Source organism: Aerococcus sp. HMSC10H05, assembly GCF_001806975.1.
Classification (GTDB): domain Bacteria; phylum Bacillota; class Bacilli; order Lactobacillales; family Aerococcaceae; genus Aerococcus; species Aerococcus viridans_B.
The window spans coordinates 1-46672 of the sequence record NZ_KV786966.1 but is presented as its reverse complement, the minus strand read 5'-3'; the positions used below and the strand labels follow the sequence as shown (position 1 = coordinate 46672).

Here is a 46672-nt window from a genome sequence, read left to right as displayed (position 1 = left end):
ATCTACCACATCAACTTAATGAGTATGTTTCTATTGAAGATTATTTAAGTAAAATCGATATATTCAAAGAAGCGATTAAAGAATACTTAAAATAGGCTAAATTAAAAGCTAGAGCATCTCTTGTTCTAGCTTTTATTTTCATATAACCTTGTTTCAGTGCCCAAATCCATTTTATCTTAACATAAGGTATTTGAACAAATAATAATCCTTCACTAAGCATTTTAAAAAGCTTTATCATACAGTATCTTTCTTTTTAAAGAATAAACGGTATAATAAGATAAAATAGTGAACAAAGGGTGAGTGTATGATTTTATCAGGCAAAAAAATTGCTGAAGAGCAGGGGAATGGTATTAAGATCAGCCCATTTAATGAAAGTCAGGTTAATCCAAATTCCTATAATTTGAGACTATCTAACGAACTGGCTTATTATGAAGAGGGTGTATTGGATATGAAAAAAAAGCCAACCCTTAAGTCTATTCAAATTCCTGAAGAAGGCTACCTATTGGAGCCAGGGAAGCTATATTTAGGACGTACGGTCGAATATACGGAAACAGACAAATATGTACCGATGCTTGAAGGTCGATCATCTATTGGACGTTTAGGTTTATATATCCATGTAACTGCGGGATTCGGTGATATTGGCTTTTCAGGTTATTGGACTTTAGAAATGCATTGTTTACAACCAATTCGCATCTATCCGAATGTTGAAATCTGCCAGATTTACTACCATACAATTAACGGTGAATACGATCTATATTCATCTGGGAAGTATGCCAATAACCAAGGAATTCAAGGGTCACGTTTGTATCAAGATTTCATTTACTAGAATCTGTTTTAAAATATGAATATTTTGTGAAGAAAAGCCAGTAATATGGCTTTTTTTGTGAAAGTGAGTTCACTTTGACCAAATTTGACTTTGAATAAGTTATAATATATTTGTAGTTAAAAAGTTTAGTTAGTGATGAATGTAATCTAGCTAATAATTAATATATTTAGAACAATAATAAGTAGGAGTGCATATATGAGCAGAAACAAAAAACAGAAAAAGAATCGGAAGAAAGGATTGAATTTTGGAAATTCACCTAGTGGTAGCAATTTCAATTTCATGAATGGCTTTTGGTGGATTGTTTTAATCATCCTTGGTTTAAATCTTCTTTTCCCGGCTATTACCGCTATGCGGGTAGAAGAGGTGCCATACTCTTCATTTGTTAGCCAAGTAGATGCGGGTCAAGTTCAAAGTGTAGAAATCAATCAATACGATTTAACCTGGACAGCTGAAACTGATGGTGGCAGTCAAGTATACACGACTGGTAAAGTAGACGATCCAGAATTAGTCAGCCGATTAGAAGCTAATAATGTTACATACCAAACGGAAATTTACCAACCAACTTCTCCTATTTTCTCTTTCTTACTTACATTTATTTTACCTTTTGCAATTATCTACTGGTTAATGCGTAAAGTAATACAGAAAATGACTGGAGCTAGTGATTCCAAGATTGACCTTTCAGGTGGAGGCGGTTTTGGAGGTATGAATTTTGGTAAATCGAATGCAAAGATTTATGTTAAATCTGATAACTCACGAAATTTTAAAGATGTAGCTGGCCAAGATGAGGCTAAAGAATCCTTAGTTGAGGTTGTTGACTATCTAAAAGAACCAAAAAAATACCAAGCAATTGGTGCCCAAGCGCCACGTGGAGTTCTATTAGTAGGTCCTCCCGGTACAGGTAAAACTTTGATGGCTCAGGCTGTAGCAGGTGAGGCTGGTGTGCCATTCTTCTCTATCGCAGGATCTGAATTCGTTGAAATGTTTGTAGGTCGAGGGGCCGCAAAAGTGCGTGATCTCTTTAAACAAGCTAATGAGAAAGCGCCATGTATCGTCTTTATTGATGAAATTGATACGATTGGTAAATCTCGTGATAATTCATATTCAACTAACGACGAACGTGAACAAACTTTAAACCAATTACTAACTGAAATGGATGGGTTTGAAGGTGATCAGGGTGTGATCATCCTGGCAGCCACCAACCGTCCTGAGTCGCTGGATAAAGCGCTCTTAAGACCTGGCCGTTTTGACCGTCAAGTTTCTATGGAATTGCCTGATTTAAAAGGACGAGAAGAAATTCTTCGTGTTCATGCTAAAGAATATAAGATGGGTTCAAATATCGATTATCGTTACATTGCCCGCGCAACTGCTGGCGCATCCGGTGCAGACTTGGCCAATATTATCAATGAAGCTGGTTTACGTGCTGTTAGAAATAATCATAATGAAATTAGTCAAATCGACTTAGACGAATCTGTTGATGTTGTATTAGCAGGGCAAATTAAGAAGAATGATATCCTTTCTCCAGAAGAACGTCGTGTAGTATCTTATCACGAAATTGGGCATGCGCTTGTTGCAGCTCAACAATCAGGTTCAGCACCAGTAGAGAAGATTACGATTATTCCTCGTACATCTGGGGCTCTTGGATATACAATGCAAGTAGAACAAGGCGAGAAATCACTTTATACTAAGCAAGAACTATATAATCAATTAATGACTCTTGCTGGTGGACGTGCAGCCGAAGAAGTGGTCTTTGGAGAAGTGACTACTGGGGCCTCTAATGATATTGAAAAAATGACTAATATTGCACGATCTATGGTAACGCAATATGGTATGTCCGATACTTTTGGTATGATGCAATTAGAAAGTCGTACAAATCGATACTTATCTGATAATACACAGAGTCAAGTATCAGGAGGTACTGCTGAAAAAGCGGACCAAGAGGTGATTGAACTCATTAAACGTGCTCATCAAGAAGCTGGCGAAATCTTGATGAATAACCGAGAAAAATTAGATGAATTAGCTGAATACCTTATTCAGGAAGAAACAATTACCGGGCAACAATTTATGCAAATTTTAAATAAATAGAATCAAAAACGTTCGTGAATTTTCACGAACGTTTTTGATTGCAATTTTTTATAAATACTGCATTAGTAATAGGGCTAGAATGATACCAATAATTGAGGTAAAAATCCTTTGTTTATGATAGTCCCTTGTTTGATTATTTGGTGCTTCAATGGGTTCAATAACACCGTCAATCTCGATAAATCCGCCAGCTTGAGCATGCTTATCCTTTTCTCTCCATTGCCATAAGTGATAGGTACTGCGTATGAGCAGTAGGATTGAGAAAATGAGTAATAGGGTAGGGAATATTTGAATAAATAATTGCGTAAAGAATATGAAAAGCATGATTAATAACATTATAACTGCGAATAAAGCAAAACAGCCTAGGCCTGAAGAACCATTATATACATAGACCCGTCGTTTATTATTCATGAATGGTCACCTCCAATGGACACTTTTTATTTTATTATAGCGAATGATCACATTTATTGAAAATGATTCTATTGATTGTTTAGTCATTTAGATAAGAATCGTTAAAGCATACTGATTACACCTGGTATATGGTAGAATAGTACAGAATGAACGGAGAGGACAGGGTTATAAATGAAAGATTACAAAGCATTAAATTGGTCGAAAACATATGGTATGAAACAATTATTAAATGATGTTTCTTTCTTAATTCGAGAGGGGCAACACGTTGGTTTAGTAGGTGCCAATGGATCGGGCAAGACAACTTTATTAAATATCATTGCAGGAAAATCTAGTTTAGATAAAGGTGAGATTGAGCATCCAAAAGATTTTACTGTAGGGATTGTGACCCAAGATCCAGAGCTAGACGAAAACCAGACAATTTTTGAGGCGGTATACCATTCAGAAAGCCCAATTGTCCAATTAGTAGGTCAATACGAAGAGATTACCTTAGATTTACAATTGAACCCAGAGAATAGCCAGCTTCAAAAGAAATTTCAAGCAATTGAACAAGAAATGAACGCACAAAACGCTTGGACTTTAGATACAACTATCCAAACGATTCTATCTAAGTTGGGGATTCATGATTTAACACAAAAAGTGAAAGTATTATCTGGGGGACAACGTAAACGTGTTGGATTGGCAAAAGTTTTAATTGAAGAACCAGATTTACTACTAATGGATGAACCTACTAACCATTTAGATTTCGAAATGGTTGAATGGCTAGAAAACTATATTGCTAATTATAAGAAATCTGTTTTGGTTGTAACACACGATAGATATTTCCTAGATCAAATTACCACTCATATTTTTGCTTTAGACCGCGGAGACTTGAAGCAATATGAAGGGAATTATCAGACTTACTTGGAAAAATTACAGTCTGAACATGAAATTGAAGTGGCTACTATGGCCAAACAAAAGAAATTATATAAGAGTGAATTAGCATGGATGCGTAAAGGGGCCAAAGCAAGAACGACTAAACAACAAGCACGTATTCATCGTTTTGAGAACTTAAAAGAAAAAGTCAGTCAAAGAACAGATGATAGTGAATTAACAGTAGATTTAGATACACAGCGCTTGGGGAATAAAGTATTGGAATTTGATCATTTGACGGTGGGATATCCAAATAAGCCATTAATTGAGAACATCAATTTATTATTACAGAATAAAGAACGAATTGGTATTATTGGGGATAATGGTGCAGGAAAAACAACTTTCTTGAATACGATTGCCGGTATTCAACCACCATTATCAGGTGAAGTAAAAACTGGCGAAACAGTTCGTATTGCCTATTTCCAACAAATACCTACGGATTTACCTGAAGATAAAAGAGTGATCAATTATGTACAAGAAATCGCTTCTGAATACGTATATGATGATGGAACACAAGCCTCTGCTGCTCAAATGTTAGAACAATTTTTATTCCCACGCGAATCGCATGGTATGTTAATTGGGACTTTATCAGGTGGTGAAAGGAAACGACTTTATCTGTTAAGAATTTTAATGACGAGACCGAACGTATTACTACTAGATGAGCCAACCAACGACCTAGACATTGATACTTTATCTGTATTAGAAAACTATCTAGAAACTTTCCAAGGAACAGTTATTACAGTTTCCCATGACCGCTATTTCTTAGATAAGGTGGTTGAAAAGCTAATTATTGTCGATAGTGTAGACAATACAGTACAATTATTCTATGGTAACTACCATGATTATAAAGATGCAATGAAGGCAGCACAAGCTAACCAAGTAATAAACAGTAGTTCATCTATTCAATCAAATAGTCAATCAGCTGAATCGAAATCAGAAGCTACAGCTAAGCCTAAGCGAATGTCTTATCAAGAAAAGAAAGATTGGGCAGTAATAGAAAGTGAAATAGAGCAATTAGAAGATGAAATTGAAGCAATAGACATAGCTATGAATGAAAACGGTAATGACTACAGCAAATTGAGCGAATTGCAATTAGATAAAGAGAGCAAAGAGAATGATTTGCTTGAAAAAATGACTTACTGGGAGTATCTATCAGGTTTAGAAAGTTAATTAAATGAAAATCGACAAATAGGAGGAAGAAATTTTGGCAAAGCAATACTTAGATTTTCTACAACATATTTTAGATAACGGTCAAGATAAAAGTGACCGTACTGGCGTGGGTACTAGATCAGTATTTGGTTATCAAATGCGATTTGATTTAAGTGAAGGTTTTCCTCTATTAACGACCAAAAAAGTACCTTTTGGCTTAATTAAGAGCGAGTTGCTGTGGTTTTTAAAAGGAGATACGAATATCCGTTATTTATTGGAAAATAACAACCACATTTGGGATGAATGGGCTTTTAAACGTTGGGTTGAATCAGATGCTTATCAAGGTCCAGATATGACAGATTTTGGTTTACGAGCAGAATCAGATCCTGAATTTCGACAAGTTTATCAAGCAGTAAAAAACGAATTTTGTGATCGTATTTTATCAGATGATGATTTTGCTAAAGCGTTCGGTGAATTAGGAAATGTATACGGTAAACAATGGCGCAACTGGGAGACACGTGAAGGCGGCTCAATTGATCAAATTGCGAATATTATTGATCAATTGAAAAATAACCCCAATTCTCGACGGATTATGTTATCTGCTTGGAATCCTGAAGACGTGCCTAATATGGCATTGCCACCTTGCCATACAATGAGTCAGTTTTATGTTCAAGATGGGAAATTGTCTTGTCAACTTTACCAGCGATCTGGGGATGCATTCCTGGGCGTACCATTTAATATCGCTTCGTATGCTTTATTAACGCATTTACTAGCTCGAGAAACTGGCTTAGAGGTTGGTGACTATGTACATACATTTGGTGATGCGCATATTTACAATAATCATTTTGATCAAGTGCATGAACAATTAAGTCGAGAACCACGCATGCTGCCAACATTAGAAATTAACGGGGAAGGGAAATCAATTTTCGAATTAGAAAAAGATGATATTGAGGTAAAAGGCTATAATCCTCATAATGCAATTAAAGCGCCAGTAGCGGTATAATAATAGATAACAACTAAAAGTTATTTCTGGTACGAATAGATAAGGAGGAATGACGATGTTAATTGCCATCTGGGCACAAGATATCAATCATGTAATTGGAAAAAATGGTAAGTTACCTTGGCACCTACCAAATGATTTGAAATTTTTTAAAGAGCAAACAGTTGGGAAAACTGTTGTAATGGGCCGTAAAACATACGCAGGAATGGATTATAAGCCATTACCAAATCGTCATAACATGATAATTACCCGTCAAAAGACACCATTCGATTCTAATTATAATCAGTCAGATGTTGAGTTAACAGATTCCATTGAAAAAATTTTGTTGTTAGCTGAAAAAGAAGATGTGATTATTATGGGTGGCCAATCAATTTACAAATTATTCTGGCCATATATCTCTGAATTGCGTGTTACAACGATCAACCATGAATTTGAGGGCGATGTACATTTTAATCCAAATCTAGATGACTTTGAAGCTTATGAAGTGATTGAAGGTGTGGTAAATGAAAAAAATGCGTACCCTCACAAATTTGTTTTTTATCGTAAACGAATAGGAGAGTAGGTTATTTGGTGAATCAATCCAAAACGTCAAACAATAAACGATTAAATCCTTGGAAATGGGCCTTTTGGCTTTTACTTTTAGCAATTACTAGTGTAATCATAGGCTTTTTTTTGTTTATTCAAACGAGTACTCGAGAAGAAACAGCTACACCATCTTCAAATACAACGACTAATGTAGCTGATGATGTAATCACGGCTGAAGCGGATCTTTCAACCATGTCATTTAATCAACTAGTAACCGCTGTAATTGGTGGGGATAATGTACCTTACCAACTCACTGTAGGCGATCAGGTTTCTTTTTCTGGGACGTTAGATGCATTAGGCACTGAAGTTGTCTATACTATGGAAGGGCAACCATCAGTGATGGAAGACGGTAATATCGCAATCGATGTAACAAATATTGTTTTAGCTGGTTTACAGTTGCCGACTTCAACGGCATTAGCTCTTTTTCAATTAACGTTACCGACTGACTTACCATTACAAGTTTTAGCCAGAGAATCACAGATCATTATACGCTTAGATCAAGTATCTAATGAGATGGATTTTACTATTCGTGCCAGTGATATTGACTTGGCAAACGGTCGAATCAATATCTTCTTAGATGTACCTTTATCATATATAACGTCTCAAATCGAGGCAGAAGCAAATAGCGATCAATAGTTTTCAACAACCATTTAGAAAGAGTGATGATTACGCAGTCCTTTTATCATTATGTTCAAATATTTAGAAATGCCGATTTATTAGATAGAGACCAGCAGGCACAGTTTGCTGAGCTGGTCTTTTTAGATGGCGACTTCCCAAAATCAGCTAGTGATTTTGAAACGATTAGCAATTATATTGAATTAAATCAACGCTATTCTGATTACGTATCGACATTTGATGAAGTTTGGCAGTCCTATGCAGACAAGTATTTTATGTAGGATGAAATATTGGATAAATATTTAAAACCAACATGTTTATCAGAAAGTAGTGAACTATATGTCAGAAAATGAAGATTTAACTGAAAAAGAAAGCAATAAAAATGAAATGAATGAAACAGAATCAGATCAACAAATGACAGATCAGAACAAAGATACTCACTCTCAACAACAATTAAAAAAGGATAAGTCTATAAAACGACGTGGTGTGTCCTGGTTTGTTTATATGCTTAGTATTTTTCTTGTGGGCGTCGGTACTTATTTAACAACTTCGTATGTATTGACTGGTTATATACCTGGTCAAAGCTATATTACGGGGTCTACTGCTGCAAATTTAACTACTAGTGAGATTCAGAAGATTCAATCTGCATTTTCAACTATCGTAGGTGATTATGTAGAAGATGTTGACCGTGATGCTGTAGTTGATGGCGCCATATCAGGGATGACTGATGTTTTACAAGACCCTTACTCACAATATTTAACCGATCAATCAGCCCAACAATTAGATGAAACGATTGAAGGGGCCTTTGAAGGTATCGGGGCTGAAATTATGGAAAAAGATGGCTATATTCAAATCGTTAGCCCTATTAAAGGATCACCTGCGGAAGAAGCTGGTTTGATGGCTAATGACATCATTACTGCTGTAGACGGGGAATCTATTCAAGGTTATACAGCAACTGAAGCTGTTGCCTTAATCCGTGGTGAGTCAGGCTCTGACGTAGTCTTGACTATCCAACGCGGGGAAGATACTTTTGACGTCACAGTAACTAGAGATACTGTCCCAATTCAAACGGTTTATTATGAAATGGTAGAAGGACACGAACATACTGGATATATTCAAATTACTAGCTTTTCAACACCAACTTATGATGAATTGGTAGCGGCAATTGAGGACTTACGTGATCAGGGTGCAGAGCAATTTGTTTTAGATGTGCGCGGTAATCCGGGCGGGTTATTGACTTCAGCTTTACAGATTGCGAATATGTTCCTAGATGACGGGGATATCATCATGCAAGTGCAAGAAAAAGATGCTGATCCTTATGTATACAAGGCCTCGGATGCTGATTATGGTGATTTTCAAGTGGATGAAGATGTTGTTGTATTAGCGAACGAAGGTTCAGCTTCTGCTTCAGAAATACTGGCTGCAGCTTTACAAGAATCAGCAGGGATACCTGTTATTGGTAGCCAAACTTTCGGAAAAGGAACTGTGCAAAATGTCTTTTCTCTGGAGTCAGATTCAGAATTAAAAATCACAATTGCTAAATGGCTAACGCCTAAGGGGAATTGGATCAATGAAACAGGTATTACACCCGATATCGAAGCTAGCTTACCTGACTATGCGTCATTAACACTAATTGATACCAGTCAAACCTATCAAGAAGGCGATTCATCGGAAGCTATCAAAAATATTGAAGCTATTTTAGTTGCCTTGGGCTATCAAGAGCATGAAGCAGATGGTGTTTTTTCTGAAGATACAAGCAATGCTGTTGTTGCCTTCCAAGCTGATCAAGGCTTATCAGAAACTGGTGTGATTGATAAAGAAACCGCAAGCGCAATGATTTCAGCAATCCAAGCATTAATTCAAAGTAATGATACCCAATTAGGCAAAGCAGTAGAAGTTCTGGAAAAATAGGTCTAGAAGCGCTAAAATAATAAGGTACTACAAAATGGTAGTATATGTGGTAAAAGAACAGGCAAATAGGCCTAGAGTAAAGGATTGACCTTATGAAAAAGTTTTTTGATGAAGTATTTTCGATTGTAATTTCTGTCGTTATTGCACTGGTTATTTTCTGGGTAGTCAGAACATATTTATTTTATCCATTTAGAGTTGATGGTGATTCTATGGCAAATACAATGATCGATGGGGACCGGTTTGTTCTTAGTTTAACCGATGAGATTGACCAATCTGATATCGTTGTCTTTCCGGCACCAGATGGCTCTGGAGATGAATATGTTAAACGGATTATTGGGGTTCCTGGTGACACAGTAACCTATAAAGATGATGTGTTATACATTAATGATGAAGCAATTGATGAACCTTATTTAGACGCTATTAAAGAAGATTATTTTGAACGATACCCTGAAGATACAACTTTCACTAATGACTTCACCCTTGAAGAAATAACTGGCGAAACAACTGTTCCAGAGGGTAAATACTTCGTTTTAGGTGACAACCGAGAAGTATCTCATGACTCACGTTACTTTGGTTTCATTGATGCTGATAGCGTAGAGGGAACCACGCATTTTAGATATTGGCCATTAGCTGACTTTGGTAGTGTTCAATAAGAGATAAAATAATAAAAAGTTGGCGTTATTTGCCAACTTTTTTACATGAAAGGAGCTTAACTATGGCACATATTCAATGGTATCCTGGCCATATGGCTAAGGCAAAAAAAGAGGTTCAGAGTCAACTAAGTGCAGTTGATATTGTATTGGAAATTAGGGATGCACGTATACCGACTGCTAGTATGAACCCAATGCTAGACGAAATTATTAAAAGTAAACGGCATATGATTGTTTTAAACAAAAAAGATTTGGCAGACCCATTGCAAACGAAAGATTGGGTTAAAGCTTTAAGTGGCGAAAATAAAATGGCTATTGCGATTGATGCAAAAAAAATGAGTGATATGAAATTATTCCGTCAATCTTTAAAAGAGTTCACCCAAGATATTCAACAAAAATGGCGTAATAAAGGTATTTTACATAAGTCTATCCGCGTAATGGTGGTTGGGATTCCAAATGTTGGTAAATCAACCTTTATCAACCAGTTTACGAAGCAAAAAAAGGCTCAAGTAGGGAATAAACCTGGAGTAACCAAGGGACAACAATGGATAAAAATAGATAAAGATTTTGAGCTATTAGATACACCTGGTATTCTATGGCCAAAATTTGAGGATCAAGAAGTCGCAAACAAACTAGCACTCACTGGTGGGATCAAGGATACCCACTTTTACAAAGATGATGTGGCACTATTTGCCTTAGAATTCTTCTTACACTATTATCCGGATGCCATCAGTAGCCATTATCCAATTAAATATGAAGATGTGCACCCACCGTATCCTGAACTTTTGATGGATCTAACTAAAAGTATGGGCATGTTAGAAGATTATGATAGAGCAGCTGACAAAATTATTCGCGACTTTAGAGAAGGTAAATTAGGGCGCATGACTTTAGATCGAATTGAAGAAGGCAACATCCTAAAAAACGAAGAGGTTAGGGATTAAATGAAGAATGATGAAAAGATGCTATTTGAACTAGCTGATTTAGCCAATTTAAAAATTAGTGAAATTCAAGCTTATTTAACCTCTAGTGATGTTGACCCTAACTATGTTAAAGCACTAAGAAATGATAGTCGTAAAGGCGTGCAAAATGCCTTATTAAGGTATGATAAAGCCCTTCAAAAACAGGAAGCAATTCTCGATCAAATTGAAAAACTTAAAGTTAGAGAAAATGAACTCCGTCAACAAGGCTACCAATTCATCGCTGGGGTGGATGAAGTAGGAAGGGGACCTTTAGCTGGTCCTGTTGTCGCAAGTGCTGTTATTTTGCCTGCTGACATGCCGGCAGTTTATTTCAATGACTCTAAACAATTGTCGCACGCAAAACGTCAATCCTTAGTAGCGGATATTGAAAAATATGCTATAGCAAAAACAATTGGCATTCAATCAGCTGAGGAAATTGATCAAACTAATATTTTAATGGCAACAAAGCAAGCGATGTTATCTGCACTAGATCAGTTATCACCATCTCCAGACTATGTTTTAATTGATGCGGTATACTTAAATGATTACCATCAGGCGCCACAAGAAGCGATTGTAAAAGGCGATGCAACAGTATACACTATTGCTGCCGCATCCATTTATGCTAAAGAATACCGTGATAAGCTGATGGCAAAATATGCAGATCTCTATCCGGGTTATGGGTTTGAAGCCAATGCTGGATACGGCACAAAACAACATCTTGAGGGTTTAGAGAAATATGGACCAAGCCCCATTCACCGAAAAACATTTGCCCCTGTTAAAAATTACCTATAATTTACTTGGATTAATTTCACCACCTCTACGTATATACATATAAAGGGGTGGTTTTTTGTTATTTGAAATTGAAAATCCTTATATTGATCTGATGCTTAAGAATGAAGAAGATACTTTAGCAATGATTGAATCAATGTTAGTCTATGCCTTTGAATCTGGTATATTTTCTTATAAAGAATTGGCTACTATTATCCATGCACAAGTAACAACAATTGAGCAGTTAGAAAGACATATTTATGAGTATGTAGATCAAAAAAAGATACAAGCTTGGCAACGGTTTAAGCAAAAGTATTCACTTGCTTTTTTTAGGGACTTATATCGTCGCTATAATATTCATCCGGTCACCATACTTAACCCACACTCATATCCAAAACCATTACTTCAAACTTATCAACCGAATTTGGTTTTATTTTGTCAAGGAAACTTGCCCATTTTTCAAAAATCTAGCATTTCAGTTGTTGGATCAAGAAATATGTCTACTTATGGAAAAATAGCAATTGAACAACTAATACCAGAATTAAGCGAAACAAGAGTAATTGTATCTGGGCTAGCTAAAGGTGTAGATGTCTATAGCCACCAAGTCGCTATGAAAAATGGAGAAACAATCGCAGTAATCGGTACTGGATTACTAACCGTTTATCCTAGTGAACACCATAACATCCAACAGTACATAGGACGGCATCATTTATTAGTTTCTCCTTTACCCAATCATGCTAAAATTCAACGTTGGCATTTTCCTTATCGTAATTTAGTGATTGCAGGTCTAAGTCAGGCTACTATTGTTGTTGAAGCAGCGGAAAAATCAGGCTCTCTCATCACTGCAAATTATGCTTTACAAGAAAATCGCCAAGTTTTTGCTGTTCCAGGTGCTATCAATCATTCCTTATCGTCAGGGTGTAACCAATTAATTTATGACGGTGCAACCCCAGCATTACAGGCTTCAGAAATTCTTCATGACTTATCTAATAGTATATAAAAAATAAAATTTCTGAATCAAATTCATTTTCTTCTATTATAAAACTAATATTTATCGCTTGCTTATTTTATCTTTAGGTTATATATTCATTTGTAGCAATTTATTTTCATATTTGACAAATGCTATTAGAGTAGCATAATATGTAAATCGATTTAGAAATGGATATCAGAAAGGAGCTTGTCGTTGGCATATAAATATTTAGTAATCGTAGAATCTCCGACGAAAGCCAAAACTATAGATAAGTACTTAGGCAGAAATTATAAAGTAGTAGCCAGCAAAGGGCACTTACGTGATTTACCTAAATCGCGTATGGGTATTGATGTTGAAAATAACTATGAGCCTGACTATATAAACATCCGTGGTAAAGGCGACTTAATTAAAGAATTACGTAAAGATGCAAAGAAAGCAGAAAAAGTTTTCCTTGCAAGTGACCCGGACCGCGAAGGGGAAGCAATTGCCTTCCATTTAGCCCACATCTTAGGTTTAAATGCTAAAGATCCAATTCGTGTGACCTACAATGAGGTAACCAAAGAAGCTGTTAAAGAAGCGATTGCAAATCCGCGTCCAATTAATATGGATTTAGTTGACGCACAGCAAGCGCGTAGAATCTTAGATCGATTAGTAGGGTATAATTTGTCACCTATGCTATGGAAGAAAGTGAAGAAAGGTTTATCCGCTGGTCGGGTACAATCTGTCGCTTTACATATGATTATTAACCGAGAGAATGAAATTCGTGCTTTTAAGCCTGAAGAATATTGGACAATTGAAGGTTCTTTTATTAAAAATCGGAAAACCTTTAAAGCCAATGCATCTAAATTTAAAGGTAAAAAGCTAGATTTAAAAAATGAAGATGATGTTAAAGCATTTATGGCCGAAATCAAGAGCCAAGACTTTACAGTGGAGAATGTGACGGAAAAAGAACGTAAACGTAATCCACAAAAGCCTTTTACCACATCATCCATGCAACAAGAAGCTGCAAAGAAATTGAACTTCCGTACTCGTAAAACGATGATGGTTGCTCAGCAACTGTATGAAGGGATTAAGTTGGGTAGCGGTGCCCCAGTAGGATTGATTACGTATATGCGAACAGACTCTACTCGTATCTCTGATTCTGCTAAAGCCAGTGCCAAATCTTATATTACGGATACTTTTGGAAAAGAATATTTAGGATATCAATCAACAAACAAGCAAACTCAAGGTGCTCAAGATGCCCATGAGGCCATTCGTCCGTCAGCAGCAGACCGTACACCTGATTCAATTAAAGATTACTTGTCTCGTGATCAATTCCGCTTATATTCACTCATTTGGTCACGGTTCATGGCTAGCCAAATGGCACCAGCAGTCTATGACACAGTATCTGCAGATCTAGTACAAAATCAAGCGACTTTTAGAGCGAATGGGTCAAAAATTAAGTTTGAAGGTTATCAAAAAGTCTATACAGAAGCGAACAATAAAGATAATATCTTACCTGAATTAGTAAACGGTGAGACTGTGAAATCTAAAGATTTAGAACCAAATCAACATTTCACACAACCACCTGCTCGCTATACAGAGGCTTCTTTAATTAAAAAACTTGAAGAAGACGGTGTTGGCCGTCCATCTACCTATTCACCAACAATTGAAACATTAATCAAACGCTATTATGTTAAATTAGAAGCTAAACGCTTTGAACCAACTGAGCTTGGTGAAATTGTCGATAAAATGATCGCTGAATTCTTCCCTAAAATCGTAGATACATCTTTTACCGCCGACTTAGAAAAAGAATTAGATGACATCGAAACAGATCAAAAAGAATGGGTTGAAGTGATTGACGCCTTCTTTAAACCATTTCACAAAGATCTTGAAAAAGCTGAAGCTGAGATGGAAAAAATTGAAATTAAAGATGAGCCAGCTGGTTTTAAATGCCCAGTTGATGGTGGTGAAATGGTGATTAAAATGGGGCGTTATGGGAAATTCTATGCTTGTGCAAACTTCCCAGAATGTCGTCATACAGAAGCCATCGTAAAAGAAATAGGCGTAACTTGTCCTAAATGTCATGAAGGTCAAGTTGTTGAACGTAAATCGAAGAAAAACCGTATCTTCTATGGCTGTTCTCGTTACCCAGACTGTGATTTTACAGACTGGAATAAACCTGTAGCCCGTAATTGTCCAAAATGTGATCATTACTTGGTTGAGAAGAAAATTCGTGGTGGTAAACAAATTGTTTGTCCAAACGGCGATTATGAAGAAAACGTTCAAAAAGGTGAAGCAGCAGAAGACTAATTTACCTGAATACTTGAAAAAATTAAGCAAAATTTGAAAACATCCTTTTTATTATGGTACATTAAAACCATTAATAGAGAGGGTGTTTTTTAATGCCGGCAACAAATGTTAAGGATTTATTTAGGGACTATTTGACGCATGAAAGACAATATTCCGTCGATACGATAAAAGCATATTTAGCTGATTTAGAAAACTTTGAGACTTTTATAAAAGAGGCTGGAATCCCTGAGTATGATCAAGTTACCTACCGTGATATTCGGATTTATTTAGGCAACTTACAACGTGCAAATTTATCCAGAAAATCTATTTCTCGTCATTTATCAAGTTTGCGATCAGCATATAATTTGCTACTCGATCGCGGTTACATCAGTGAAAATCCTTTTAATTACGTAAAAACTGCTAAACATGGTCTTAAATTACCTGATTTTTTCTATGAATCAGAAATTCAAACGCTGTTCAACTCTGTACAAGGTTCTGATCCCATTTCACTTAGAAATAAAGCATTACTAGAATTTCTATATGGGACTGGTGCTCGTGTGAGTGAAGTAAGAGATCTTACCATAGGACAAATAGACCTAAACGCAGATATCGTGTTGTTACACGGTAAAGGGCAGAAAGATAGATATGTCCCCATCGGTTCTTTTTGTCACGATGCCCTAGTCGAATATTTAGAAAATGGTAGAAAACAGCTGATGACTAAAGGCAATTTGAACGAAGAAGAACATGCGTTCGTATTTGTTAATTACAGAGGGGAACAATTAACCAGTCAAGGAATTGCTTATATTTTAGATCAAATTGTTAAAAAATCTGCCACTACTTTGTCTATTCATCCTCACAAACTACGCCATTCTTTTGCTACACACTTACTCAATAACGGGGCGGATATTCGAACAGTGCAAGAGCTACTAGGTCATGCAAGCCTATCAACTACACAGATTTATACGCACTTATCAAAAGAGAAACTAAGAGATAGTTACTTACAATTTCATCCGCACGCTAAGTTGACAAAAGAGCGTCTCCAGGATTAGACTGATTAATCTGGAAACGCTCTTTAGCATTAAAAAATGAAGTTAAATTAAGCAAAAGTAGTTTTAAATAACTTTAGTTATGCTTATTTTTTCTTATGTTTGTTTAAACCAAAAGGTACTTTAGATTCTGTTCCTTGACGAATACGTTTAATATTATCTTTATGACGTATAACAACAAGTGCTAGGACTAAAGCAGTCACTAAGGTTAAGACCCAATCTTGATAAAGCAAACTTAAAATGGTTGCGAATGCAATTGCAAAAATACTGGAGAAACTTACCATACTTGTGACAAATAAAGATACGAAGAATGATGCGATAGAAATCAATGCAAATAATGGATGGTATGCTAATACAACACCAAAGGAAGTTGCGACAGCTTTTCCTCCCTTAAATTTTAAGAATAGCGGAAAAGAGTGACCAATAATAGCCATGCCACCAAATAATAGCGGATGTAAACCGGGTTGTAGCCAATTAGCTAATAATACAGGGATTGCACCTTTTATCATATCGCAGATAAAGACTAATATTCCCCCAGTGGTACCAAAAGCACGGAAGGCGTTTGTTGTTCCAATATTTCCGGAGCCAAATTGGCGAATATCTTTTTTATAAAGGAGTTTGCCGACAACTAATCCAAAGGGAATTGATCCTAATAGATAAGCGACAACAAGTAATAGAATCGTTAACATATTTTAATTCCTTTCAATTTATCTGTAGGGTTCTTATATTATATCATTAATTCGAACGAATAAAGATACCATTTGGCAAATCCGCAGTTTTAATATATGATGAAAAAGATTGAAAGTGGGGTAAATAATTTGGCCAAACCAACAAAGCAAAATAATAAATCAACTTATGATGAAAGTTCGATCCAGGTATTAGAGGGCTTGGAAGCTGTTAGAAAACGTCCTGGTATGTATATCGGATCAACTGATGCACGCGGTTTACACCATTTAGTGTATGAGATTGTCGATAACTCGATTGATGAAGCCCTGAGTGGTTATGCTGACCACATCACAGTGACACTTGCCAAGGATGGATCGGCAATAATTGCCGATAATGGTCGGGGAATGCCGATTGGTAAGCATACCAGTGGTAAACCAACAGTAGAAGTTATCTTAACTGTTTTACATGCTGGTGGTAAATTTGGTGGTTCAGGTTATAAAACATCAGGGGGCCTTCATGGTGTAGGATCTTCTGTAGTAAATGCCTTATCAAGCAAATTTATTGCTACCGTCCATCGTGATGGAAAGGAATACTATCAAGAATTTACAAATGGCGGTAAACCTAGCAAACCTAAAACAAAAGCTTTTAAGACAAAAAATACGGGGACTAAAATTCAATTTTATCCGGATGCAGAAATCTTCGGTAATATTAAATTTGACCCAAATACAATTCGAGAACATTTACGTGAATCTGCTTTCTTATTGAAGAACTTACGTATCGACTTCATTGATGAAGAGAATGAAACTGAAGAAACTTTCCATTACGAGGAAGGTATAAAGGCTTTCGTAGACTACTTGAACGAAGATAAAGATGTTTTACATGATGTGGTCTTTTTCCAAGGGGTAGAGAACGGGATTGAAATAGAATTAGCCTTTCAATATAACGATGGTTACTCTGAAACTGTTCTGTCATTCGTAAATAACGTCAGAACTGCTGATGGTGGTAGTCATGAATCCGGTATGCGGACTGGTTTAACAAAGTCATTTAACGAGTATGCCCGTAAAGTAGACTTACTGAAAGCAAAAGAAAAAAATCTTGAGGGGTCTGATGTGAGAGAAGGTTATACAGCCGTCTTATCGTTACGAGTACCTGAAGAAATTTTACAATTTGAAGGACAAACGAAGTCTAAGTTAGGTACACCACAAGCTCGTTCAGCTTCTGATAAGATGATATCTGAAAATTTAGCTGTTTATTTAATCGAAAATGGAGAAACTGCTCAAATGCTTGTCCGTAAAGCTTTAAAAGCACGTGAGGCAAGAGACGCTGCGCGTAAAGCAAGAGAAGCTTCACGTGGTGCCAAAGGTAAACGTAAGGAAGTTTTACTTTCTGGTAAACTTACACCCGCTCAAGGTCGTAATGCGAAAAAGAATGAACTTTTCTTAGTTGAGGGGGATTCTGCCGGTGGTTCTGCTAAACAAGGCCGTGACCGTAAATTCCAAGCAATCTTACCCCTACGCGGTAAAGTATTAAATACGGAAAAAGCAAGTATTCAAGATATTTTAAAAAATGAAGAATTAAATACGATTATTTATACTATTGGTGCAGGCGTAGGTGCTGAGTTTGAAGTTGAAGATGCTAACTACGATAAAGTCATCATCATGACCGATGCAGATACCGATGGGGCACATATCCAGGTGCTATTGCTTACCTTCTTTTTCCGTTATATGAAACCTCTAGTTGAAGCTGGAAAAGTTTATTTGGCTATGCCACCTTTATACAAAGTCTCTAAGGGCAAAGGGAAAAATGAGGTGATTGAATATGCATGGACTGATGAAGAATTAAAAGCTGTGACAGATAAGGTTGGGAAAGGTTATATCCTACAACGGTATAAAGGTTTAGGTGAGATGAATGCCGAACAGTTGTGGGAAACGACAATGGATCCAGAAACACGTACTTTAGTGCGTGTATCGATTGATGACTTATCTTTAGCTGAAAAACGCGTATCTGTTTTAATGGGGAATAAGGTAGAACCGCGTCGTAAGTGGATTGAGGAAAATGTAGCATTTACAATGGACGAGGAAGATACTTTATTAGAGAATGCCTCAGATACAGAGCATAGCGACAAAGAGGAAGTTGTTGAAATTTTAGAAAATCAAGCGCATATACATACAAATGGGCATCCAGATAATATAGCTGGGGAACAAATTAATTTATTTGATGAAGATGGTGATTATTAATGGTTGAAATTCAAAAATTAACATTAGAAGAGGTTATGGGAGACCGATTTGGACGATATTCAAAATATATCATTCAAGACCGGGCATTACCTGACATTCGAGATGGATTAAAACCCGTACAACGTCGCATCTTATTCGCAATGTTTCAAGAAGGAAATACATCTTCTTCAAACTTCCGTAAATCCGCAAAAACGGTTGGTAACGTAATTGGTAACTATCACCCACATGGGGATTTATCTGTATATGAAGCTATGGTCCGGATGTCTCAAGACTGGAAGAACCGAGAAGTGCTAGTTGAAATGCATGGAAATAATGGATCAATGGACGGAGATTCTGCAGCTGCCATGCGTTATACGGAAGCCCGTCTATCTAAAATCGCTGATGAACTATTACGTGATTTAGATAAAGATACCATTGAAATGATCCTTAACTTTGATGATACAGCTGAGGAACCTACCGTACTGCCCGCAGGTTTCCCAAATTTACTCGTAAATGGAGCAACTGGGATCTCAGCTGGTTATGCAACTGAAATTCCACCACATAATCTTGGTGAAATTATCGATGCCACAACTTATTTAATCGATCATCCAAATGCAAGTGTCGACAAGCTTATGGACCTTGTTCCTGGGCCTGATTTTCCAACTGGTGCAATCATTCAAGGAAAAGATGAATTAAAGAAAGCTTATACTACAGGTCGAGGTAAAGTAGTTGTTCGTTCAAAACACCATATCGAAACCGAACGTAGCGGTAAAGAGAAAATTGTGATTACAGAAATTCCTTATGAGGTAAATAAAGCCAATCTAGTTCGACGAATGGATGAATTACGATTAAATCGCTCTATTGACGGTATCCAAGAAGTCCGTGATGAAACTGACCGTAACGGACTACAAATTGTTATAGAATTAAAAAAAGATGCTAGTGCAGAAGCTATTCTTAACTATTTCTATAAAAATTCAGATTTACAAATTAACTATAACTTCAATATGGTCGCAATAAACGATCAGCGTCCAGAACTAGTCGGCATTAAAGAAGCACTAACTGCATATATTGGTCATCGTTATGAAATTATTCGGCGTCGTACAACATTTGATTTGAATAAGGCACAACGACGCTTACATATTGTTGATGGCTTAATGAAAGCTATGTCGATTCTAGATCAAGTGATTAAGACAATTCGTAATTCTAAAAATAAAGCAGATTCAAAACAAAATTTAGTTGAGGCTTTTAATTTTTCAGAAACACAAGCAGAAGCAATTGTCAATTTACAATTGTATCGTTTAACCAATACAGATGTGACCGCCTTGGAAAATGAGCGTCTACAATTAAATGAAGATATCGCATCTTACCAAGCAATCCTATCTGACGATAAGGTTCTATATGGCCGAATGAAATCAGAATTAAAAACAATCAAAAAAGCTTATGCATCAAAACGTCGAACTGAAATTCAAGATGAAATTCAGGAAGTAGTCGTTAAGAAACAATTGCTAATTCCTGAAGAGGATGTGGTGGTTGTCGTTACACGTGGTGGTTATATTAAGCGGTCTAGTATACGATCATTTAAAGCTTCCGGTGTTGAAGAAGTTGGTTTAAGAGATGGAGATCATGTTCAATTCCTAGAGAAAATGACCACCTTAGACCAATTAGTCTTTATTACCAATAAAGGTAACTACATTTTCCAACCAGTATACGAATTACAAGATATTCGTTGGAAAGACTTAGGTGAGCACGTTTCGCAAAGAATTACATTTGCAAGCAATGAATCTATTATTGGTGTATTTAAATATGACGAAAATAGCAAAGATAACTTATTGCTCGCTTCATCAGCTGGTATGATTAAACAAACAGCTTTAGCTGAATTTAAAGAGTTCCGTGGCCATAAAAATAAATCTTCCTTGGCGATGAACTTGTCTGGTGATACCGACCAAGTCGTTGGGGTGTATCGAATTAGTAACGAAACTAACCAAGATCAAGCTCAAGTGATTTTAATTACCCACTTTGGTTTCACCTTGAGATATAGTATCGATGAAATTTCAATTATCGGTGCGCGAGCTAAAGGTGTTAAGTCAATCAATCTAAAACAAGATGATTATGTGGTTGGTCTATCTTATGCAGCCATTCCAGATGATAATTTACAGTTGATGATGGTGACACAAAGAGGACATATGAAACGATTGAAATGGGCAGAGATTAATCTACTTGGTCGTGCAAAACGTGGCTTAGTAGCGCTTAAAGAACTCAAATCAAACCCACATCGTTTCGTTAATGCTTTTGAAGTGAAGGATACCAAGCAATCGTTTGAAATTGTCACGAATCAGTCTTATCGAGAACTTTTTAGAACGGGCGATGTCCCAATTGCTAATCGATATTCTAATGGATCAATGCTGGTAGACGAGAAAGAAAACGGTCAGATAAATGCGGTTACACCACTTATCGACTTCACATCTTTTGATCCTGAAAAATAAATTTTTAATTAAGAAAACAACGCCTGCCAAATTTATATTGTTTTGGCGGGCGTTTTGTTATAGGCTAAATTTATAAAAAACGATAATTACTTAACTTAGTATTGATAACTAGATATTAATAGCATTCTTCGCTATAATGAAAGAGATAAACATTTGTTCAATTTTCTTATGACATAGAAAGTGGAGAAATGATAAAGGAGAGTTTTATGGAAGAAGTAGTCATTGTTGCAGCTAAACGTTCTGCAATTGGAAAATTTGGTGGCCAATTCAAGGATATTTCAGCTGTCGATTTAGGTGTAGAAGTATTAAAAGCAACATTAGCATCAATTCAATTAGATCCAACAAAAGTGGAACAAGTATTTTTAGGAAATGTTTTAAGTGCTGGTCTGGGGCAAAATGTTGCGCGTCAAGTAGCTTTAAAATCTGGTTTATCTAACGAATCAACCGCAGTTACGATTAATCAAGTCTGTGGGTCAGGATTGCGAACAGTTATGATGGGCGCACAAGCCATCATGTTAGGTGATGCTGAAATCGTAGTAGCAGGGGGTACTGAAAACATGACCCGAGCACCATACATTATTGATTCTGCACGTTGGGGTCAACGTATGGGCAATGGAGAAATCATTGATACCATGCAACGTGATGGATTAACAGATGCCTTTTCTAACGATGCTATGGGAATTACAGCTGAAAATATTGCTGAACGTTATGGCATTTCTAGAGAAGCTCAAGATGAATTTGCAGCAGCTAGTCAAATCAAAGCTATAGCAGCAAAAGAAGCTAACCGTTTTGCTGAGGAAATCGTTCCAGTAACTATCCAACAAAAAAATTGTAGTCAAGTTATAACAGAGGATGAGGGTCCGCGCACAGGTATTACACCGAAACGATTAGGCAAGTTGCAACCAGTATTTAAAGAGGATGGTACAGTTACAGCAGGAAATTCTTCTGGTATAAACGATGGTGCAGCAATGCTTGTATTAATGTCTAAAAGCAAAGCTGATGAATTAGGTTTAAAACCAATGGTATCTATTGCATCATATGCAACTGGAGGAGTGGATCCTTCAATTATGGGAACCGGTCCAATTCCAACAACTTTAAAAGCCCTGGACAAAGCAAATATTACAGTAGATGATTTAGACCTAATTGAGGCGAATGAAGCATTTGCTTCGCAAGCACTTTGCGTTACTACCAGCTTAGAATTGCCTGCAGATAAGGTTAATGTAAACGGTGGTGCGATTGCCTTAGGTCACCCAATCGGTGCATCTGGCGCTCGCATTTTAGTTTCGCTGATTCATGAAATGCAAAAACGTCAATCTGTATATGGCTTAGCTACATTATGTGTTGGCGGCGGTCAAGGTGTGTCGTTAATCGTCAAACAACCCATTTAAAAATATTCTTTAAGCACATGATTTGGACTTAAATTTATACATGTTAAACTATAAGTAACCATTATTAATTTGGAGGGAGCAATTTTATGACTATTCCAAGCTACACTGCCCACGACGGGACACAAGTACCGCAGATTGGTTTTGGTACCTATAAGCTGAAAGGTTTTAATGGTGTTGATGCTATTCAATCAGCTCTAGAAGTGGGGTATCGCTACTTAGATTCAGCTTATAATTATGAAAATGAAGCAACTGTAGGGGAAGCTATCCGTCGTTCAAGTATTGCAAGAGAAGATATTCAAGTAGCTTCAAAATTACCTGGTCGTTATCATAAATTTGATGATGCCTTAGTGACAATCCAAGAGTCATTATTACGCGCTAACTTAGACTATTATGACTTTTACTTGATTCATTGGCCTAATCCAAAAGAAGACCATTACGTGGAAGCCTGGCAAGCACTCATTGAAGCTCAAAAACGTGGATATGTAAAACATCTTGGTGTAAGTAATTTCTTACCAGACCATATCGAACGTATCGAACGTGAAACAGGTGTACTACCAGTAGTCAACCAAGTAGAAATGCATCCTTATTTCCAACAAAAAGAACAAAGAGCCTATCATGAAGAAAAGGGTATTATTACCCAATCTTGGTCACCATTTGTTCGTGCCAATGAAAAAATTGATAAGTCTATTCTTGAAAATGAAGAAATTAAAGCAGTGGGCGATAAATATGGTAAAACAGCTGGCCAAACAATCCTACGTTGGCAGACGCAAATGGGGGCCATGCCAATCCCTAAATCTAGTAAGAAAACGCGTCAAATTGAAAACTTAGACTTCTTTGACTTCAAGTTAGATGAAGAAGATTTAGCAGTATTTGATCGCTTAGACAAAGTGAATGGTCGTGCAGCGAATCAAGATCCGGCTGTATATCAAGAATTTTAATAAAGTCTATTTTAATTTGATATTTTATTTATAAGAGGAGTTTTTCGTTTTTTTCGAAAAATTCCTTTTTTCAATTTAATCTATGTTAAACTATCAGTATCATTTCATTCAAAAAGGAGCAATAAACGTGAATAAAATTTTAGTTTTCGGTCATCAAAACCCAGATACAGATGCTATTACCTCTGCTATCTCATATACATATTTATTAAACCAACAAGGAATTGAAGCAGAAGCTGTTGCCTTAGGGAAAGTTAACGAAGAAACGGCATACGCTTTAAAAGAGTTTGGTCAAGATGCACCACGAGTGATTGAATCCATTGGTTCACAAACAGACACGGTTGCTTTAGTCGACCATAATGAATCGCAACAATCTGTTAGTGATTTAGCTGAAGTTCAAGTGCACTCTGTTGTAGATCATCATAAAATTGGCGACTTCACTAGTGCCTCTCCATTAACTTTTATTGCAAAACCATATGGCTGTTCTCAAACAATTATTTTTGAATTGTTCCAAGAAGCAGGTATTGAGATTCCAAAAGAGATTGCAGGTTTAATGCTATCTGCAATTATCTCTGATACTTTATTATTCAAATCACCAACTACTACAGAAATGGATAAAAAAGTTGGTTTAGCCTTAGCCGAAATCGCTGGTGTAGATGTTGAAAAATATGGTTTAGCTTTATTAAAATCAGGTACAAACGTAGATGCCAAATCTGCTAGCGAGATTGCAGACGGTGATGCAAAATCATTTGAAATGGCAGGGAAACCTGTACGTATTGGCCAAATCAATGTTGTAGACGTTAATGATGTCTTAAAACGTAAAGAAGAAGTCATTGCAGCGATGAAAGAATTAATAACAGCAAATGAGTATGCTGCATTCTTATTAGTAGTGACGAATATTTTAACAAGTGATTCAGAAGGTTTATTAGTAGGTTCTGATGATTTTGTGCAACATGTTGAACAAGCTTACGGCGGTCAAGTCATCGACAACCAGATTAACTTACCAGGTGTTGTATCGCGTAAGAAACAAGTAGTACCACCATTACAATCAACATTTTAATGGATGCTTTACTAAAAAATATGAAGTGCCTTTTGAACAATTTGTTTAGAAGGCATTTTGTGCATTTTTATCGCTAACTTTTATCACAAGTTTAGGAGGACATATGGATATCGTCGTCGTAGGAGGAGGAAAACTCGGAGAAGACATCCTTCATGGTTTAATTAAAGAAGATCATAATTTGACTTTAATTGATAATGATCCACGCGTCATTGATGATCTAATTGATGAAATGGATATTAAAGGGGTAGTTGGAAACGGTGTTGATGTTGAAGTACAACGCGAAGCCGATGTTCAAAACGCTCAAGTCCTTATTGCGGTTTCTCCACATGATGAGGTCAATATTATTTCTGCTATGATTGCCAAAACTTTGGGCGTAGCGTTTTTAATTGTCAGAGTACGTAACCAAGCCTTTACGGCATAACAAGGTTTTATTCAGACAAATTTAGGGATTGATTATCTGATTAATCAGGATAGAGCAGCAGCTAACGATATCTTACAAGTTATAGATTACCCATCAGCAACGTTTGTGGAGCCTTTTTATCATAATCGAATGCATTTAATCAAAGTACGAATTATGGAAAAGTCACGTGTTGTTAACCAGTATATTAGGGATATCAGACAAACTATTCCAGAAGTTATCGTGGTAGCAATTGAGCGAAATGGAGAAACCATTATTCCTGATGGAAATGCTATTTTGTTGGCTGGTGATTTTATTGAAATATTCGCAAAGCGTGACGCATTACAAGACTTCTTCGTTGCTACTGGACACAAAAAAGTTAAACGTTATAAGTCAGCTTTAATTGTGGGCGGTAGTCGTATTAATAACTATTTAATCCCCATTCTACATGCAAGAGGTATTCATACCCGTTTAATTGAGAATGATAAAGAACGAGCTTCTGAACTAGCCAATCAGTTCACAGCAACTGAGGTTATTTATGATGATGGTACGGACCAATATGTCTTAAATGAGCAAAGGGTAGATAGTTTTGACCTATTACTCACTTTAACGAATAGTGATGAAGAAAATCTAATGATTTCTTTATACGGGAAAAATGCTGGTGTCCGCAAAACGATTACTAAGGTCAATAGACCAGGACTAATTCGTTTAATTGATGATAGTAAGCTAGATGTGATTCTTTCACCAAGAAAGGCAATTGTAGACGCTATAACTCGTCACGTAAGGTCTATTTCATCCAGTCAATCTGACAAGTTGGAAAACTATGCACGTTTATCTGATAACAAAACAGCAGTTTTAGAGTTTGTGTTAAGTCCAGATTGTAAAATCCTTGGTATCCCATAAAAAAACTGATATTCAGATCGGGATTAATGATAGGTTTAATCGTTAGAAATAAAGAAATGATCACTCCAAGTGGTGATGATATATTCATGCCTGGTGACCATGTATTGGTTATTGATATAGATGATAAAATTCGTAATTTTAATGAAATTGTAGTGAAAAAGAATAGGAGAGATGGCGAATGAATTGGCCTTATATCCAATATTTAATTGGCCGATTACTCATGGTCTTATCCTTACTGATGCTACCATCTTTATTCATAGCTTTTCTTTATCAAAATGAGCTTAAAGTAATCGTTGCTTTCATAATTTCCATGCTGATCACCTTCATTGTTGGTAAATTGATGTCAATTAGACTACCAGAAAAAGACGTCTTTTTTGCTCGAGAAGGCTTTGTCCTAGTATCCTTATCTTGGTTTTTAATCTCCATGTTTGGGGCTTTACCATTTTACTTGTCAGGTGCTGTAAACTCTTATATAGATGCCTTATTCGAGGCCGTTTCTGGCTTTACAACTACTGGTGCTAGTGTACTAGTAGATACTTTAAACGTGTTACCAGAATCGCTAATGTTTTGGCGGTCCTTTACCTTGCTGGTAGGGGGGATGGGGATGTTGATATTTCTTCTCTATATCGTGCCTAATATGGGAGCTAAAGGTGTATACGTAATGCGTGCTGAGTTACCAGGTCCTACGACAGGTAAGTTAGAATCTAGAGTATCTTCATCCATTTATATTTTATACTTTATTTATCTTCTCCTAACGATAGTATTTACAGTCTTACTCTGGATTGCTGGGGTCCCGTGGTTTGAATCTATGTTACTGTCCATGGGTACAGCTGGTACAGGTGGTTTTAACATTTATCCAACATCTATTGCACACTATGATTCAAGGGTAGTCGAAACCATCTTGATGATTGCGATGTTTACATTTGGGTTGAACTTTAACTTCTTTTATTTGGCTTATGAGAGACGTTGGAAAGAAATTTTTAAAGATGAAGAATTAAAGTGGTATATTTACATCATCTTAGCTGCAATAGCTATAATTAGTTTGGCACTCATCCCGTACTATGATAATTTATTCCGCTTGATACACGATGTACTATTCAATATTGTTTCCATTATGTCAACAACTGCCTATACTACAGTAGATATTCTACAGTGGCCAATTGCAGCACATTCAACAATATTATTATTAATGTTTATTGGGGGGATGTCTGGATCAACTGCATCTGGGCTAAAAGTCATTAGGATAGGGATTTACTTACGCTCAATCAAGCATGAAATCCAACATCTATTGGCACCTAACAGGGTTATTCCAATGACTTATAATGGGAAAAGAATTGAAAAAAATGTACACTATGGCATTGTTTATTACCTAATGACTTATTTAGCAGTGTTTGTAATAATATTGCTTGTGCTTTCTTTTGACGCTTTGAACTTTTCGTCTGCATTCTCTGCAACAATCGCTACAATTTCAAATATTGGAGGCTCTCTCGACCTACTTGGACCTTCTCAAGACTATGCTTCTCTGTCTAATTTTTCAAAACTCGTAATGTCAGTAGGAATGATTATCGGGCGTCTAGAAATTTATCCAGTGATTATTTTATTCTCAAAGTCAACTTGGCGAAAAATTTAAACATCACTTGTATATACAATTTTGTTTTTCTTAATAGCGAAAAGGAGGGGTGGGCTATGTAAGCGCATCCTTCTTTTTACATGGCTTTTAGCTAATTTTCTAGTCAACTTTCTATGATATTGTAATGCACATTTGTATTTATATTAATCAATTTTCTAGGAATTATTATTTTTATGGAGTATACTTCTAAGTAATGAAAGCGCTTATTTATCGCTAAATTTTTCATTACTAGGAGGAATTTTAATGAGTGAACAAGAAAAATATATCATGGCCATTGACCAAGGGACAACTTCATCACGTGCAGTAATCTACAACCATAAAGCAGAACCTATTGCCTCAAGTCAAAAAGAGTTTGAGCAAATTTTCCCTAAATCTGGATGGGTAGAACATAATGCAAATGAAATTTGGAACTCGGTACAGGCAGTTATCGCTGGAGCATTTATTGATGGCGGTTTACGTCCTGATCAAATTGCTGGTATTGGTATCACTAACCAACGTGAAACAACTGTAGTATGGGATAAAGAGACTGGTAAGCCAATTTATAATGCAATTGTATGGCAATCTCGTCAGTCTGCGCCAATCAGTGATAACTTGATTGATCAAGGTCTAAAAGAAAAAATTCAACAACATACTGGTCTTGTTGTCGACGCTTATTTCTCAGCAACTAAGATTCGCTGGATTTTAGACCATGTTGAAGGGGCTCAAGAACGTGCAGAGAAAGGCGAATTATTATTTGGTACGATTGATACTTGGTTACTTTGGAAATTAACTGACGGGGAAGTCCATGCGACTGACTACTCAAATGCCTCACGTACCATGTTGATGAACATTGAAAAACTAGAGTGGGATGATGACATGTTAGAAATGTTAAACATTCCAAAAGCGATGATGCCTGAAATTCGCTCAAACTCTGAAGTATATGGTCACACAGTTGGCTTCCACTTCTATGGCTATGAAGTACCAATTTCTGGTATGGTAGGGGACCAACAAGGTGCCTTATTCGGCCAATTAGCTACAGAAGAAGGTACAGTAAAATCAACCTATGGTACTGGTGCCTTTATCGTAATGAATGCTGGTAGCGAGTTGAAATTATCTGAAAATAACTTATTAACGACAGTTGGTTTTGTCATCGGTGATAAAGTGACATACGCTTTAGAAGGATCTGTGTTCGTTGCTGGTTCAGCTATTCAATGGATTCGAGATGGTTTAGAATTAATTGAAAATGCTGCAGAAACTGAAGAATTGGCTAATCAATCTACAAATGAAGATGAAGTTTACTTAGTACCAGCATTTACTGGTTTAGGTGCGCCGTACTGGGATTCTGATGCACGTGGTGCTGCTTTTGGTATCACTCGGGGAACAACAAAGGCTGACTTTGCTAAGGCAACTTTACAATCAATTGCATACCAAGTTCGCGATATTACTGATACAATGAATAAGGATACTGGTATCGATATTCCATTGCTTAAAGTTGATGGTGGTGCAGCAATGAATGGTTACTTGATGCAGTTCCAATCAGATATTACAGGTATTGAAATCGCTCGTGCTGCAAACCTTGAAACAACTGCCTTAGGTGCTGCTTATCTAGCTGGTTTAGCTGTTGGATACTGGAAAGATATCGATGAATTAAAATCGTTCACACAACCAGGTCAAACTTTCGAACCTAAGATGAATAATTCACATAAAGAGGACCTATACGCTGGTTGGACAAACGCTGTACGTGCTACGCGTGCCTACTCACAATATTTTAAAGAAGAAGCAAACGACTAATACACAGGAGGTTTAGTTTAAATGCCTAAATTATCATTTAAGTATAGACAAGAAACAGTTAAACAATTAAAAGATAATCAATATGATTTATTTATTATTGGTGGCGGTATCACTGGTGCAGGTGTAGCGATTCAATCGGCTGCATCTGGCCTAAAAACGGCTTTAGTAGATATGCAAGACTTCTCTGAAGGGACATCTAGTCGCTCAACTAAATTAGTACATGGTGGTATTCGGTACTTAAAAAACTTTGATTTAGAGGTTGTTTCAGATACAGTTACTGAACGTGCAACCGTTCATAATATTGCACCTCATATTCCGCAACCAGACCCAATGCTAATGCCTTTATATGATGAACCCAAAGTAACCTTCAATCCATTACGTTTGCAAATTGCCATGGATATTTATGACTCACTTGCTGGTGTTAAAGATTCTCAATACGCTAATGAAATGCTATCTAAGGATGAAGTATTGAGCCGTCAACCAGATTTAATGTCTGAAGGTCTAATCGGTGGTGGTAAATACCTTGATTTCAACAATAATGATTCACGATTAGTTATTGAAAATATTAAGCAAGCCAATGATGATGGGGCTGATTTATTAAGTCATGCTAAAGTTGTTGGTTTCGAATATGAAAATGATAAAATCGTCGCTGTTCAAGTAGAAGATTTATTATCTAGTGAAAAATTCACAGTTAAGTCTCATGTAGTGATTAATACAACTGGTCCTTGGTCAGATACTATTCGCCAATTGGACGGTTCAGATGAAAAACCTGCACAAATGCGACCAACAAAAGGTGTGCATTTCGTAGTTGATCAATCTAAATTAAGTGTTTCACAACCAATTTATTTTGATACTGGTGAACAAGATGGCCGTATGGTTTTTGTATTACCACGAGAAAATAAAACTTACTTTGGTACAACAGATACTGATTATACCGGTGACTTTGAACATCCAACTGTTACACAAGAAGATGTAGATTACTTACTACGTGTTGTAAACCATCGCTTCCCTAATGCTAACCTGTCAATTGACGATATTGAAGCTTCATGGGCTGGTTTAAGACCATTAATTGATTCCAATAATGCTTCTGACTATAATGGTGGAGATGCTGGACGTTTATCAGAACAGACATTTGATGAATTAGTCACTTTATTCGATGATTATAGTAAGCAAAAAGTTGAACGAAGTACTGTAGAAGACAAGTTGCAAGATCTAGGTTCTAATACATCTGAACGTGGCGACGGTAGCCCTTCAAGTGTATCCCGTGGCTCTGATTTATCAGTAGCGCCTTCAGGCCTGTTCACCCTCGCAGGAGGTAAAATTACTGACTACCGTAAAATGGCAAAAGGGGCAATGGAAAGAATCATCCCAGTTGTAGCTGATATGACAGGTAAATCTTATGATTTAGTTCAATCATCCACTTACCCAGTATCTGGCGGTCAATTTGATCCAAATAGCTATGAAACTGCTATGGAAAACTTTGCCAACGTGGGGGTAGCTCGTGGATTAACTTATGGACAATCACTTAAACTAGCTAAATTATATGGTTCAAATATGAATCGTGTAGTTGCATATCTACCCGTAGCTAAGGAATATGCAGCGAAATATAACTATCCAGTAGATATTGCAGTCAGTTTAATCTATGCCTTGGAAGAAGAAGGCGTATACACACCATTAGACTTCTTCGCACGTCGAACAACTTTCATGTTATTCCAACATGACAAGATGCTTGCGGTTAAAGATGCTGTTAGCCAAACAATTGTAGACTACCTAGGTTTAGATAAAGCCAACGCTGATCAACAAAAAACAGCATTAGATGAAGAAATTGCCAAAGCTGAATTACAATATTTAAAATAATTCATCCGTTTTTTGTGTAGATATATAAAAACTAATGTATTGTGATAAATAAAACTATGGGAGGTATTAATATGGACGGATTTATTGGTGAATTAATTGGTACTTTTTTACTGGTATTACTAGGGTGTGGGGTTAATGCAGGTGTAAATCTAAACAAATCAAATGCTAAAGAAAGTGGTTGGATTGTTATCACTATGGGGTGGGCTTTAGCCGTTACTATTGGTGTATACGCTTCTGGTTTCCTATCAGCTGCGCACTTAAACCCTGCAGTTACGATCGCTTTCGCAGTGAATGGTTCTTTTGCTTGGGCTGAAGTGGTTCCTTATATTGCTGGTCAAATGATTGGTGCAGTTCTAGGTGCTACGACAGTATGGCTAGCTTATCATGAGCAATTTGAAGCAACTAAAGAAGAGGGTTCAATTCTTGGAACCTTCGCCACAGGTCCACAAGTCGATAACCCTACATGGAATTTAATGACTGAAATTATTGGTACTGCTGTATTAGTCGTTGGGGTTATGGCCGTAGGTGCAAACCAGATTGCAGATGGTTTAAACCCAATGATCGTTGGTATCATCGTTGGTTCAATCGGTCTTTCATTAGGTGGTCCTACAGGATATGCCATCAACCCAGCTCGTGACTTAGGACCTCGTATTGCACATGCCATCTTACCAATTTCAGGTAAGGGAGGGTCAAACTGGGGTTACGCCTGGGTACCTATTGTTGGACCGATTATCGGTGCGATTGTAGCTGCCTTAGTATACAACTTGGTCTTATAATCAGAACTAATAGAAAAAAACCAGAACGTGCGTTCTGGTTTTTTTCTATTTAATTTAATAAGTATTAAAAGGGCGTAGATTTTTTTCTAAATATATAACATCTAACCATTTGTTGAATTTATAGCCCATATTCCTACAGATACCGTATTGTTTAAATCCATGCTTTTCATGAAACTTTAGAGATGATTCATTCGTACCAGTTACTTGAGAAACTAATTTATAAATATCAGGATAATGATCAATAACTTCTTTTTCTAATGCGTTATATAGACGACTTCCAATACCTTTAGCTTGAATATGAGCATCTAAGTAGATCGTAAGCTCTTTAGATGGGGTATAACCTTCATACGCACCAGCATCACTAGTATAAGCGAAACCAATCACTTGGCCATCATAATCAGCAACTAAGAAGGGATTTATGCCTATACGTTCAGTTATCTGTTCTTCTTTTAAAGAAACGTCAGTTAGGGCGATCCTAAAAGAAATAGTTGTATTCTGAATGTAATAATTATAAATTGCAGTTAACTGCGCAGCGTCAGCTAATTCAGCAGGTCGTATAATTACTTGTTCAGTATCAACATCTATAGTATTTGTAGATTTTAAAGTATCTGTCATAGAGAATCTTCCTAACTTTTTTATTTTAGACTATGATATCATTAGATATTATTTGATGCCAATACAAAATAAAGCTGGTGAATGATCGGTAGAGGGTATCATAAAGTGGACATAGAGAACCATATTAAATAAACATTTAGCTTTAAATAATATATGTTATGTAAACTAAAGGGTAAAATAAATTACTATAATCAACCCAGCTATTTGATGTCTTTATATCTTGTTATCTATATGCTTATATGCTTGTATACTTGTTTATGAACTTCTTTTACTTACAAGACATACAACATGTATAAACTTATAACTTTATGTCTGAGCGCACAATGCAATGACCGCGCAATGTTTACAAGCAATTATAACTGCTATAGTTATATGAATTCTTAGCTCCTGTCTATGATTTAGAACATATGTTTGGTATAATGAAACATAGCATTTTAAGGAGTTTTGAATATGGATAACTACTTTGATAAAGAAGCTTTCTATGAACTATATACTGACTATCTATCACAGAAACAATACAATACGAAGGAAAGCTATCTTAAAAATATCAGACCATTCTTTATTTATCTTGAAAAACAAGAAATTACACATCCAACATACCATGATATCGAACGTTATTTTGATGATTTAATCAATCATCCAAGCAAAACCTATATCTTAATTAATAATATAGACTATGACGAGCTTTCTGAAGAACAACGTCGAGCACTAGACCAATTCCGTTATAAAGACCGCACTATTAAAACGTATCGCAACATGCTAAATCAATTCTTTAAGTGGTTAGAACGCGAAAATTTATATGAGAATATCGTTGCTAAAGCGAATAATAATATTCCAGTACCACACGGTCATGCTAAAGACGCACTAGACATTGAAGACGTTGAAAAGCTTTTAGCTTACCTTAAATCAACGGCAGATACATTAATTGGCAAACGTAACTACGCGCTTATTTTATTAGCTGTAACTACGGGACTTCGGACAGTCGAACTAAGTCGTGCAAACTTTGAGGATGTGCAACGCCGTGGCTTAAATACTGTTATTTATGTTCAAGGTAAAGGCCGACGAGAGAAAGATGAATTTGTTATTATACCGCGAAAAACAAAAGAAGTTATTCGTGAGTATACGCGTTTTCGTGAAGACCAAGCTATCATGATTAATACTGATTTGTCACCACTATTTGCTTCTCATGGCAATCGAAATAAAAGCGGACGTATGTCAGCTAGATCCATTTCTAGAGTCATAGCCAACGCTTATGAAGCTGTTGGGATACATTCATCTAAAATTACGCCACATTCACTTAGACATACTGCAGCAACACTTAGCTTAATCAACGGTGGCAATTTACGTGAAACTCAAAAAATGTTACGGCACTCCAGCGTTCGAACGACTGAAATATACGCACAAGACTTAAATGAAGATTTGAATACCTCCAGTCAGTTAATAGAAGATCTCATTGATCAATCAAGAATTCTTAAAGATTTATAAGTTTATGACGAGGATGCCTCTACTTAAACAAGATAATTAAAAGCCCCTACTTATGATGTATTTGGGGGCTACTATTTTAGATTTAAACGGAAAACGGGTTTAATAAAGCTAGGGTAAGTGTTTGCTATTTAAATACACTTCTATGTCCGCTAATTGCCCTTAGCGGACATAGACAATAGGTACATTTGCTTAAAGATTATTTATAATTTTTCTAATAAATCACCTAAATACTCAGCTAACGCTAACATACCAAATTTTTACGCAACCTTTCCTGAATCAGCGTTATAGTTCGCATTTGTGCTTGCACCATAGGCCTACTTTTATCCAACTTCTGTTTCGATAAATCGGACTGGTCAAGCTTGTATGTTTTCTCCTTTGAAGAAATTTCCAACTTTACCATATCTCCAAATGATCCACCACCCCACCAACAATTTGAAATTTATCTGGCGTAGATTGATCCAGCGCTTCATAAAACTTAGAAAATATTAGTCAGTAGACCAGTTAGGATAAAATACCCCAAAACTATACTAATTACAATACCCTATATTGACTCCGTGCTAATTTTACTCATCGCCACATTTTAAATAACATTTACCAATTGCTCTAAGGCTAATATCAGTCAAGTAGCTACTCAAAAGAATTAACTTATAGTTTTACTTTTGGTAACTAGCCCACCTTGGGCTTAAAATTAATTAATGTATTAGCGAACACTTGTAGTATGTTATCACCCTTTATTCCATATGAGGTTATTTATTATCGCAATGCATAAAGTTTCCTAAATAACGGACATTTATAATAATTTCCGTTTTAATGGCAATTTATATGATTTTTCTTTATAATGGAAAATAAGGAGGTGCCTTATGGATAAGAGCTACATAGCCATTATCGGTGACCTGATTGATTCTAAAAAAACTGCTCACCGAGCCCAATTACAAGAAAATTTAATTCAAAGTTTCTATGTCATTAATCAAAAATACGCACATATAATCGTTTCTAAACTAACAATCACTTTGGGAGATGAATTCCAAGTACTCATAAAACCAAATGAGCAGCTATTTCAATTTATCGATGATATCCAACGCTTAATTAACCACCCCATTCGCTTCGGGATAGGATATGGCAATATTTCTACTGAAATCAACCCAGAGATGAGTATAGGAGCAGACGGCTCTGCTTATTGGCACGCAAGAGCTGCTATTGAAGAGGTTGCTTCCAACAATTATAGTGGTAATTTAAGACAAGTATTCATTGGATTAGGAGAAAAAGATACTACCATTAATACGATACTATTGCTTACAGATACACTAAGATCAAGTTGGACGAGAAACCAGCTGGATGTTTTTAATGGTCTATTGGAGGAAGGAATCTATCAGCCAGTATTTAACCAAAGCGTGCTTGCTAAAAAGTTAAATCTATCGGCTTCAGCACTTAGCAAACGTCTAAACGCAGGTAATATAAAAATCTATTTGAAGGCTAAGGAAAATCTCATCAATATGATAGAGGAGGTGGATGATGTTCATTCATAATTCGATAACTACTCTCATATTAATCGCCCATTTTCTAGGTGATTATCATTTTCAAAGCGAATCATTATCTAAAGCTAAAAATAAACACTATCATGCGCTAGCTAAACATTTGGCTATCCACGGATTCTTATTATTGATTTCCTGGATACTCAGTTGGCAGATCAGCTTATTTGGGCTATTTTTAACCATATGGATGAGCCATGTCATTATAGACATTTTAAAAGTTACTATTCAGCGTAATTGGTCATTTAAAGCAAAACAACTGCCCTACATTTATCTCATTGATCAGTTACTACATATTGCCGCTATCTTAATCATTAGCCAATATCTTTTTCCAGCATCCGGTGAAATTAGTCTAGTTATACCAATATTGATTTTGAAATGGATGCTTCTAATTGTGTTAATCACTAAACCAGCAAATATCACTTTTAAAATACTCTTTAACCAATATCAAAACTACTCCAATCATCAAACAGAAACAGTCACTGTACCAGGAGCAGGCGCAATGATTGGTAACTTAGAACGGATCTTATCAGCTATCTTTCTTTCATTGAACGCCCTTTCTTCCATTGGTTTAATCTATACCGCTAAATCGATCGCGCGGTTTAAATTGATAGAAGAAAATCAAGGTTTTGCTGAATATTATTTAATTGGAACGCTTTATAGTATTCTCTTTGTCGTTACCGCTTACGCTTTAATCTTTTAGAAAATTCGTACAACTTCTTCATTTTTATGATACTGGTCACTTTAAAACACACATTTATCAACAAGATTTTACCGAGTTGTTATGGTAATTAACGAGATATCCCTAATAGAAAAGCAACTATTTAAGCAATTGTTTGAGACCTTACCCAAATTAACTAAAACACCGAACATTACCAACCAAGGCATATGTTCGGTGTTTAATTGCTTTAATTAGGCATTTATTTTAGGTAATGTAAGTTAATAAAAAAACGCTCTTAGATAAACAGATAGAAATGATCAGTTTACCTAAGAGAGTCAAATTAATAAGCAGTTTCATCATTGTTTAAGCAAAGACGTTAGTTTCTAATGAAACAAATTATTGGTTTTCACTTTCAATGATACGTGTATTTTCATTCACTTTTTGTTTATTCAATGGATACATGAATAGCAAAATTAATCCAGCAGCAAGAAGTAAGGCGCCAGGTAACAAGGTACCAACGTTATAAATACTGTTGGCTACTTCAGCAGTTTGTTGTTCAACGCCTGATTGGTAACCAATTGCTGTTAATAACGCACCCGCTAGGAAACCAGCAATTGCTTGTCCTACTTTACGTGTAAATGAATATACTGCGTAGATTGTTCCATCTTTACGTGTACCACGTTTAACGTAAAAATCATCAATGACATCTGTTACAAACGCATACATCGCCATCATATAGTACCCCATCACGATACCTGCAACAATAACTAAAATCGCAAATACTAATGGACTTTGGATTTTTAATACAAAGGCAATAAGATAAATCGCACCTGCACCAATTAAGGCGAAAGAACCTGCTTCCTTCTTACCAAATTTCTTAGTAATCGTACTTACAAATGGCGCAACTACTAAAGCACTTAGGGTCATACCCGCAGTCGCAATTGGCAAAATTCTCGTGTTTTGGAAGAAATCTAAATACGTATATTGTAATAATTGACCTAATGATATTAATCCAGCAAGCATAAACATTGTTGAGAACATCAAACCTAGGAAGCCTCGATCTTGGATTAATTCAAGTATATCTGTAAGCATCGCTTTTGCACTGAACTTATCACCTTGAGGTAATTCTACACGTTCCTCAACCATGCCGTAACATAATAAGTAGCATACAGCCGCTGCTAAACCTAAAGCAATAGCTAACCAAGTAAAGTTAGTTGCAAGTACTTTACCGTCTGCACTATAGGCAATTAACGGTACTACAAACCCTAAACTAAATTGGATCAATGTTGAACCAATTGAACGGAAAGTTGATAAATTCGCACGATCTTCAGCTTTGCCTGAAACCACAGATGCTAGTGATCCATAAGGAATGTTAATAGAAGTATAGAAAATTGATCCCCAAAGTAAATAAGTAATAAACATATAAATAACTTTAGCTGTTGGTGACCAATCCACAATGAAACTATTATACATCAAAGCGCTTGCAATTCCGACCGGAAAAGCCATTCTACGTAACCAAGGTTTAAACTTACCTACACGAGTAGTCATTGCATTATCGACAATAACCCCCATCCCAACATCTGTAAATGCATCAACTAGTCGTGCAATACCAAATAAAGTCCCTACGGTCGCTGGAGATACACCCATAACATTCGTATAAAATACCATAAAATAGTTTGATGCTAGGAAAAATGTTAAATCGTTACCGATATTCCCTATCATATAACCTAATTTGTCGCGCAAGCCGAAAGGACGACTTGTTTTTACTTTATTTTCTTGACTCATATTAATCCTCCACTTTTTTATTCAAATGATTTTTTTTGCAAATTTCACAATATAAAAATAATTAGTGCACTTATTTATATTTCATATTATACTGAATAAGAAATGAAATGTAAACGATTTATAATTAAAATTGCAAACTTATTTTCTTATATCATCATGAAAATGTGAGTTTTATCACATTATATATTACATACTTTATTTTTCGAAAAAATAAAATGACAAAATATACAACTTTAAGGAACCAAAGTTGTTTTTTAATTAATTATCCAAATAGAATTATTTTGCAATAATATATACTTTAAATAAAATTTATATAGAGAAAAAGAGTGACGAAGTTTTTAAACTCAGTCACTCTCTCTTTTTAGATCATTTATTATTGGTTAGCCTTTGCCTTCTCATAGAATAATTTTTGTTCATCTGCTGGAACCATAGATCCTCCAGTAGCCCATGCAATATGCGTCATATGATCAACCTTATCCATTAAATTATTATGGATTAAATAATTTTTACCGGCAGTCGTTGTAAACAATTTTTGCGGTCCCATTAATCCAGCCGTAGCAGCAGGTTCAACAAATATATCTTCAACATCTTTAAGGTCGGTTAATAGTCGGTTAGACTCTTCATCAGTTAAGGTGTAGCCACCATCAAAAATTCCTGACATCAACTTCGCAACAATTTGGGAGGTTCTTGGAACTGCTAAGCCATCCATCACTGTTAGCCCATCAATGCCAAAATCATATACTGAAATATCAGCAAATTTCTTAGTAATTAAACCAAGTAACATAGACGGTACATGAGTTGGTTGTGCAAAAAAACAGTGAACATTATCGCCATAAATTTGTTTTAAACCATAAGTAATACCTCCAGGACTACCGCCAACACCACATGGTAGGTACACCATTAGTGGATGATCTTCATCAACGATAATTTGTTGTTCTTTCAACTGGCGCTCTAATCTCGATGCAGCTGTTGTGTAACCCAAGAACAATTGAATGGAGTGTTCATCATCAATAAAATATGCATAAGGATCAGATAGTGCTGATTGTCTACCTTGGTCTACTGCTTCTGTAAAATTGGTTTTATGTTCAATTACTTGAACACCATGACTTCTAAGATAATCTTTCTTCCATTGTTTTGCTTCATGAGACATGTGAACTTGAACATTGAAACCTATTTTCGCTGACATTACACCTGAGGAAATACCAAGATTACCAGTCGTTCCAACTACTACAGTATATTGTTTAAAAAAATCTTGAAAAGCTTTTGTCGCAAATTTACCGTAGTCATCATCATAACCAGATAATAATTTTTCTTCAAATGCTAAGGCTTCTGCATGACGTAGGACTTCGTAAATGGCGCCGCGCGCTTTTATTGTACCTGCAATTGGTAGCAAATCATCCCGTTTAAGTAACATTTTTCCTGGAAAAGAAAAGTCATAATTATTTTCTAAGGTAGATTTGAATTGACCAATTTCAGAAATTGGTGATTCAATCAATCCATCAAGCGCTTCAGTATCTTCAAATACTGCTTTAATAAAAGGGGCAAAACGTTTCAAACGTGCTTCAGCATCTTTAATTTCAAGAACCGAGACATCTAATTGTCCTTTTAAATTTTTGAAAGGTATATGACTGTCATTTTCCCAAAAAACAGGTTTCCGGTTCCGAATATCACCCAATATTTTTTGATTTATTTGTTCTCTTGTTTCAGATATGGACTCTATTGACATATCTATCCACCTTTCATATAGTTTAATTTCAACTTAAAAAGTATAACGATATTTGAGGTCTGCGTCAACGGTTTTACCTTGCGAATATAGAACAGCATCGCGATTGCTTTTACTTTTCTTCTTATCTATAATGAATTAGACGAAACACTGTATAAACAACTATTTATTTAATATATATATAAATTTATAAATCGATAAAAATAGATATCATTTACCTATTAGAGATTACTATCAAATAACAAAATAAAAGATTTATTTAAGGAGAACGCTATGTTAGAGAAAGAACGTAAAGAAATCGACCGTATTGATAATGAGATTGTTCGATTATTTGAAAAAAGAACCAAAATGGTAGAACAAGTGGCTCAAGTAAAGTTAGCCAATAATAAAGAAATTCTTGATACTGATAGAGAGCAAGCTGTTATCGAAAAAGTTCAGGGGTACTTGGAGGATAAGCGTTTAAAAGAAGAACTCGCTGATCTATATACTGAAATTATGCGTATATCACGTGGTCATCAGAAGCGTTGGATGGCTGATCGTTCAGATTCATAAACTATAAATAATAATAAAAAGAGGCAGGGACAAAAATATCTCAGCCTCTTTTTATTATTAAATTCGGGTTTCAAAAGTCTGCATTTTGGTCCAGTACGTCAATTCTAAACGACTTTTGTCCCACCTTCTTTTACTATCTATTATGAAACTCTTCTTTAATTGCTTCAAGTAATTGGGGTTGTTCAATTACGTCAATACCTGTTCTAGCTAACGTTTCAACAACTTTCAGCATCATATCATAAGCAAATGGTGTTTGTGTACAGTCTCTAAATTCAGGTGTATGACCAATAACACGTTTGCCATCTGTAATTGAATAATATGAATGGATTGAAGGGACAACATGACTCACATCTCCCATATCAATTGAACCATTTTCCCCCACTTTTTCAGGCACCATGTCAATGCCTAGTTCTCCGGCATTTTTATTGTAAGCTTGAGATAAAGTTTCATTTGTAATCATATCTTTGTAGATATTTTCAAAATCTTTATGCTTCATTGTACAGCCACTAGCCAATGCAGCAGCCTCTGCACAATTGATAATTTTTTCAGATAATATATTCATATAAGGTGTATCTAGAGCACGTACATAGAATTCAGCTCTTGTATAATCTGGAATTACATTAGCTGCGTCTCCACCATGAGTTATAATGCCATGAACACGAGCAGATGGACGCATTTCTTGCCGTAGACTATTGATACTATTAAATAGGTTTATCATGGCATCTAAAGCATTAATACCTTCATCCGGTGCCTCAGCAGCATGAGCTGGTTTTCCAAAAAATTCAAAAGCAATTGGATGGATAGCCATGGAGGTACCAGACATAGTATTTTCATCTGAGGGATGGGTACACATAGCGACATCTACATCATCAAATACGCCACTATTGGCCATATCTACTTTAGTCCCAGTTGTCTCTTCTGCTGGCGTGCCTAAAACAACTACTCGCCCACCTATTTCATTGATGACTTTTGACAAAGCAATACCTGCCCCTGTATCAACCGTACCTAGCATATTATGTCCGCATCCATGACCAATCGATGGTAAAGCATCGTATTCAGACAAGTAGGCAATCGTAGGGCCAGCCTGACCTGAATCAAATGTTGCTCTAAAGGCTGTTTCAAACCCTGCGTACGGTGCTTCCACTGTAAAACCATGCTTTTCCAGCAATTCAATATGTGCTTTCGAAGATTTAAACTCTTGATGTCCTAATTCTGGGTTTGCAAAAATATAATCGCTTAACCCTCTTAAGTCATCCTCCAAGTTTGTAACTGCTTGGTGTAATCTTTCTTTTATAGTCATATATATTTCAATCCTTTCTAGAATGGACCATAACCCACAAAGTGAGCACCAATTAAGAATACCAAACCAATTAGAATGTAAATTACTAATAACGGCATAAACCATTTGAACCACTTGTTATATGGTATTTTAGCTAATGATAATTCGGCCATTAGGACACCTGAAGTTGGAATAATGGCATCCATAAAACCAGACCCTAATTGAAAGGCAAGTACAGCTGTCTGTCTTGTAACATTTAAAGAGTCAGCAATCGGTAACATTATTGGCATAGTCGCAGCAGCTTGACCTGAGCCTGATGGGATAAAGAAGTTAATTAGAATTTGGATAACGTACATTCCTACAGAACCCAAGACAGCTGGGAAAATATTGACTACTTGTACGAGATAGAAAATAATCGTGTCTAAAATCATCCCATTTTCCATCACGACTAAAATGCCACGAGCAAATACAATGGCTAAGACAGAGAATGTCATCTCGCTAGCTCCTGCAACGAACGTATCAGCTATTTTTCCAGTTGGTAATCCACCAATTAATGCGGATACCACTGCCATTGTAAAGAACATCGCCCCTAATTCATCAATAAACCAGCCAATTTGAAATACACCATAAATCATTATAGAAAAACCTAAAAGTAAAGCGAGTGTGATCCATTTGTGACGAGATGAAAATGCTGGTATTTCCTGTTCATTTAGATCTATATAGTCAGCTTGTGCTTTATCAGCAGCTTCTAAATCGGCAACATCACTTTTACTTGGATCAGCTTTAACTTTCTTTGCGTATCGCATAATAAAAATCGTTGTCACTGCCCAAAGAACAACAAATAAAACAATACGTAAACCAACACCGGAAAATAGAGGTAACTCAGCTAAAGCTTGGGCAACCCCTACAGAGAAAGGATTCATAAATCCAGCATTAAATCCGACAGCAGCACCAAGTATTAAAACAGCAATTCCTGTCATAGCATCATAGCCAAGCGCACGGGCTAAAGCAATACCGATTGGAATAAAAAGAATAATTTCTTCAGATAAACCTAGAGTTGCCCCTCCTAAACCAGTAACGAAGACTAAAATGGGAATAAAAATTTCTTCGCGGCCCTTTAAAGCACGAACTAAACGTCCCATTAAAGCTTCAAGGATCCCTGTTTCATTAATTAATTTAAAAGAACCACCAGTAATGAATAGGAAGAATACAATCGAACCAACCTCAATAAATGCTTGTGGTAGTGCTAAAACCAATTGGAAGGGATTTTGTGGACTTGATTCAATAAAATGAAATGAATCTGGTACCAATACCGTACGGTCATCAACAAGTGTTCGTTCAAACTCACCTGCAGGAATTATCCACGTTAATACCATCATGACGACCATGATCGCAAATAAAAGTACTAGTGCATTTGGCATTCGTAACTTTTTAGGAAATAATTTTGATTTCATAACAAAGCTCCTTTTTAAAATTAGAATAAAAAAATACCAAGGCAAGCAAAAGCTCGTCTTGGTATTGGTTGAATACAGAAATCACTTTTGCCCACAAAATAGAAAGCGCTCCTGGAAGGAATTGGGCATTCCTTTTTGGCAGTGATGCATTTTTTTAATACACCCCCAACAGTAAGTCATACTGTTTCGGCTAATAACCCTTTCTCCAAACGGATACTGATGTGATTAGCGGCCTCTCTCTATTTCGCATTTTTTCATGTAATTCTAATCTTAGGAAATAATAGGAACAATGTCAAGAAATTTTACAATCAATGTTACGGGCTACTGTGCCTTCATAATAAGAGTTCATATATTAAATTAACGCTATAAGGCATATATAATATTAAATTGCGCAGTTTTATGGGTTGCCATTACTGAATACTTTCCTTATTTACTTTTTTGCTTATAACTATATCCATAAACTCAATGTAAGACAATTTCTTTCAACCAATTTTCAGCTAATGGTAGCCATTGTGCTGCAGTCTTATTTATTTGATTTGGATATAAAGCTGATGATTCGTTAGCTACAGACAAACCATGTGGCCCTTTTTGAAAGATATGCATTTCAAATGGTATTTCATTTTCTTCTAAAGCTAAAGCAAAGGAAATTGAGTCGCGCACATTCACTACTTGGTCTTCTCTTGTTGCCCAAATAAAAGTTGGTGGGGTATCTGCATTAACCGTAGCTGGTATGGAGTATTGAGAAACTTCTTCTAGGGTTGGTTGTGGTTTCCCAAAACACGCGAGAGAAATAGCAGTCGCATAGGCTTGCACATTTGGATCTGGATTTTCTACATTTTTACCAAAATAGTAAGCAATATCTGTGAGTGCATACGATGAAATATTAAATGCAGGTTTCAACTGGTCCCCTGTTAAACTTGTTGCTTCTTGAATTACCGGTTTATTCCATACATTACTATACATCCCAGTATTATGTCCGCCCGCTGAAAAGCCGATTAAACCAATTTGATCGGTATTCACTTGCCACTCAGTTGCATGTTGATGAATTAACTCAAATACTTTGGCAGTTTCTTTTAGGGCATGCGGGAATAGAACTTCTTCTTTAACTGGAAAATGTTCTTCAGCTAAAATTTGATCAGTCGTCTTACCTTGACCGTAAACAGAATAGCGTAAGACAAAGGCATTAAATCCCATAGCGTTAAAAGCCATAGCTCCAGGTTCTGCCTCTCGGTCAGAACAATACATATAAGAACCACCCGGACAAATAATAATAGCTGGTCTCTTTCTGTTATCATTATTTGTTGTGAATGGGTCTAATAAATAAGTTGTTAAAGTGACATCATCTCTGTCTTCATATAATTTAATTACTTCGCTCCGCATATTGGACCTCCTAGTTTATGTTATGACTATTATAACATCGAACTTTTACCTTAAAAAAAGAAAAAGCCCGCCAAGTTGGCAAGCTTCTATAAAATGTCAATGATTAACGTTCAATCACTAATTCTGAACTAGCAATAGTTTCTTTATCAGCAGCTGGTGCTTCAATTGAACCAAATGGCATTTGGGCAATCAATTCCCAAGATTCAGAAAGATCTAATAATTCACGGATGCTACGATCGAATCCTTGTTCGTAGCCAATGTTGAAGTGTTGTAAGTTTGCACCTAAACCTAATTCAGTTAATGTTAACCAAGTGGTTAATTGTGCATTAGCAGATGCATGGTTTTTATAAATTAAACGACGTTCTTCATTAGCTGGGATACCTGATTCGACTGCGTCACGATCTTCAAAGAATAAAATTGTACCAACAGCATCACGTGCACCATCCATGATTGGTGTCATATAATTTAATGTTGCTTCATCTAATACATCTTTTTGAACATTTTTAACTAATTCCCAAAGTTTAACATTGTTTTCACCAGAAACCACTACAACACGAGTTGCTTGTGAGTTAAATGCACTTGGAACTTGTGGAATTACTTCATTCAAAGCAGCAGTCACATCTGCAGCAGTTACATCTGTATTAGCTCCAATAGCGTATTGAGAACGACGTTTAGTTAATAAGTCTTTAAAATCTGACATGTTTCATTTTACTCCTCCTAAATCCATTTTTATAATAAGTTCCAATTAGAACTATTTCTAGTTTACATGCTTACTTTTTAAAAGTCAATTAGTAAGTTCAATAATATACAACCTTATACTTTTAAATTATTAAAAGTTTTTTGTATGAATATTCAGTATTCTAGATCAAGTATTCATTTACCCCAATATACTCTTTTAGGAATTGCTTAGTTCTCTCTTCTTTAGGATTGGTGAATATTTCCTCCGGGCGACCTGATTCAACAACTACACCATCATTCATAAAGACAACCCGGTCCGCTACCTTACGGGCAAAATTCATTTCGTGTGTAACGATAACCAATGTCGTATGGCCTTTTGCCAATTGTTCAATTGTCTCAAGTACCTCATGAACTAGTTCAGGGTCTAATGCAGAGGTCGGCTCATCTAGTAAAATCGCTTTTGGTTGTACTGCAAGCGCTCGGGCAATACTTACCCGTTGCTGTTGACCTCCAGATAATGTAATCGGATATTGGTCTTTTTGATTGGATAAACCTACTTGTTTAAGTAATTTTTCAGCGAAAGCTTCCGCATCCGCTTTTTTCATTACATTATTTGAGATTAAAGATAAGGTAACATTTTCTAGGGCTGTCTTATTTCTAAATAAGTTATAGTGTTGAAATACCATGGCAGTTTGCTGTCTCAAAGCGAAAGCATCTTGTTTCTTAATATCTGGTGCTGTGACTTTAACATCATTGATTTCAATCGTACCGATAAATAAAACCTACAACAACATAAGTTTCAAAATATAACATTAAAATATATCAATACAACCAATGATTATAAATGCTTTCTATTCAAAACGCTAGTTTTTTGCTCATGATGATTGCAATTTAATATTTCATGCGCTATTTGTTATAATCGAGGTAAATATTTAGCAAATTGAAGGAGGTTATTTTACGATGACCAGTAACTATACAAGTGACATTTGGAAAGATCAACCTTATGCTTTAACTGTAGCCTTTATCAGCCACTTTAATGCCTTACATCAAACGATGAAAACTTTACTTGATAAGGATGATGCTAGCTTCTTCCAGTGTGTAGAAGAATTGGCTAAAACAAATCAGATCATTAAACGCAATCACCATTTTTTGGATCAAATTAGGCAACTGAGAAATTTATTAACACACCATAAGACAGATATCGATGTAAATTTAGCCTATCCTTCTGATGAAACAACTTTACAGAGACACAGTCAATGAGGCATATCGAACAACGGTATCACGTCTCTTCAAATACTGTA

General features: G+C 36.1%; 41 protein-coding genes and 1 riboswitch. Of the genes, 31 read left to right on the top strand and 10 right to left on the bottom strand.

The annotated features are described in order from the left end of the window. The first annotated feature begins 304 nt into the window (after positions 1-304). Positions 305-826, top strand: a complete 522-nt coding sequence (dcd, locus tag HMPREF3116_RS03025) for a dCTP deaminase (RefSeq protein WP_070467724.1) — start codon at positions 305-307, stop codon at positions 824-826. A gap of 195 nt (positions 827-1021) precedes the next feature. Beyond that, positions 1022-2908, top strand: coding sequence for an ATP-dependent zinc metalloprotease FtsH (gene ftsH / locus HMPREF3116_RS03020; protein WP_083272742.1), 1887 nt, complete (start codon positions 1022-1024; stop codon positions 2906-2908). Between the two features lie 48 nt (positions 2909-2956). Here the strand turns inward: ftsH and HMPREF3116_RS03015 are convergent, their stop codons facing one another. Beyond that, complete coding sequence (locus HMPREF3116_RS03015; protein WP_070467723.1) at positions 2957-3316, bottom strand: hypothetical protein; 360 nt, start codon at positions 3314-3316, stop codon at positions 2957-2959. Between the two features lie 171 nt (positions 3317-3487). Between HMPREF3116_RS03015 and HMPREF3116_RS03010 the strand changes: the two genes are divergently transcribed. From HMPREF3116_RS03010 to xerC, 12 genes are all read left to right on the top strand, one after another. Further along, entirely contained in the window at positions 3488-5395 is a 1908-nt protein-coding gene (locus HMPREF3116_RS03010; RefSeq protein WP_070467722.1) for an ABC-F family ATP-binding cassette domain-containing protein, read from the top strand. Positions 5396-5426: 31 nt separating this feature from the next. Then, positions 5427-6377, top strand: coding sequence for a thymidylate synthase (locus tag HMPREF3116_RS03005; RefSeq protein WP_083272741.1), 951 nt, complete (start codon positions 5427-5429; stop codon positions 6375-6377). A 55-nt stretch (positions 6378-6432) separates the two neighbouring features. After that, a complete protein-coding gene (locus HMPREF3116_RS03000) occupies positions 6433-6936 on the top strand; it encodes a dihydrofolate reductase (RefSeq protein ID WP_070467720.1) in 504 nt (167 codons plus the stop codon). Positions 6937-6944: 8 nt separating this feature from the next. Further along, positions 6945-7595 (top strand): DUF2140 family protein, encoded by a 651-nt coding sequence (locus HMPREF3116_RS02995; RefSeq protein ID WP_070467730.1) that lies wholly within the window; start codon positions 6945-6947, stop codon positions 7593-7595. A 26-nt stretch (positions 7596-7621) separates the two neighbouring features. Continuing rightward, on the top strand, positions 7622-7855 hold the full coding sequence (locus tag HMPREF3116_RS02990; RefSeq protein WP_083272740.1) for a YozE family protein: 234 nt from the start codon (positions 7622-7624) through the stop codon (positions 7853-7855). Positions 7856-7913: 58 nt separating this feature from the next. After that, positions 7914-9485, top strand: coding sequence for a S41 family peptidase (locus HMPREF3116_RS02985; protein ID WP_083272739.1), 1572 nt, complete (start codon positions 7914-7916; stop codon positions 9483-9485). A gap of 92 nt (positions 9486-9577) precedes the next feature. Then, the gene (gene lepB, locus HMPREF3116_RS02980; protein WP_070467719.1) at positions 9578-10138 is read left to right on the top strand and encodes a signal peptidase I; all 561 of its coding nucleotides are present in this window, start codon (positions 9578-9580) and stop codon (positions 10136-10138) included. A gap of 62 nt (positions 10139-10200) precedes the next feature. After that, a complete protein-coding gene (gene ylqF, locus HMPREF3116_RS02975) occupies positions 10201-11076 on the top strand; it encodes a ribosome biogenesis GTPase YlqF (protein WP_070467718.1) in 876 nt (291 codons plus the stop codon). Next, entirely contained in the window at positions 11077-11886 is an 810-nt protein-coding gene (locus HMPREF3116_RS02970; RefSeq protein ID WP_083272738.1) for a ribonuclease HII, read from the top strand. Positions 11887-11941: 55 nt separating this feature from the next. After that, positions 11942-12862 (top strand): DNA-processing protein DprA, encoded by a 921-nt coding sequence (gene dprA, locus HMPREF3116_RS02965; RefSeq protein WP_070467717.1) that lies wholly within the window; start codon positions 11942-11944, stop codon positions 12860-12862. 183 nt (positions 12863-13045) lie between these two features. After that, positions 13046-15124 (top strand): type I DNA topoisomerase, encoded by a 2079-nt coding sequence (gene topA, locus HMPREF3116_RS02960; RefSeq protein WP_070467716.1) that lies wholly within the window; start codon positions 13046-13048, stop codon positions 15122-15124. 92 nt (positions 15125-15216) lie between these two features. Beyond that, positions 15217-16152, top strand: a complete 936-nt coding sequence (xerC, locus tag HMPREF3116_RS02955) for a tyrosine recombinase XerC (RefSeq protein WP_070467715.1) — start codon at positions 15217-15219, stop codon at positions 16150-16152. Between the two features lie 83 nt (positions 16153-16235). Here the strand turns inward: xerC and plsY are convergent, their stop codons facing one another. Next, the gene (gene plsY, locus HMPREF3116_RS02950) at positions 16236-16838 is read right to left on the bottom strand and encodes a glycerol-3-phosphate 1-O-acyltransferase PlsY (protein ID WP_070467714.1); all 603 of its coding nucleotides are present in this window, start codon (positions 16836-16838) and stop codon (positions 16236-16238) included. A 96-nt stretch (positions 16839-16934) separates the two neighbouring features. On the opposite strand from plsY, the gene parE reads away from it, so the two are divergent. The 12 genes from parE (at position 16935) to HMPREF3116_RS02900 (ending at position 32230) form a co-directional block, all read left to right on the top strand. Continuing rightward, entirely contained in the window at positions 16935-19052 is a 2118-nt protein-coding gene (gene parE, locus HMPREF3116_RS02945; protein ID WP_070467713.1) for a DNA topoisomerase IV subunit B, read from the top strand. After that, positions 19052-21514: a DNA topoisomerase IV subunit A gene (parC, locus tag HMPREF3116_RS02940; protein WP_070467712.1), complete on the top strand. Its 2463-nt coding sequence runs from the start codon at positions 19052-19054 to the stop codon at positions 21512-21514. The genes parE and parC overlap by 1 nt, the downstream gene beginning before the upstream one ends. A 206-nt stretch (positions 21515-21720) precedes the next feature. Continuing rightward, a complete protein-coding gene (locus HMPREF3116_RS02935; protein ID WP_070467711.1) occupies positions 21721-22902 on the top strand; it encodes an acetyl-CoA C-acetyltransferase in 1182 nt (393 codons plus the stop codon). A gap of 86 nt (positions 22903-22988) precedes the next feature. Further along, the gene (locus HMPREF3116_RS02930; RefSeq protein ID WP_070467710.1) at positions 22989-23840 is read left to right on the top strand and encodes an aldo/keto reductase; all 852 of its coding nucleotides are present in this window, start codon (positions 22989-22991) and stop codon (positions 23838-23840) included. Positions 23841-23967: 127 nt separating this feature from the next. After that, the gene (locus tag HMPREF3116_RS02925; protein WP_070467709.1) at positions 23968-24897 is read left to right on the top strand and encodes a manganese-dependent inorganic pyrophosphatase; all 930 of its coding nucleotides are present in this window, start codon (positions 23968-23970) and stop codon (positions 24895-24897) included. Between the two features lie 103 nt (positions 24898-25000). Then, a complete protein-coding gene (locus HMPREF3116_RS09140) occupies positions 25001-25318 on the top strand; it encodes an NAD-binding protein (protein ID WP_246819034.1) in 318 nt (105 codons plus the stop codon). Positions 25319-25471: 153 nt separating this feature from the next. Continuing rightward, positions 25472-26197 (top strand): NAD-binding protein, encoded by a 726-nt coding sequence (locus HMPREF3116_RS09135; RefSeq protein WP_246819033.1) that lies wholly within the window; start codon positions 25472-25474, stop codon positions 26195-26197. Positions 26198-26223: 26 nt separating this feature from the next. After that, on the top strand, positions 26224-26379 hold the full coding sequence (locus HMPREF3116_RS09130) for a TrkA C-terminal domain-containing protein (protein ID WP_246819032.1): 156 nt from the start codon (positions 26224-26226) through the stop codon (positions 26377-26379). Further along, complete coding sequence (locus tag HMPREF3116_RS02915; protein WP_070467708.1) at positions 26376-27827, top strand: TrkH family potassium uptake protein; 1452 nt, start codon at positions 26376-26378, stop codon at positions 27825-27827. The genes HMPREF3116_RS09130 and HMPREF3116_RS02915 overlap by 4 nt, the downstream gene beginning before the upstream one ends. 243 nt (positions 27828-28070) lie before the next feature. Continuing rightward, positions 28071-29597, top strand: a complete 1527-nt coding sequence (gene glpK / locus HMPREF3116_RS02910) for a glycerol kinase GlpK (RefSeq protein WP_070467707.1) — start codon at positions 28071-28073, stop codon at positions 29595-29597. Positions 29598-29618: 21 nt separating this feature from the next. Then, positions 29619-31454, top strand: coding sequence for a type 1 glycerol-3-phosphate oxidase (glpO, locus tag HMPREF3116_RS02905; protein ID WP_070467705.1), 1836 nt, complete (start codon positions 29619-29621; stop codon positions 31452-31454). 71 nt (positions 31455-31525) lie between these two features. Next, complete coding sequence (locus tag HMPREF3116_RS02900) at positions 31526-32230, top strand: MIP/aquaporin family protein (protein ID WP_070467703.1); 705 nt, start codon at positions 31526-31528, stop codon at positions 32228-32230. Between the two features lie 54 nt (positions 32231-32284). Here the strand turns inward: HMPREF3116_RS02900 and HMPREF3116_RS02895 are convergent, their stop codons facing one another. After that, positions 32285-32845 carry a GNAT family N-acetyltransferase gene (locus HMPREF3116_RS02895; protein WP_070467701.1) on the bottom strand — a complete coding sequence of 187 codons (561 nt, stop codon included), beginning with the start codon at positions 32843-32845 and terminating at the stop codon, positions 32285-32287. A gap of 450 nt (positions 32846-33295) precedes the next feature. On the opposite strand from HMPREF3116_RS02895, the gene HMPREF3116_RS02890 reads away from it, so the two are divergent. The 3 genes from HMPREF3116_RS02890 to HMPREF3116_RS02880 all read left to right on the top strand — a co-directional run bounded on the left by HMPREF3116_RS02890 (position 33296) and on the right by HMPREF3116_RS02880 (position 36562). Beyond that, positions 33296-34330: a tyrosine-type recombinase/integrase gene (locus tag HMPREF3116_RS02890; protein ID WP_070467699.1), complete on the top strand. Its 1035-nt coding sequence runs from the start codon at positions 33296-33298 to the stop codon at positions 34328-34330. Between the two features lie 860 nt (positions 34331-35190). Next, on the top strand, positions 35191-35856 hold the full coding sequence (locus HMPREF3116_RS02885; protein ID WP_070467698.1) for a SatD family protein: 666 nt from the start codon (positions 35191-35193) through the stop codon (positions 35854-35856). Beyond that, positions 35843-36562, top strand: a complete 720-nt coding sequence (locus HMPREF3116_RS02880) for a DUF3307 domain-containing protein (protein WP_168125770.1) — start codon at positions 35843-35845, stop codon at positions 36560-36562. The genes HMPREF3116_RS02885 and HMPREF3116_RS02880 overlap by 14 nt, the downstream gene beginning before the upstream one ends. 354 nt (positions 36563-36916) lie before the next feature. Here the strand turns inward: HMPREF3116_RS02880 and HMPREF3116_RS02875 are convergent, their stop codons facing one another. Together HMPREF3116_RS02875 and HMPREF3116_RS02870 are read right to left on the bottom strand one after the other, a co-directional pair. Continuing rightward, complete coding sequence (locus HMPREF3116_RS02875; protein WP_070467693.1) at positions 36917-38305, bottom strand: MFS transporter; 1389 nt, start codon at positions 38303-38305, stop codon at positions 36917-36919. 373 nt (positions 38306-38678) lie between these two features. After that, on the bottom strand, positions 38679-40031 hold the full coding sequence (locus tag HMPREF3116_RS02870) for a D-serine ammonia-lyase (protein ID WP_070467687.1): 1353 nt from the start codon (positions 40029-40031) through the stop codon (positions 38679-38681). 270 nt (positions 40032-40301) lie between these two features. Here HMPREF3116_RS02870 and HMPREF3116_RS02865 point away from each other — a divergent pair, with 270 nt between their 5' ends. Continuing rightward, on the top strand, positions 40302-40580 hold the full coding sequence (locus HMPREF3116_RS02865; RefSeq protein ID WP_070467685.1) for a chorismate mutase: 279 nt from the start codon (positions 40302-40304) through the stop codon (positions 40578-40580). 133 nt (positions 40581-40713) lie between these two features. On the opposite strand, the gene HMPREF3116_RS02860 is transcribed toward HMPREF3116_RS02865, so the two are convergent. The 5 genes from HMPREF3116_RS02860 to HMPREF3116_RS02840 form a co-directional block, all read right to left on the bottom strand. After that, positions 40714-41880, bottom strand: a complete 1167-nt coding sequence (locus HMPREF3116_RS02860; protein WP_083272737.1) for a M20 family metallopeptidase — start codon at positions 41878-41880, stop codon at positions 40714-40716. A 17-nt stretch (positions 41881-41897) separates the two neighbouring features. Then, entirely contained in the window at positions 41898-43313 is a 1416-nt protein-coding gene (locus tag HMPREF3116_RS02855; protein WP_070467683.1) for a YfcC family protein, read from the bottom strand. Between the two features lie 95 nt (positions 43314-43408). Then, positions 43409-43559: riboswitch (Lysine riboswitch) on the bottom strand. A gap of 216 nt (positions 43560-43775) precedes the next feature. Next, positions 43776-44693, bottom strand: coding sequence for an alpha/beta hydrolase (locus HMPREF3116_RS02850; RefSeq protein ID WP_070467681.1), 918 nt, complete (start codon positions 44691-44693; stop codon positions 43776-43778). 103 nt (positions 44694-44796) lie between these two features. Continuing rightward, on the bottom strand, positions 44797-45393 hold the full coding sequence (locus tag HMPREF3116_RS02845; protein WP_070467679.1) for a nitroreductase family protein: 597 nt from the start codon (positions 45391-45393) through the stop codon (positions 44797-44799). 160 nt (positions 45394-45553) lie between these two features. Beyond that, on the bottom strand, positions 45554-46129 hold the full coding sequence (locus HMPREF3116_RS02840) for an amino acid ABC transporter ATP-binding protein (RefSeq protein ID WP_256365713.1): 576 nt from the start codon (positions 46127-46129) through the stop codon (positions 45554-45556). Between the two features lie 202 nt (positions 46130-46331). Here HMPREF3116_RS02840 and HMPREF3116_RS02835 point away from each other — a divergent pair, with 202 nt between their 5' ends. After that, positions 46332-46631, top strand: coding sequence for a DUF4145 domain-containing protein (locus tag HMPREF3116_RS02835; RefSeq protein WP_246819031.1), 300 nt, complete (start codon positions 46332-46334; stop codon positions 46629-46631). Positions 46632-46672 lie beyond the last annotated feature (41 nt).

Coding starts and splice junctions, on each gene's coding strand:
- HMPREF3116_RS02890 (WP_070467699.1), top strand. CDS start 33,296: ATGGATAACTACTTTGATAAAGAAGCTTTCTATGAACTATATACTGAC.
- xerC (WP_070467715.1), top strand. CDS start 15,217: ATGCCGGCAACAAATGTTAAGGATTTATTTAGGGACTATTTGACGCAT.
- lepB (WP_070467719.1), top strand. CDS start 9,578: ATGAAAAAGTTTTTTGATGAAGTATTTTCGATTGTAATTTCTGTCGTT.
- HMPREF3116_RS09135 (WP_246819033.1), top strand. CDS start 25,472: ATGGAAAAGTCACGTGTTGTTAACCAGTATATTAGGGATATCAGACAA.
- ylqF (WP_070467718.1), top strand. CDS start 10,201: ATGGCACATATTCAATGGTATCCTGGCCATATGGCTAAGGCAAAAAAA.
- HMPREF3116_RS02870 (WP_070467687.1), bottom strand. CDS start 40,031: ATGTCAATAGAGTCCATATCTGAAACAAGAGAACAAATAAATCAAAAA.
- HMPREF3116_RS02875 (WP_070467693.1), bottom strand. CDS start 38,305: ATGAGTCAAGAAAATAAAGTAAAAACAAGTCGTCCTTTCGGCTTGCGC.
- glpO (WP_070467705.1), top strand. CDS start 29,619: ATGCCTAAATTATCATTTAAGTATAGACAAGAAACAGTTAAACAATTA.
- HMPREF3116_RS02990 (WP_083272740.1), top strand. CDS start 7,622: ATGATTACGCAGTCCTTTTATCATTATGTTCAAATATTTAGAAATGCC.
- parC (WP_070467712.1), top strand. CDS start 19,052: ATGGTTGAAATTCAAAAATTAACATTAGAAGAGGTTATGGGAGACCGA.
- HMPREF3116_RS02880 (WP_168125770.1), top strand. CDS start 35,843: ATGTTCATTCATAATTCGATAACTACTCTCATATTAATCGCCCATTTT.
- parE (WP_070467713.1), top strand. CDS start 16,935: ATGATGAAAAAGATTGAAAGTGGGGTAAATAATTTGGCCAAACCAACA.
- HMPREF3116_RS02855 (WP_070467683.1), bottom strand. CDS start 43,313: ATGAAATCAAAATTATTTCCTAAAAAGTTACGAATGCCAAATGCACTA.
- plsY (WP_070467714.1), bottom strand. CDS start 16,838: ATGTTAACGATTCTATTACTTGTTGTCGCTTATCTATTAGGATCAATT.
- HMPREF3116_RS02985 (WP_083272739.1), top strand. CDS start 7,914: ATGTCAGAAAATGAAGATTTAACTGAAAAAGAAAGCAATAAAAATGAA.
- HMPREF3116_RS02900 (WP_070467703.1), top strand. CDS start 31,526: ATGGACGGATTTATTGGTGAATTAATTGGTACTTTTTTACTGGTATTA.
- HMPREF3116_RS02845 (WP_070467679.1), bottom strand. CDS start 45,393: ATGTCAGATTTTAAAGACTTATTAACTAAACGTCGTTCTCAATACGCT.
- HMPREF3116_RS02835 (WP_246819031.1), top strand. CDS start 46,332: ATGACCAGTAACTATACAAGTGACATTTGGAAAGATCAACCTTATGCT.
- HMPREF3116_RS02885 (WP_070467698.1), top strand. CDS start 35,191: ATGGATAAGAGCTACATAGCCATTATCGGTGACCTGATTGATTCTAAA.
- HMPREF3116_RS03015 (WP_070467723.1), bottom strand. CDS start 3,316: ATGAATAATAAACGACGGGTCTATGTATATAATGGTTCTTCAGGCCTA.
- HMPREF3116_RS02895 (WP_070467701.1), bottom strand. CDS start 32,845: ATGACAGATACTTTAAAATCTACAAATACTATAGATGTTGATACTGAA.
- ftsH (WP_083272742.1), top strand. CDS start 1,022: ATGAGCAGAAACAAAAAACAGAAAAAGAATCGGAAGAAAGGATTGAAT.
- HMPREF3116_RS03010 (WP_070467722.1), top strand. CDS start 3,488: ATGAAAGATTACAAAGCATTAAATTGGTCGAAAACATATGGTATGAAA.
- HMPREF3116_RS02915 (WP_070467708.1), top strand. CDS start 26,376: ATGAATTGGCCTTATATCCAATATTTAATTGGCCGATTACTCATGGTC.
- HMPREF3116_RS02860 (WP_083272737.1), bottom strand. CDS start 41,880: ATGACTATAAAAGAAAGATTACACCAAGCAGTTACAAACTTGGAGGAT.
- HMPREF3116_RS02850 (WP_070467681.1), bottom strand. CDS start 44,693: ATGCGGAGCGAAGTAATTAAATTATATGAAGACAGAGATGATGTCACT.
- HMPREF3116_RS02970 (WP_083272738.1), top strand. CDS start 11,077: ATGAAGAATGATGAAAAGATGCTATTTGAACTAGCTGATTTAGCCAAT.
- glpK (WP_070467707.1), top strand. CDS start 28,071: ATGAGTGAACAAGAAAAATATATCATGGCCATTGACCAAGGGACAACT.
- HMPREF3116_RS02935 (WP_070467711.1), top strand. CDS start 21,721: ATGGAAGAAGTAGTCATTGTTGCAGCTAAACGTTCTGCAATTGGAAAA.
- HMPREF3116_RS02865 (WP_070467685.1), top strand. CDS start 40,302: ATGTTAGAGAAAGAACGTAAAGAAATCGACCGTATTGATAATGAGATT.
- HMPREF3116_RS03000 (WP_070467720.1), top strand. CDS start 6,433: ATGTTAATTGCCATCTGGGCACAAGATATCAATCATGTAATTGGAAAA.
- HMPREF3116_RS02930 (WP_070467710.1), top strand. CDS start 22,989: ATGACTATTCCAAGCTACACTGCCCACGACGGGACACAAGTACCGCAG.
- HMPREF3116_RS09130 (WP_246819032.1), top strand. CDS start 26,224: ATGATAGGTTTAATCGTTAGAAATAAAGAAATGATCACTCCAAGTGGT.
- HMPREF3116_RS09140 (WP_246819034.1), top strand. CDS start 25,001: ATGGATATCGTCGTCGTAGGAGGAGGAAAACTCGGAGAAGACATCCTT.
- dcd (WP_070467724.1), top strand. CDS start 305: ATGATTTTATCAGGCAAAAAAATTGCTGAAGAGCAGGGGAATGGTATT.